General features: G+C 63.8%; 49 protein-coding genes and 3 tRNA genes (1 of these 52 running past the window's edge). 28 read left to right on the top strand and 24 right to left on the bottom strand.

Annotated elements, in window-relative coordinates; genetic code table 11:
- The 14 genes from dnaN to CH42_RS01310 form a co-directional block, all read left to right on the top strand.
- Positions 1–480: the final stretch of a DNA polymerase III subunit beta gene (dnaN, locus tag CH42_RS01375; RefSeq protein WP_053351426.1), read on the top strand. Its footprint begins 663 nt before the window's first position; 480 of the gene's 1,143 nt are visible here — the last part of the coding sequence; the start codon falls outside the window, past its left edge; it ends in the stop codon at positions 478–480.
- A 7-nt stretch (positions 481–487) separates the two neighbouring features.
- The gene (recF, locus tag CH42_RS01370) at positions 488–1,639 is read left to right on the top strand and encodes a DNA replication/repair protein RecF (RefSeq protein WP_053351425.1); all 1,152 of its coding nucleotides are present in this window, start codon (positions 488–490) and stop codon (positions 1,637–1,639) included.
- Entirely contained in the window at positions 1,545–2,123 is a 579-nt protein-coding gene (locus CH42_RS17005; protein WP_306455190.1) for a DUF721 domain-containing protein, read from the top strand. Before recF ends, CH42_RS17005 begins: the two co-directional genes overlap by 95 nt.
- Before the next feature lie 203 nt (positions 2,124–2,326).
- Positions 2,327–4,321 carry a DNA topoisomerase (ATP-hydrolyzing) subunit B gene (gene gyrB, locus CH42_RS01360; RefSeq protein ID WP_053351423.1) on the top strand — a complete coding sequence of 665 codons (1,995 nt, stop codon included), beginning with the start codon at positions 2,327–2,329 and terminating at the stop codon, positions 4,319–4,321.
- 31 nt (positions 4,322–4,352) lie between these two features.
- Complete coding sequence (gyrA, locus tag CH42_RS01355) at positions 4,353–6,881, top strand: DNA gyrase subunit A (RefSeq protein WP_053351549.1); 2,529 nt, start codon at positions 4,353–4,355, stop codon at positions 6,879–6,881.
- Positions 6,874–7,281: a DUF3566 domain-containing protein gene (locus CH42_RS01350; protein ID WP_053351422.1), complete on the top strand. Its 408-nt coding sequence runs from the start codon at positions 6,874–6,876 to the stop codon at positions 7,279–7,281. Before gyrA ends, CH42_RS01350 begins: the two co-directional genes overlap by 8 nt.
- A 97-nt stretch (positions 7,282–7,378) precedes the next feature.
- A tRNA-Ile gene (locus tag CH42_RS01345) sits at positions 7,379–7,455 on the top strand.
- Positions 7,456–7,635: 180 nt separating this feature from the next.
- Positions 7,636–7,711: transfer RNA gene (locus tag CH42_RS01340), tRNA-Ala, on the top strand.
- A 110-nt stretch (positions 7,712–7,821) separates the two neighbouring features.
- A complete protein-coding gene (locus CH42_RS01335) occupies positions 7,822–8,688 on the top strand; it encodes a DMT family transporter (protein ID WP_053351421.1) in 867 nt (288 codons plus the stop codon).
- Between the two features lie 122 nt (positions 8,689–8,810).
- Complete coding sequence (locus CH42_RS01330) at positions 8,811–10,028, top strand: sensor histidine kinase (protein ID WP_053351420.1); 1,218 nt, start codon at positions 8,811–8,813, stop codon at positions 10,026–10,028.
- Positions 10,016–10,726 carry a response regulator transcription factor gene (locus CH42_RS01325; RefSeq protein ID WP_053351419.1) on the top strand — a complete coding sequence of 237 codons (711 nt, stop codon included), beginning with the start codon at positions 10,016–10,018 and terminating at the stop codon, positions 10,724–10,726. The genes CH42_RS01330 and CH42_RS01325 overlap by 13 nt, the downstream gene beginning before the upstream one ends.
- Positions 10,723–11,748: a DUF4097 family beta strand repeat-containing protein gene (locus tag CH42_RS01320; protein WP_053351418.1), complete on the top strand. Its 1,026-nt coding sequence runs from the start codon at positions 10,723–10,725 to the stop codon at positions 11,746–11,748. Before CH42_RS01325 ends, CH42_RS01320 begins: the two co-directional genes overlap by 4 nt.
- 83 nt (positions 11,749–11,831) lie before the next feature.
- Positions 11,832–12,983, top strand: coding sequence for an alpha/beta hydrolase (locus CH42_RS01315; protein ID WP_239683904.1), 1,152 nt, complete (start codon positions 11,832–11,834; stop codon positions 12,981–12,983).
- A gap of 9 nt (positions 12,984–12,992) precedes the next feature.
- Positions 12,993–13,478, top strand: coding sequence for an NUDIX hydrolase (locus CH42_RS01310; RefSeq protein WP_053351417.1), 486 nt, complete (start codon positions 12,993–12,995; stop codon positions 13,476–13,478).
- A 67-nt stretch (positions 13,479–13,545) separates the two neighbouring features.
- Here the strand turns inward: CH42_RS01310 and CH42_RS01305 are convergent, their stop codons facing one another.
- Positions 13,546–14,052 carry a hypothetical protein gene (locus CH42_RS01305; protein ID WP_053351416.1) on the bottom strand — a complete coding sequence of 169 codons (507 nt, stop codon included), beginning with the start codon at positions 14,050–14,052 and terminating at the stop codon, positions 13,546–13,548.
- 183 nt (positions 14,053–14,235) lie between these two features.
- Between CH42_RS01305 and CH42_RS01300 the strand changes: the two genes are divergently transcribed.
- Together CH42_RS01300 and CH42_RS01295 are read left to right on the top strand one after the other, a co-directional pair.
- Entirely contained in the window at positions 14,236–14,745 is a 510-nt protein-coding gene (locus tag CH42_RS01300; protein WP_053351415.1) for a peptidylprolyl isomerase, read from the top strand.
- Between the two features lie 12 nt (positions 14,746–14,757).
- Positions 14,758–15,672: a rhomboid family intramembrane serine protease gene (locus tag CH42_RS01295; protein WP_053351414.1), complete on the top strand. Its 915-nt coding sequence runs from the start codon at positions 14,758–14,760 to the stop codon at positions 15,670–15,672.
- A gap of 169 nt (positions 15,673–15,841) precedes the next feature.
- Here the strand turns inward: CH42_RS01295 and CH42_RS01290 are convergent, their stop codons facing one another.
- Positions 15,842–16,117 carry a cell division protein CrgA gene (locus CH42_RS01290; RefSeq protein ID WP_053351413.1) on the bottom strand — a complete coding sequence of 92 codons (276 nt, stop codon included), beginning with the start codon at positions 16,115–16,117 and terminating at the stop codon, positions 15,842–15,844.
- A 58-nt stretch (positions 16,118–16,175) separates the two neighbouring features.
- Between CH42_RS01290 and CH42_RS01285 the strand changes: the two genes are divergently transcribed.
- From CH42_RS01285 to CH42_RS01280, 3 genes are read left to right on the top strand one after another with little or no spacing between them, the layout of a single operon-like run.
- Positions 16,176–16,955, top strand: coding sequence for a class E sortase (locus tag CH42_RS01285; RefSeq protein ID WP_239683903.1), 780 nt, complete (start codon positions 16,176–16,178; stop codon positions 16,953–16,955).
- Positions 16,955–17,113, top strand: coding sequence for a hypothetical protein (locus CH42_RS16660; protein ID WP_164477389.1), 159 nt, complete (start codon positions 16,955–16,957; stop codon positions 17,111–17,113). The genes CH42_RS01285 and CH42_RS16660 overlap by 1 nt, the downstream gene beginning before the upstream one ends.
- Complete coding sequence (locus CH42_RS01280; RefSeq protein ID WP_053351411.1) at positions 17,110–17,745, top strand: anthranilate synthase component II; 636 nt, start codon at positions 17,110–17,112, stop codon at positions 17,743–17,745. The genes CH42_RS16660 and CH42_RS01280 overlap by 4 nt, the downstream gene beginning before the upstream one ends.
- Before the next feature lie 83 nt (positions 17,746–17,828).
- On the opposite strand, the gene pknB is transcribed toward CH42_RS01280, so the two are convergent.
- Genes pknB through CH42_RS01245 form a run of 7 tightly spaced genes read right to left on the bottom strand, consistent with a single transcriptional unit; the run spans position 17,829 to position 27,016 of the window.
- Entirely contained in the window at positions 17,829–19,544 is a 1,716-nt protein-coding gene (pknB, locus tag CH42_RS01275) for a Stk1 family PASTA domain-containing Ser/Thr kinase (protein ID WP_082309221.1), read from the bottom strand.
- 50 nt (positions 19,545–19,594) lie between these two features.
- Positions 19,595–21,415, bottom strand: coding sequence for a serine/threonine-protein kinase (locus CH42_RS01270; protein WP_075205185.1), 1,821 nt, complete (start codon positions 21,413–21,415; stop codon positions 19,595–19,597).
- Positions 21,412–22,899 (bottom strand): peptidoglycan D,D-transpeptidase FtsI family protein, encoded by a 1,488-nt coding sequence (locus tag CH42_RS01265; protein WP_053351410.1) that lies wholly within the window; start codon positions 22,897–22,899, stop codon positions 21,412–21,414. Before CH42_RS01265 ends, CH42_RS01270 begins: the two co-directional genes overlap by 4 nt.
- Positions 22,896–24,299: an FtsW/RodA/SpoVE family cell cycle protein gene (locus tag CH42_RS01260; RefSeq protein WP_082309220.1), complete on the bottom strand. Its 1,404-nt coding sequence runs from the start codon at positions 24,297–24,299 to the stop codon at positions 22,896–22,898. Before CH42_RS01260 ends, CH42_RS01265 begins: the two co-directional genes overlap by 4 nt.
- Positions 24,292–25,563 carry a PP2C family protein-serine/threonine phosphatase gene (locus tag CH42_RS01255; protein WP_053351409.1) on the bottom strand — a complete coding sequence of 424 codons (1,272 nt, stop codon included), beginning with the start codon at positions 25,561–25,563 and terminating at the stop codon, positions 24,292–24,294. Before CH42_RS01255 ends, CH42_RS01260 begins: the two co-directional genes overlap by 8 nt.
- A gap of 2 nt (positions 25,564–25,565) precedes the next feature.
- Positions 25,566–26,144, bottom strand: coding sequence for an FHA domain-containing protein FhaB/FipA (locus CH42_RS01250; protein ID WP_053351408.1), 579 nt, complete (start codon positions 26,142–26,144; stop codon positions 25,566–25,568).
- Positions 26,141–27,016 carry an FhaA domain-containing protein gene (locus tag CH42_RS01245; RefSeq protein ID WP_053351407.1) on the bottom strand — a complete coding sequence of 292 codons (876 nt, stop codon included), beginning with the start codon at positions 27,014–27,016 and terminating at the stop codon, positions 26,141–26,143. Before CH42_RS01245 ends, CH42_RS01250 begins: the two co-directional genes overlap by 4 nt.
- Positions 27,017–27,150: 134 nt before the next feature.
- Between CH42_RS01245 and CH42_RS01240 the strand changes: the two genes are divergently transcribed.
- Positions 27,151–27,233: transfer RNA gene (locus tag CH42_RS01240), tRNA-Leu, on the top strand.
- 211 nt (positions 27,234–27,444) lie between these two features.
- Here CH42_RS01240 and CH42_RS01235 read toward each other — a convergent pair.
- The gene (locus CH42_RS01235; protein ID WP_053351406.1) at positions 27,445–32,037 is read right to left on the bottom strand and encodes an FtsK/SpoIIIE domain-containing protein; all 4,593 of its coding nucleotides are present in this window, start codon (positions 32,035–32,037) and stop codon (positions 27,445–27,447) included.
- A gap of 130 nt (positions 32,038–32,167) precedes the next feature.
- Between CH42_RS01235 and arr the strand changes: the two genes are divergently transcribed.
- From arr to CH42_RS01220, 3 genes are all read left to right on the top strand, one after another.
- Positions 32,168–32,590 carry an NAD(+)--rifampin ADP-ribosyltransferase gene (arr, locus tag CH42_RS01230; RefSeq protein ID WP_053351405.1) on the top strand — a complete coding sequence of 141 codons (423 nt, stop codon included), beginning with the start codon at positions 32,168–32,170 and terminating at the stop codon, positions 32,588–32,590.
- 143 nt (positions 32,591–32,733) lie between these two features.
- Positions 32,734–33,774, top strand: coding sequence for a glutaminase A (gene glsA / locus CH42_RS01225; protein ID WP_053351404.1), 1,041 nt, complete (start codon positions 32,734–32,736; stop codon positions 33,772–33,774).
- Positions 33,771–35,396 carry an MFS transporter gene (locus CH42_RS01220; RefSeq protein ID WP_239683902.1) on the top strand — a complete coding sequence of 542 codons (1,626 nt, stop codon included), beginning with the start codon at positions 33,771–33,773 and terminating at the stop codon, positions 35,394–35,396. Before glsA ends, CH42_RS01220 begins: the two co-directional genes overlap by 4 nt.
- Before the next feature lie 3 nt (positions 35,397–35,399).
- On the opposite strand, the gene CH42_RS01215 is transcribed toward CH42_RS01220, so the two are convergent.
- The 5 genes from CH42_RS01215 to CH42_RS01195 all read right to left on the bottom strand — a co-directional run bounded on the left by CH42_RS01215 (position 35,400) and on the right by CH42_RS01195 (position 39,529).
- Positions 35,400–36,011 (bottom strand): TetR/AcrR family transcriptional regulator, encoded by a 612-nt coding sequence (locus CH42_RS01215; RefSeq protein WP_053351403.1) that lies wholly within the window; start codon positions 36,009–36,011, stop codon positions 35,400–35,402.
- 32 nt (positions 36,012–36,043) lie between these two features.
- Positions 36,044–36,886 carry an alpha/beta fold hydrolase gene (locus CH42_RS01210; protein ID WP_162231051.1) on the bottom strand — a complete coding sequence of 281 codons (843 nt, stop codon included), beginning with the start codon at positions 36,884–36,886 and terminating at the stop codon, positions 36,044–36,046.
- A gap of 120 nt (positions 36,887–37,006) precedes the next feature.
- The gene (locus tag CH42_RS01205) at positions 37,007–37,318 is read right to left on the bottom strand and encodes a DUF2853 family protein (protein WP_053351401.1); all 312 of its coding nucleotides are present in this window, start codon (positions 37,316–37,318) and stop codon (positions 37,007–37,009) included.
- Positions 37,319–37,453: 135 nt separating this feature from the next.
- A complete protein-coding gene (locus CH42_RS01200; protein WP_053351400.1) occupies positions 37,454–38,920 on the bottom strand; it encodes an MATE family efflux transporter in 1,467 nt (488 codons plus the stop codon).
- A gap of 168 nt (positions 38,921–39,088) precedes the next feature.
- Complete coding sequence (locus tag CH42_RS01195; RefSeq protein WP_053351399.1) at positions 39,089–39,529, bottom strand: MarR family winged helix-turn-helix transcriptional regulator; 441 nt, start codon at positions 39,527–39,529, stop codon at positions 39,089–39,091.
- 59 nt (positions 39,530–39,588) lie between these two features.
- On the opposite strand from CH42_RS01195, the gene CH42_RS01190 reads away from it, so the two are divergent.
- Genes CH42_RS01190 through CH42_RS01180 form a run of 3 tightly spaced genes read left to right on the top strand, consistent with a single transcriptional unit; the run spans position 39,589 to position 42,255 of the window.
- Positions 39,589–40,662: an alanine racemase gene (locus CH42_RS01190; protein WP_053351398.1), complete on the top strand. Its 1,074-nt coding sequence runs from the start codon at positions 39,589–39,591 to the stop codon at positions 40,660–40,662.
- Between the two features lie 58 nt (positions 40,663–40,720).
- Positions 40,721–41,851 carry a PQQ-dependent sugar dehydrogenase gene (locus CH42_RS01185; protein WP_053351397.1) on the top strand — a complete coding sequence of 377 codons (1,131 nt, stop codon included), beginning with the start codon at positions 40,721–40,723 and terminating at the stop codon, positions 41,849–41,851.
- The gene (locus CH42_RS01180) at positions 41,848–42,255 is read left to right on the top strand and encodes a DUF1801 domain-containing protein (protein WP_053351396.1); all 408 of its coding nucleotides are present in this window, start codon (positions 41,848–41,850) and stop codon (positions 42,253–42,255) included. The genes CH42_RS01185 and CH42_RS01180 overlap by 4 nt, the downstream gene beginning before the upstream one ends.
- Here the strand turns inward: CH42_RS01180 and CH42_RS01175 are convergent.
- The 4 genes from CH42_RS01175 to CH42_RS01160 are packed head-to-tail and all read right to left on the bottom strand — an operon-like array spanning position 42,231 to position 46,163.
- Positions 42,231–43,067 carry an ABC transporter ATP-binding protein gene (locus CH42_RS01175; RefSeq protein WP_053351395.1) on the bottom strand — a complete coding sequence of 279 codons (837 nt, stop codon included), beginning with the start codon at positions 43,065–43,067 and terminating at the stop codon, positions 42,231–42,233. The two genes, CH42_RS01180 and CH42_RS01175, sit on opposite strands and share 25 nt — an antisense overlap.
- Positions 43,064–44,131 carry a FecCD family ABC transporter permease gene (locus tag CH42_RS01170; RefSeq protein WP_053351394.1) on the bottom strand — a complete coding sequence of 356 codons (1,068 nt, stop codon included), beginning with the start codon at positions 44,129–44,131 and terminating at the stop codon, positions 43,064–43,066. Before CH42_RS01170 ends, CH42_RS01175 begins: the two co-directional genes overlap by 4 nt.
- On the bottom strand, positions 44,128–45,162 hold the full coding sequence (locus CH42_RS01165) for a FecCD family ABC transporter permease (RefSeq protein WP_053351393.1): 1,035 nt from the start codon (positions 45,160–45,162) through the stop codon (positions 44,128–44,130). Before CH42_RS01165 ends, CH42_RS01170 begins: the two co-directional genes overlap by 4 nt.
- Complete coding sequence (locus tag CH42_RS01160) at positions 45,159–46,163, bottom strand: ABC transporter substrate-binding protein (protein WP_053351392.1); 1,005 nt, start codon at positions 46,161–46,163, stop codon at positions 45,159–45,161. The genes CH42_RS01165 and CH42_RS01160 overlap by 4 nt, the downstream gene beginning before the upstream one ends.
- Before the next feature lie 202 nt (positions 46,164–46,365).
- Between CH42_RS01160 and CH42_RS01155 the strand changes: the two genes are divergently transcribed.
- Positions 46,366–47,718, top strand: a complete 1,353-nt coding sequence (locus CH42_RS01155) for an LCP family protein (RefSeq protein ID WP_075205193.1) — start codon at positions 46,366–46,368, stop codon at positions 47,716–47,718.
- Between the two features lie 159 nt (positions 47,719–47,877).
- Here CH42_RS01155 and CH42_RS16170 read toward each other — a convergent pair whose 3' ends face one another.
- From CH42_RS16170 to CH42_RS01135, 5 genes are all read right to left on the bottom strand, one after another.
- The gene (locus CH42_RS16170) at positions 47,878–50,436 is read right to left on the bottom strand and encodes a LuxR C-terminal-related transcriptional regulator (RefSeq protein ID WP_082309219.1); all 2,559 of its coding nucleotides are present in this window, start codon (positions 50,434–50,436) and stop codon (positions 47,878–47,880) included.
- 353 nt (positions 50,437–50,789) lie between these two features.
- Positions 50,790–51,827: a glycoside hydrolase family 3 N-terminal domain-containing protein gene (locus tag CH42_RS15875; protein ID WP_156322430.1), complete on the bottom strand. Its 1,038-nt coding sequence runs from the start codon at positions 51,825–51,827 to the stop codon at positions 50,790–50,792.
- Positions 51,828–51,976: 149 nt separating this feature from the next.
- Positions 51,977–53,413, bottom strand: a complete 1,437-nt coding sequence (locus CH42_RS01145; RefSeq protein WP_075205182.1) for a phytoene desaturase family protein — start codon at positions 53,411–53,413, stop codon at positions 51,977–51,979.
- Positions 53,410–54,534: an HTTM domain-containing protein gene (locus CH42_RS01140; protein ID WP_162231050.1), complete on the bottom strand. Its 1,125-nt coding sequence runs from the start codon at positions 54,532–54,534 to the stop codon at positions 53,410–53,412. The genes CH42_RS01145 and CH42_RS01140 overlap by 4 nt, the downstream gene beginning before the upstream one ends.
- A 98-nt stretch (positions 54,535–54,632) precedes the next feature.
- A complete protein-coding gene (locus CH42_RS01135) occupies positions 54,633–55,427 on the bottom strand; it encodes a DUF5819 family protein (RefSeq protein WP_053351388.1) in 795 nt (264 codons plus the stop codon).
- A 1,139-nt stretch (positions 55,428–56,566) separates the two neighbouring features.
- Between CH42_RS01135 and CH42_RS16295 the strand changes: the two genes are divergently transcribed.
- On the top strand, positions 56,567–57,671 hold a 1,105-nt coding region (locus tag CH42_RS16295), incomplete at its 3' end, for a YncE family protein (protein WP_156322428.1).

Below are 57,671 nucleotides of genomic sequence, written 5' to 3'. Positions count from 1 at the left end.
CGTGAACTGATTGCATTCACCGGCGGTACCAAAACGGTGACCTCATTGCTGATCAAGGGGAATTACCCCCCGGTTGGTCGTTTGTTCCCCGAGAGCGTCGATAATTATGCGGTGATCAGCACTTCTGAGCTCGTCGAAGCTGTGGGCCGAGTCGGCTTGGTGCTCGAACGTGAGGCGGCATTGCGCTTCTCGTTTGCAGAAGGCACGGTGACACTCGAGGCTGCGGGTACCGAGTCGGCGCAGGCTGTGGAGACGGTGGACGCGCATCTCGTCGGTGACGAGATGGTGGTATCACTGAAGCCGCAATTCTTGCTCGATGGACTTCGCTCGACGCACGCAGAGTTCGCTCGAGTGGCCTTCACCCGCACTGACAATCCCGGGAAGCCGGGGCCGGTGTTGATTACCAGCCAGCGGAGCAAGGAAGATGCTGATGAAGAAAGCTTCCGCTACCTGTTGCAGCCGAACCTGCTCCTTCGATAGGCGATAGATGCGTGTCACGCATCTATCGCTGAAAGACTTCCGCAACTACGCGGAAGCTGAACTCCCGCTGCATGCCGGCCCGAATCTCCTGATCGGTCGTAATGGTCAGGGAAAGACGAACCTCGTCGAGGCGATTGGTTATTTCGCTTCTCTGCGTTCGCACCGAGTGACGGGTGACGCAGCACTCGTTCGAGCTGGTGCAGACGCTGCGGTTGCGCGTATGCGACTGCAAGCGGGCGAACGTGATGTGTTGCTCGAAGTCCAGATCAATCGCGATCGCGCGAATCGTGCCCAGGTCAACCGCAACTCGGTTCGACCGCGCGAGGTGACTCGGTGGTTTTCTTCGGTGGCATTCGCTCCGGAAGACCTGATTATCGTTCGTGGAGAGCCCTCAGGACGTCGCCGGTTTCTCGACGAGGCATTGGTGGCGCGCCATCCGATGGCTGCGAGCGTGCTGGCTGACTACGAAAAGGTAGTTCGGCAACGTACATCGTTGCTCAAATCGAGTCGCGGCTCACTTCGGGTGATCGAAAGCACCCTTCCGATTTGGGATGCACAGCTCATTGAGCTCGGTTCGCAGATCATGCTCGCTCGACGCGAGCTGCTTCGGGATCTCATTCCGCCGTTGCAGCTGGGCTACGAGGCGCTGGCCGGCGCAGATCACGCGCCTGGTTTATCGATGCATGAGTCCATGTCCGATGCCCTCCGGCCCGAGCGTGTTTCACGTGAAACGTTGAGTGAAGAATTCCGTGAGGCGCTGGATCTCGTTCGCGTGAAGGAAATTGACCGCGGTGTCACGCTTATCGGGCCGCATCGCGATGACATGGCATGCACACTCAACCAGCTGCCCGTCAAAGGCTACGCCAGCCATGGCGAGTCTTGGTCCTACGCACTCTCACTCAAGCTTGCGCTCGCGGAACTGCTGCGGACAGAGTCCACCGCCGGCGACCCAGTCATTATCTTGGATGATGTTTTTGCGGAACTTGATGCGTCACGTCGTACCCGCCTCATGGCAGCGGTGGGGGAGTATGAGCAGGTGATTGTGACGGCAGCGGTTGAGTCCGATGTTCCGCAAGACTTGCAGTGGTTCCGAACGCACATCGAGAGTGGAGAGATCCTATCTGTCGAATCTCATGGGGACACCGATCAGCATGCCTGAAGCAACTGATCTCCCCTTCGCGACTGACGCCTACCTGCGAGCGAAGTCGGTGTGGCGAGGTGTACCGCAACGCCAACGTCGGGTAACGGCGCAGTCAGACACTCTGGGAGGGAGCCCCTTCGGCTTCGGCCGTGATCCGCGCACGCTGTCGGATGTACTGGTCACGATGTCTGTCGAAATGGGTTGGAATGTAGAACTGGAGCAGGCCCGAGTGATCGGGGAGTGGTCCGAGTTCGTGGGGGAGGCGACCGCCGAACACACTGAGGTCATCGGCATTAGTCACGGTGTGCTGCAGATTCAATGCAACTCGACCACCTGGGCGACAGAACTGAGACGACTCCGAGCTGAAATGCTGACTCGGTTGCTCCTCGAATACCCCGACTCAGAGATCAGCGACTTGCGCTTTCTCGCTCCTGGAGCACCGTCGTGGCGGCATGGTCCGCGCACGGTTCCGGGGCGCGGACCACGCGATACCTATGGGTAGAAGAGTCGCGAGACGTTCGGTGCGAGGTCAGCCGCTCAGAGATTGAGTCGACAGATTCTGAAGGTGGGGACGATCCCCTCCTTGAATTGCGCCATAACGGGCCGTGGCGCCCCGTCAGAGAGTGCTTTCTTGGTAAGCTGGTGTGCGGAAGTATCCAGGGCTCGATCGCGCCCTGAGACGCCCAGAGAAGGATCTTTCAAAGTATGAGTTCAGAACAGGCCGCCGCTGCAGAAGAATATGGTGCCGGAGCGATTCAGGTGCTCGAAGGTCTTGAGGCGGTTCGCAAGCGGCCTGGCATGTACATCGGTTCAACCGGGCCTCGAGGTCTCCACCATCTGGTGTATGAGATCGTCGACAACTCCGTTGACGAGGCACTTGCAGGGTACTGCGACACTATCGACGTCACCATTCTCGCAGATGGCGGGGTTCGCGTCATCGATAACGGACGCGGCATCCCCGTTGATGAGCATCCCACCGAAGGCAAATCTACGGTTGAGGTCGTGCTCACCGTTCTCCACGCGGGCGGCAAGTTCGGCGGCGGGGGATATGCGGTGTCGGGTGGCCTGCATGGTGTCGGCTCATCTGTAGTGAATGCACTCTCGAGCCGTTTCACTGTGGCCGTCAAGCGTCAAGGTTTCACGTGGAACATGTCGTTCACCGGAAGCGTTCCAGATGCGCCGTTGTCCCCGGGCGAGGCGACGGAAGAGACCGGCACAACCATTACGTTCTGGCCGAGCGCGGAGATCTTTGAGACGGTCGAGTTCGACTACCAGACGCTCCGTACTCGATTCCAGCAGATGGCCTTCCTGAATAAGGGCCTTCGCATTGCGCTCACCGACTTGCGCGAGCAAGAGATGGTCGAGAATGAGGCCGGAGAGCTGGTCGCCGCGCCGGCTCCGCATGATGAGTTCATGTACGAGAACGGCATTCAAGATTACGTGCAGCACCTCAACGCAGCGAAGCGTGCAGAGCTGGTGAACGACGAGATCATTGCCTTCGAAGCGGAAGACACCGACCGTCAGATCGCAGCTGAGATCGCGATGCAGTGGACGACGGCCTACACCGAAAGTGTGCATACGTACGCCAATACGATCAATACGCATGAGGGTGGCACCCACGAAGAGGGATTCCGTGCCGCGCTGACGACGCTGGTCAACCGCTATGCGCGTGAGAAGAACATTCTCCGGGAGAAAGACGACAATCTCTCCGGCGACGATGTACGTGAGGGGCTCACCGCGGTCATCTCCGTCAAGCTGGGGGAGCCGCAGTTCGAGGGCCAGACGAAGACCAAGCTGGGCAATACGGAAGCCAAGGCCTTCGTGCAGAAGGTGGTCGGCGATCAGCTCGGAGATTGGTTCGAGCGCAACCCCGGACCCGCCAAAGACATCATCAGGAAGTCCATCCAAGCGGCCACCGCACGTCTTGCGGCACGTAAAGCGCGCGAGACAGCCCGACGCAAGGGACTCCTCGAGTCCGGCGGCATGCCGGGCAAGCTCGCAGACTGCACGAGCAAGGACCCCTCGGTGTCAGAGATCTTCATCGTCGAGGGCGATTCGGCAGGCGGATCCGCCAAGACCGGTCGCAACCCGCACACGCAGGCGATCCTGCCTCTGCGTGGAAAGATTCTCAACGTTGAAAAGGCACGGCTCGACCGGGCTCTCAACAACGCCGAGGTCCAAGCGATGATCACCGCATTCGGAGCGGGAATCGGTGAAGAATTCACGCCTGACAAAGCGCGATATCACAAGATCGTACTCATGGCCGACGCTGATGTGGACGGCCAGCACATCACGACGCTGCTCCTCACGTTGCTGTTCCGGTACATGCGTCCGTTGATCGATCTCGGCTATGTCTACCTTGCTCAACCGCCGCTCTATCGCATCAAGTGGGCGAACGCCGAGCACGAATACGTTTACAGCGACAGAGAGCGCGACGCGAGCCTGGCTGCAGGCGCTGAAAGCGGACGCCGACTGCTCAAGGAGAGCGGAGTCCAGCGCTACAAGGGCCTCGGCGAGATGAACCATGAAGAACTGTGGGAGACCACGATGAACCCCGTGACCCGCACGCTGCTGCAGGTCACGATGGAAGACGCTGCGGCCGCAGACGAAATCTTCGCCACCCTCATGGGCGAAGATGTCGAGGCGCGACGCAGCTTCATTCAGCAGAACGCGAAGGACGTGCGCTTCCTTGACATCTGAGAATCAGACCCCCGAAACCGAGGCCGACGAAATCGAGGAGCGGGAAACCGCCGTCCACGGCAAGATCGACCAGGTCGACCTGCAACTCGAGATGCAGCGGTCGTACCTCGATTACGCGATGAGTGTCATCGTGGGTCGAGCGCTCCCTGACGTCAGGGACGGCCTCAAGCCTGTGCACCGCCGTGTGATCTACACGATGTACGACGGAGGGTACCGGCCCGATAAGGCATTCTCGAAGTGCACCCGTGTCATCGGTGATGTCATGGGACAGTTCCACCCTCACGGCGACGGGGCAGTGTACGACTCGCTGGTGCGTCTCGTGCAGCCGTGGACGCTGCGCTATCCCCTCGCACTGGGACAGGGCAACTTCGGCTCACCCGGTAACGACGGCGCAGCTGCGCATCGATACACCGAGACCAAGATGTCCCCGCTCGCCATGGAGATGGTGCGCGACATCGACGAGGAAACGGTCAATTTCCAAGACAACTACGATGGCCGCACCCAGGAGCCGACGGTTCTTACCGCTCGGTTCCCGAATCTACTCGTCAATGGATCCGTCGGCATCGCCGTCGGTATGGCCACCAACATTCCGCCGCACAACCTCCGAGAGGTCTCTGAAGGCGCGATCTGGCACCTGGAGCACCCCGACGCGACCCGTGAGGAGCTGCTCGAGGCTCTGATCGAGCGCGTTCACGGGCCCGACTTTCCAACTGGGGCTCAGATTCTCGGCACCAAGGGAATTCGCGAGGCATATCGCACGGGCCGAGGCTCCATCACGATGCGTGCGGTGGTCAACATCGAGGAGATCCAGGGCCGTACATGCCTGGTCGTCACCGAGTTGCCGTACCAGGTGAACCCCGACAATCTTGCCGTCAAGATCGCAGATCTGGTCAAAGACAACAAGGTTCAGGGCATCGCGGATATCCGCGATGAGTCGAGCGGCCGAACCGGTCAGCGTCTGGTTGTCGTGCTCAAGCGCGACGCCATCGCCAAGGTGGTGCTGAACAACCTGTACAAGCACACGCAGCTCCAGGAGAACTTCGGAGCGAACATGCTGGCCATCGTCGACGGTGTGCCGCGCACGCTTGCCATCGACGGATTCATCTCGGCATGGGCGAAGCACCAGATCGAGGTGATCGTTCGGCGTACCGAATACCGCCTCAAGAAGGCTGAAGCCGAAGCGCACATCCAGCGCGGCTACCTCAAAGCTCTTGATGCACTCGATGAGGTCATCGCACTCATTCGTCGCTCCCCGACAGTCGATGAGGCCCGTGAGGGGCTCATGTCGCTGCTCGACGTGGATCAGATCCAGGCAGACGCGATCCTCGGTCTGCAGCTGCGACGCCTCGCCGCACTGGAACGCCAGAAGATTCTGGAGCTGGCAGCCAAGCTCGAGGCGCAGATCGCCGAGTTCCAGGGCATTCTCGCGTCACCCGCGCAACAGCGTGCGATCGTGATCGAAGAGCTCGGTGAGATCGTCGCGAAGTTCGGAGACGAACGACGCACGGCGATCATGCACGGCTACGACGGTGACATGTCGATGGAAGACCTGATCCCTGAAGAGGAAATGGTCGTCACGGTTACACGAGGGGGCTACGTCAAGCGCACTCGTATCGACAACTACCGCTCGCAGCATCGCGGGGGTAAGGGCGTCAAGGGTGCGCAGTTGCGCGCTGATGACATCGTCGAGCATTTCTTCGTCACGACGACGCACCACTGGCTACTCTTCTTCACGAACACCGGCCGGGTGTACCGCGCGAAGACCTACGAGATTCCCGAGGGCGGCCGCGACGCGAAGGGCCAGCATCTGGCGAACCTGCTCGCACTTGCACCTGACGAGTCGGTCACGCAGATTCTGGATGTCCGCGACTTCGCCGCAGCGGGGTATCTGGTACTCGCAACGCGCGATGGCCTCGTGAAGAAGACTGCGCTCACCGAGTACGACACGAATCGAACGGGCGGCATCATCGCGATCAAGCTGCGCGACGGCGATGAGCTCGTCTCTGCACTGATTGCCGAGTCGAGCGATGACGTGCTGCTCGTGTCGAAGCAGGGAATGTCGGTACGGTTTACCGCTTCTGATCAGGCCCTTCGCCCGATGGGACGTTCGACCAGTGGCGTGCGTGGCATGAACTTCCGCGAGGGCGACGCACTGCTCGCAGCTTCGCGCATCGATGAGACCGGAGGCTTCGTCTTCGTGGTCACCGAAGGCGGCTACGCGAAGCGCACCGCCGTCGATGAGTATCGTGTGCAGCAGCGCGGCGGATACGGAATCAAGGTCGCCAAACTCGATGAGAATCGCGGTGATCTGGTCGGTTCGCTGATCGTCGAAGCCACCGACGAGGTGCTCGCGGTGCTTGCGAGCGGTAAGGTAGTGCGCTCAAGCGTTGCCGAAGTCCCCGCGAAGGGCCGAAATACGATGGGCGTCGTCTTCGCGCGATTCCCAGAGCAGGACCGTATCATTGGCATCGCGCGCAATTCGGAGCGTGGGCTCGACGACGACGAGTCCGGGGCCCCCGGGTCCGAGAACGCGGAAAATGAGGAAGACCTGAATGAGTAACACTGTCGCCGACAAACTGGCGAAAAAGACCCGTAAGAAGGCGCCGGCGAAGCAGGTACGGCTGAAGCTCGTCTACGTCGACTTCTGGTCGGCTGTGAAGTTCTCCTTCCTGGTCGCGATCTGTTTTGCGATCGTGAGCGTTGTCGCGACTGTGCTGATCTACACGGTGCTGCTGCAGACTGGCGTGTTCGCGCAGGTCGACGAGCTCTTCATGGACATCGTGGGTGAAGAGAACAGCCTGATGAAGATCATCGGTCTGCCGCAGGTACTGGGTTTCTCCGTCGTGGTCGGCATTCTCAACATCATTGTGGGAACGGCCCTCGGCGCGGTCGGCTCGCTCGTCTACAACCTGCTGGTGCGCGTGCTCGGCGGGTTCCAGCTCGGATTCACGAGCAACTGAGTCGTGACGCCCGACCCAAATCGGGTCGGGCCACGCCCGGTATTCCAGGTCGATTTCGGATTTGCCTGGAGTTCAGGTAGAGTCATTGCTTGGTCGAGGGGCTATAGCTCAGGTGGTTAGAGCGCTTCACTGATAATGAAGAGGTCCCAGGTTCAAGTCCTGGTAGCCCCACCAACACCACACGAAATCCCCGCTCAGTGAGCGGGGATTTCGTGCTTTCCGGGCCGCGCACGAGCGAGGCCGTGCGTCACGCGCCACGCCGAACCGGCCGCTTTTGCATTGGCTGGATAGATCGAGTAAAGTAGTGCGAGTTGTCATGGTCACTGGCCAGAGACAACGAGTGTTCACTCACTCGGGTCCTTAACTCAGTTGGTAGAGTGCCTGCTTTGCAAGCAGGATGTCGGGAGTTCGATTCTCCCAGGATCCACCACTTCGAAAGCCGGTCCCTCGCGAGCCGGCTTTTCTCATGTATCGGTGGAGTACTCGATACAGGCCGTTCCCGGTTTCGTATGGGGCGGGCTCGAGCGACAAGCTAGAAGCATGCGTGCGAATGCCTCCCTGCTCTTCGGAACCACCGCAGTACTGATCGCGCTGAACTATCCGCTGGGTGCTCTGGCATTACGGGGAATGAGCCCGTTTCTACTGATACTGCTTCGTTTCGGCGCGACGGCAGTCATCGCCTGGCTCGCCGTCGCAGTACTTCGCAGTGCGCTCCCGCAGGGGAGTACCTGGTGGCACGCGGCCGGCGCCGGAGTCTTGGTGCAGGGCGCCCAGTTTCTCGGGGCGTACTGGGCAATGAGTCATGGCGTGGGGGCAGGGGTGACCGCGTTGATTATCGCGATGAACCCGGTACTCGTGACGATCCTGAGCGGTGTGATCAGCCGCCGCCGGGAACCCGCGCTCGTCTACCTGGCGGTTGCGATCGCGATGGTAGCGGTAGTGCTGGCCTGCTTGCCGCGGATTCTGCGAGATCCATCGCTCGGCAGCGGAGTCTTCGCTGCGCTGATCGCGCTCGTCGGTCTTGCGGTCGGCTCGGTCTGGCAGGGGAGGACGCTGCAGGGGGTATCACCGGTGTCGTTCACCGCGATCGGAGTGACCGCATCACTGCCCTTCGCCGGTGCCCTGCTCCTCATGAATGACGAGTACGTGGCACCCGGTGCGACCACGTGGGTGTTGCTCGCCGCAGTGACGGTTGTGGGTCTCCTGGGCACCACGGCATACGCGGCGTATATCGGACGAGCCGGTGCACGTCGGGCATCGATCGTGTTCGCCATCATTCCGGCACTCGCGGCGATCGGGTCGTGGGCGATGCTGGGCGAACCCCTCGACCTCGCCATCGGAGTCGCGCTCGTGCTGGGATGCGCCGCGTGCGTGATTGATGTCATCGCATCACGGCGCGTGGTCTAATCTTGAGCGGCGAACGCAGCCCACTCAAGTGAAATCGTCGCAGGTGGATTCGGGAAAACCCGAATCCGAGTCTCGGGCTGCCCGGCTGCCTCAGTGTCTGGGGCACGCTCTACCGTAGGAGCATGACCAGTTCTCCCGTCTCGCGCTCAGTGAGGCCTCCCTACCGGCTCGCGCTCACCGCGTTGCATCTTGCCGCGCTCGGTATGGTCGGCTTCACCGTCACGCTGCTCCTTCTCACCATGATCGGTACCGGCATTGGCATGCTGATCATCGGTATCGGCCTGATTCTGCTGGTCGCGCTGGTGTATGCCCTCTTCGGTATCGCCTGGTTCGAAACCGCACGTGTGGGTGGGCTCTACCGAATTCCTGTGGTTGCACCGACGTGGCAGCCGCTTCGAGGACACGGGTTCGGTGCCTGGTTCGGATCGGTGCTGCGGCAATCCGTCGATGGGCGCATGTGGCGATCGTTCGCAAACTTCGCGATCTCGAGCGCTATGGGTGTCGCAGTCTTGGCGCTCGTGCAGGGGTTCGTGCACGCACTACTGTCGGTCTTTCGCACCTTCTCGATTTGGTGGCAGCCCGGGGTCGTCGGGATGCTGCTCAGTGCCGCAGCAATTCTCGGCATCGTGTTGCTACACCGCATCGTGTCGATCGCGATCATCGGTGCCGGTGTCACAGATGAGGTGCTCGTTGAACAAGCTCGCGTCTCACAGCAACAGCGCGAGGGCGCGGTTCGTGCCGCAGACGTCGAGCGCACACGCATCGAGCGCGATCTGCATGACGGCGTGCAACCGCGGCTGGTATCCGTGGGAATGACACTGGGTCTTGCGCAGGAGAAGATCGAGAGCGACCCGGCCGCGGCGAAGCTGCTCGTTGCCGAGGCGCACACCTCGACCAAAGCGGCGATCACCGAGCTGCGCCAGCTGGCGCGGGGGATCTATGCGTCGGTACTCGACGATCGAGGGCTCGACGCTGCGCTTTCAGCGCTCGCCGCGCGGTCGCACATTCCGGTGCACCTCGACGTGCGCCTCGTCGAACGGTTCAGCCGTGACGCCGAGGCTGCGGTGTACTTCGCGATCGCAGAGTCCCTGACCAACGCTGCGAAGCACTCACGAGCCAGTGAGGCGCGCGTGCTCGTACGTGTGCGCGCAGACGACCCCGCGAGCCCGCAGCTGTGGGCACGCGTCGAAGACAACGGCATCGGCGGCGCACAGGTGACGCCCGGCGGTGGCCTCGACGGCATCATGAACCGCGTACTGGCCGCCGGCGGCACCGCTCGACTCGAAAGCCCGCAGGGCGGGCCGACCGCTCTGGAGGTGAGTGTCCCATGCGCATCCTGATCTGCGAAGATTCCGTACTGCTGCGCGAAGGGCTCGTGCGACTGCTCGAACACGGAGGGCACGAGGTTGTTTCGGCGCTTCCTGACGCGACGACCCTCATGGCCGCAGTGGCACAGGCCGATCCTGAACTCTGCATTCTCGACGTACGGCTGCCGCCGACATTTACCGACGAGGGGATTCTGGCGGCGCTCGAGCTGCGCCGTGCGCGACCGGGGCTTCCGGTGCTCGTACTCTCGCAGTATGTGGAGGAGCGCTACGCAAGCGAATTGATCGCGGCGCAGGGCGGGGCCTTTGGCTATCTGCTGAAGGATCGCGTCGCCGACGTGGGGGAGTTCATCGACTCGGTGCAGCGCATCGCCGATGGCGCCACGGTGCTCGACCCTGAAGTGGTGGCGCAACTCCTCACCCGTCGTTCGCGAGATGATCGCATGCGGGCGTTGACGGAACGAGAGCGCACCGTGCTCGCCGCGCTGGCCGAGGGGCGTTCGAACCAGGCGATCGCATCGCTGCTGTTCCTCTCGGAAGCCAGTGTCGAAAAACACATCACTGCGATCTTCCAGAAGCTCGGGCTCGAACCCGATGAGGGCGGCAATCGACGTGTGCTCGCCGCCATCGCTCATTTCGAAAGCTACGGCGCCGGCACCGGTCAGCCCAACGACACGTCATCACAGAACCCGCAGACGGGAGCCCCCGCATGACCGATCAGTACTCACCCCAGAACCAGCAGCAGCACACGCCTCAACCATCAGCGCAGCCGGCGCCCCAGCTGCACACGCCCACAGCGGCAGCAGCGGGTGCGCAGCCCGGCGCGCGCCCCGGCGCGGCGAAAACCGTCACCGCGACGGCGACCATCGTCGCCGTGACTGCTGCAGTCGGTGGGCTCGTGCTCCTCGGCGTGGGGGCTTCGGCCGCCTATGCAGTGCTCGCGCCAGATCGCTTCAGCATGGTCGAATCGCTCGTCGATGGCGGCGATTTCGATGAGACCCTGGGCACCGATGGATCCGGCACCACGACGATGAGCGACGCCGACGGACAGGTGACGCAGACCGTTGACGTGACCGAGGTGACCTCGCTCGATCTCAACATCGAGGCGGCGGCATTCACACTCCAATTCGCAGACGTCGCCGAGGCGCAGCTCGAGGTGTCGGGCCCGCGAGCCGATGCGTGGGTGCTCGGGGTCGAAGGCACAGAACTCACCGTGGAGACGCCGGATCGCGGGCTCGTCTCCGGCTGCTTCGTGAATTGCGGGTCCGGCGCTTTCGGTGGCGCGACGGCAACACTGACCCTGCCGCAGTGGATGGATGATGAGCAGAGCCTCAACGTCGAGGCATCGCTGCAGGGTGGCACACTGACCGCCGACGGTACCTACCGCGGGTTCGATGTCGATGTCGAAGCGGGAGAACTGCGACTTGACGGTAGCGCTCACTCGCTCTCGCTCGATCTCGAAGCGGGCAAGGCTGACGTTGCTCTCGCAGACGTTGCGACGCTCGACCTCGGCGTTGAAGCCGGCTCTGCAAAGCTCGAACTCACCGGCACGCTGCCGGATCGCGTCGAGATCGAAGCCAGCACCGGAAGCGCAGTACTGCGCCTGCCAGCCGGCGACTACCGCGTCGACGAGCAGTCTGAGCTCGGCAAGATCGACAATCGCTTGACCGTTGACCAAGAATCGAAGCACGTGATTTCGGTGCGGGCGGAAGCGGCCCAGGTCACACTGCGCTGAGCCCTCCTGCTGAGCTGCGCCCCTGAGCGCCGGCGCCCAGTTCAGCGATCGGCAGCGTACGCTTCGCCCCCACCCACGCCTCCATGCCGCACCGTACACTGGGCGGCATGGAGGCGTTGGCGGTGTCACCCGAGTGGCGGCCCGACGTGCTCGGGCCGGGGTTCGAATATCGTGAAATCGACCTGGGAAGTGACGAAGAAGGCCCGCTGGTCGCAACGCTCGTGCGATCCCTCCCTGCCGAGCGTCGATTCTTTGAGCGTCTCACGAGCCGTCCACGGCCCCTGGAGGGCGTTGACGTGCTCTATGTGCATGGATGGTCCGACTACTTCTTCCAGCGCAGTCTGGCGCGATTCTGGACGGACCGAGGAGCACGCTTCTTCGCCCTTGACCTCCGCAAGTACGGACGCAGTCTGCGCGAGGGCCAAACGGCTGGGTACATCGAGGATCTGACGGACTACGACCTCGAGATCGATCAGGCGCTTGCGGTCATCGGAGCGGAGCCCGCCGGCTCCGATCGACCGAAGCGTGGGCGTCGTCGACTCCTGCTCCTGGGTCACTCGACCGGCGGCCTCGTGCTCAGCCTGTGGGCTGCGGCGCATCCGGGTCGCGCGGACGGCCTCATTCTGAACAGCCCATGGCTCGAGTTTCAGCTCAGCGGTGCCGGGCGGCAGATGATTGCACCACTCGTGAATCTGCGCGCGCGCTTCAACCTGCGCGATGCGGCACCTCAGTTCGACTCGGGATTCTATTCGCGGGCGCAGCGCGAGGTGGGGCCGCGCGAGGAGCTCGACCAGGTCAACACGACGTGGCGCCCGGATCGCAGTCATACGGTGATGAATGGATGGCTGCGGGCGATCCTCGCAGGGCATGCGCAGGTCAGTCGAGGGCTGCATCTGCACGCGCCGATTCTAATGCTGCTCTCGGCACGGTCGGCATTGCCGCTGCGATGGGACCCTGCGCTGACGGCTGCGGATACGGTGCTCGACGTCGACGAGGTCGCGAAAGCCGCGCTGCATCTGGGAAGCTCTCTCACCGTGGAACGGTTGGATGGTGCCCTGCACGACGTCTTCCTGTCACGAGCAGAAGTGCGGACCGAAGCTTTCGCGCGGATGGATCGATGGCTCACGGGGTGGGCGCGGAGCGAAACTGGACCCGGCGCCGTGGCAGCAAGCTCAAGCGTTGATCGACCGCCGCCATCGGCGCGGTCGAAGGCTGCGGAGGGCACGACCGACTAGGCTCGGATCATGGATCTTCGAGTGGCTGCCTACGCTGTGGTTGAGCGGCGCGGCAAGATCCTGCTGACGCATTGGCGACGGGGGCACCTGCACGGTTGGACGCTCCCCGGGGGCGGCATCGAGAGCGGTGAGGATCCCCGCGACGCCGTCATCCGCGAGGTGGCCGAGGAGACCGGGCTCGAAGCCCGAGTCGGCAAGCTGCTCGGTGTCGATTCCCGCGTAATGGTGCGTGAAGAAGTGCCTGCCGGTGATGATCCCGAGCTCCACACGATCCGCATCGTCTATCGTGCAACGGTCTCGGATGGTCCGCTGCGGAACGAAGTTGGCGGCTCTTCCGATGAGGCGCGCTGGGTACCGCTGCGTGACATCAAGTCGCTGCGTACCCTCTCGCTCGTGCAGACGGGGTTGCGGATGGCGGGTCTGCACCGTCGGCCCCCGGCGAAGGCTGTGAAGGGCGGAAGCCGGCAGCAGCGCCAGGGCAAGCCGCGCAAATAACGGTGTCTATGCACAGAAGGGGCGCCCGAACCAATTGGTCCGGGCGCCCCTTCTCTATCAATATGCGTCAGTTGGCGCTGGAGCTTTCGGGAGCGACCCACAGCTCATCATCGGTGCGGAAGGCCTGCCAGAGGGCATAGCCCACGCCCACAGCCGCAGCGATGCCAATGCCGAGAGCGATCACGCCGCCCTTGCTCTTCTTCTCAGCCTTGAGGAAGCCGGAGCGCTCACCGAACCCGCGCACCTGCTTCGCGGCGTCGTGGTTGTCGAGCTCGTCGAGGGTGCGGATCGTGCGCGCAAGGGCGCTGGCGACGAACGGCGTCGTCGCGCGGCGCACGGTGTCGGCTGCACGACGGGCATTGGCGACCCCGCGGTCGATCTTCGGGCGCACGGCCTCGAGCGCGTCGTCCACGCGGGGCGCGAGGTGCTCATCGCTCAGCCGACGAGCCTGGCTGCCGGCCTGACCCAGAACTTCGCCTGCGTGCCCGAGTACGAGGCGCTGCTGGTCGAGCAGCTCCTGGGCGTTCTTCCGCAGCTTGCGAAGTTCGCGGCGGCGCTTGCGTGAGAGATTCATTCGTATCCTCCTTGCTCGACGAGGCAAACCTGTCGGTGGTGTCACCCGTTGCGTCCACGCTACACCGAACCTGTGGTCGCAGGGCGTCCGTCGCAAGCGATCGCCCGCGATTCCAGGCGTTCTCCGGGGTCGAAGGGGGTTGACAGCGGTTTCTTTGTCAGTGCTGCCGCATAGACTGAAACCATGACCATTCATACTTCGGTAGCCACCATTCACACCAATCACGGCGACATCGTCATCAACCTCTTCGGCGATCACGCGCCGAAGACGGTGAAGAACTTCGTCGACCTTGCCGAGAAGGGCTTCTACGACGGCGTCATCTTCCACCGCATCATTCCGAACTTCATGATTCAGGGCGGCGATCCGACCGGCACCGGTACCGGCGGCCCCGGCTACACCTTCGATGACGAGATTCACCCCGAGCTCGTCTTCGACCAGCCGTACCAGCTGGCTATGGCGAATGCGGGAAAGCGCCCCGACATGACCGGCCGTCTCGCGGGCACCAACGGTTCGCAGTTCTTCATCACCACGACCGCTCCTGACTGGCTGAACGGCAAGCACAGCATCTTCGGCGTCGTCGCCGATGATGCGTCAAAGGCAGTCGTCGACGCGATCTCGGGCGTGCAGACCGGTGGTCAGGATCGCCCGGTCGAAGACGTCGTGATCTCCGGCGTCGACGTCGTCGCAGCCTAAGGAATTCCGAAGGTGACGAACGGGTCGGGGCCGGCATTCGGCGAACGCGTCGAGTACGGCCCCGACGACGTCTGTTACCGGCACCCGAATGTGCACAGCTTCACGCTGTGCCAGCGGTGCGGCCGCACGATCTGTGGTGACTGCCAGGTCGTCTCTGCGGTTGGGGTGCTGTGCCCCGAATGCACGAAGCAGATGCAGGCACCGGTGACGCAGCGCGCTGCGCGGTCCACTCGGGTTGCCGGCCGTCGCATTGCGGCACTGGAGACTCCGGTGACCTACGCGATCATGGCGCTCTGCACCGTGGTCTTCAGTGCGCAGTGGTTGGGGTCGGCCTTTGCCGATGACGGCGTGACGCGCGCCCTCTGGTACGCGCCGCTGTATTCCGTGCCCGGCGTGTTCGAACCGTGGCGACTGGTCACGGCGATGTTCACGCACTCCACAGGGTTCATCTTCCACATCCTCTTCAACCTGTACACGTTGTGGCTCTTCGGAAGAAACCTGGAGCAGATGATCGGGCGGGTGGCGTACGCGCTCCTCTACGTCTTCGCCGGAATCGGCGGATCACTCGGCGTGATGCTCTGGGCGTATGCCGACCCGCAGACGATGCTCGTGCCCACGGTCGGTGCATCCGGCGCGATCTTCGGCGTACTCGCGGCCACGCTGGTCGCGCTGAAGGCCGCTCAGGTGAATATCACCTCGCTCGCCGTGCTGATTGGTCTGAACTTCGCGATCGGCTTCATTCCGGGAACGGCGATCTCCTGGCAAGCCCACCTCGGCGGCATGGTCGTCGGTGCGTTGACGATGTGGATGATGCTGGCGACGCGCGGGCCGCGACGTCGCACCCTGCGCGTGACCGGGCTCGTCGGTATCGGTGCACTCCTGGTACTGCTCGCCGGTGCCTACTTCGTCATGGTGCCGGGAGGCTAACGCCTGGGTGATCCGGTGCGCGTCGCATCGAGCAGCAACGACTGAAGGCCCTCGGGAAACCGAGGGCCTTCGAGTTATCCACAGGTTCATCCCCAGCTGGGGAAGAATTACACCGGTGTGGTTTTCTGTCTGCTCGCCGGGAAAGCGGAGCTGAACAGCAAGTTTTCAGTTACTTCCACCAAGGCGTCATCAGGAACCCGACGAGCACCAGGCCGAAGCCGATAAAGATGTTTGCCTGGCCGAGCGCCGGTACCGGCAGCTGCAGCCCCGCGCTGGTGATGTAGTAGAGCACGATCCAGACGAGCCCGAGCAGCATGAAGCCGAACATGACCGGCTTGAACCAGACCGGGTTCGGAGCATCTTTGCGCGCAGCAGCGAGCTCCGCACGGTTCTGTTCGACCTCGGCCGACTTGCGCTTGCTTACATTCTTCCCAGCTGCTGCCATGCCGACAGTCTACCTGGAACCCGGTCTGCGCCCAGAGTGCGCGTCCTAGAATATGGGGGTGAGCGAGACGACTGAACCCCGGCGCCGTCGGCGGCGTGCACGGCTGAGCCCGCTCACCGTGATCGGCGAAGTACTGCTGGTCGGCGGCATTGCCGTGCTGGGGTACATCGTGTGGCAGCCCTGGCACACCGGCGTGGGTGTGACAGCCAAGCAGACAGATCTGTCAGCGGAAGATTCGGCTCAGTGGGATGCGGAGGCTGCGACCGAGCCTTGGGACGGTGTTGTTCCCGTGCCGGCGAAGCCCGCAGCGGCGGATGTATTCGCCGTGCTCCATGTGCCTGCATTCGGCACGACCTACGCGAACCGCGTGGCGGAGACCACGGACTGGGATACGGTGCTGAACCTCGATGACAAGGGCATCGGCCACTACGAGACGACGCAGATGCCCGGGGAGCCCGGAAACTTCGCGCTCGCCGGGCACCGATCCGGGCCGCTCATCAACTCCTTCCGCGAAGTCATGAATCTGCGCGTCGGTGATCCGTTGTTTGTCGAGACCCCCGAGGGCTGGTACACGTATCGATTCCGCTCGATCGAGTACGTGCTTCCCGATGAGGTCGACGTACTGAATCCGTTCCCGCGGCTCGAGGGCACACCCGGCACGGACCAGATCTTGACGCTGACGACCTGCCACCCGAAGCTGGCGGGCAGCGACGAACGCGCCATCGCATACTCGGTGTACGAAGGCTTCCAGCCGCGCAGCGCGGGCCCACCGCAGGAACTGGTCGACCTCAACCCGACCATGGGCGCAACGCAGGCGCTGAGAGGAGATCAGGAATAGTGTTCTCGATACTCTGGCGATTCTTCCCCGGCCCCGCTTGGCTGCGCGTGATCGTGCTGCTGCTCGTCGCGGCGGCCGTGGTCTACGCACTCATCGCATACGTGTATCCCTGGGTCGCTCTGCAAATGCCGGGCGAGGAAGTGACGGTCGGCTCATGAGCAAGATTCTGGTCATCGACAATTACGACAGCTTCGTTTACACCCTGAACGGGTACCTGCAGCAACTCGGCGCAGAGACGCACGTCATTCGCAACGATGAGGTGAGCGCCGGAGAACTCGAGGCGCTCGTCGCCGACTACGACGGCGTGCTCATCTCACCCGGCCCCGGTACCCCGACTGACGCCGGCGTCTCGATCGCGATGGTCAATCTCGCGCTCCGCACAGGTGTGCCGTTGCTCGGCGTCTGCCTGGGGCATCAAGCGATTGCCGAAGCGCTGGGAGCCACGGTGACGCACGCCGAAGAGCTCATGCACGGCAAGGTGTCGCGTGTTCAGCACACGAATGACGCCTTCTTTGCGGGTGTCGCGCAAGAGTTTGATGCGACGCGCTATCACTCGCTCGCTGTGGTGCGCGACACGGTGCCCGAGAGTCTCGTGATCACCGCCGAGACCGCGAGCGGTATCGTGATGGCGCTGCGTCACCGCGAGCTGCCGATCTACGGCGTGCAGTATCACCCAGAGTCAGTACTCACCGAGGGCGGGTATCAGCAGCTGGGCAACTGGCTGACCGTCGTCGGCGTTCCCAATGCTGCTGAGGTGGCGCGCACGCTGTCGCCTTTGCTCGCGAAATAGGTCTGCATGCACGAGGGCCGCTGACTTCCTGATGTGTCGGAAGTCAGCGGCCCTCGTGCATTGGTGCGGCTCTGCTGCAGAGACTACCCTGCGCAGTAGCGCAGTTCGAGGCTTGAACGCTGCGGCTGAGACCCGACCGCCGATTGCGAAACGATCGGGTACCCATCGACCGTCGGGCAGGAGTTGTCAGCGGTGTAAGCCACCGTGAGGCCGAGGTTCTCGACCTGTGACTTGGCCACCTGCATGGGTGCACCGGTGACATCGGGGATCGGCACATTGCCGCTGGATACGGTCATCTCGACGCCGGTTCCGGAGGCGACCGAGGTGCCGGGCTCGGGGGTCACGCTGAGCACGCGACCTGCGGCTTCCGTCGGGTTGTCTTCTTTCGTGATGATGCCGACCGTCAACCCGAGGTCGTTCAACGCCTGCTTGTACTCGTCTTCAGACATGCGCCCGATGCTCGGTACTTCGGCCTGCTCGGGCCCGGTCGACACGTAAATCGTGATGCTGTCGCCCGCGGTGAGCACGGTGCCGGGCTCAGGGTCGCTCGAGATGACGTGATCGTTCGCGACATCGGCACTGTTCTGCTCGACGCTGGTCACGATGAGGTCGAGGTTTCGCAACGAATCGATGGCATCGCCACGCTGCATATCGACGAGCTCTGGCACGGCACGCGAGGTGTCGGGCAAGAACTCCTTTGGAGCGAGTGTGACGAGCCAGAACACCACGGCGACGATTACGGCGCCGATGGTGAGAATCGCGGCCCAGGTCCACATGACTGGCGGGCGGCTCTGCGTACGCGAGGCTCCGCCGGCTTCGGAGAGCTGGCGCAGTGCGAGATCGGATTCCGAGACCTCTTCGCCGCCGGAGAAGAGCACCGTGTCTTGCTGCTGCACGGCGAGCTTCGGCATTTTGCCGCTGGCGGCTTCTCGCAGCGCTTCACGGAACTCTGAAGCCGACTGGAAACGCTTGGCGCGATCTTTCGCGAGACCATAGAGCACGACGCGATCGAGCTCGGGGGTTACATCGGGATCGCGATCGCTCGGGGGCTTCGGGCGTTCACTGACGTGCTGATAGGCGACGGCCACGGCGGTGTCACCGCGGAACGGCACATCTCCAGTGAGCAGTTCGTACAGCATGACCGCAGTCGAGTACAGGTCGGTGCGCGCGTCGATCGACTCGCCCTTCGCCTGTTCCGGGGAGAAATACGCAGCTGTGCCGAGAATCGCTGTGGTCTGCTGCAGCGTCGACGAGGTGTCTGACACGGCGCGGGCGATACCGAAATCCATCACCTTCACCTGACCACTCTTCGTGATCATGATGTTGGCGGGCTTGATATCGCGGTGCACGATGCCGGCTCGGTGCGAGTACTCAAGCGCGGTCAGCACGGAGTCGACCACCCGGCAGGCCTCGGCCTGCGAGAGGCGCCCCTCGGTCTCGAGCTGACGCAGGTTCGTACCCTCGACGTACTCCATCACGATGAACGGAAGGCGCTTGGGGCCCTCGGCAGTTTGGATGAGGTCGTCGCCGGCGTCGAAGACGCGCACGACGGTTGGGTGTGCCATGCGCGATGCCGACTGCGCCTCCTGGCGGAAGCGCGATCGGAACTGCTCGTCACCCGCGAGGTCGGCTTTCATTACCTTGATCGCGACCTGACGGCCGAGCTTGGTGTCGGTGCCGCGGTACACGGTGGCCATGCCGCCTTGACCGACGAACTCCCCGATCGCGTACCGGCCGGCGAGAATTCGCTGCTCACCGACGTCGGTCGATTCGGGCATGTTCACCTCTTCCGTGCTCATGGGATGCCTTCCAAGTTTACCTGGGCGCTAGCCCCAAAAATACCGTGTGTTTAGCTCGCTGCAGCGCTGCCAGCTGCGCCCGCCGTCGCGTTTCCGGTGGAGCTCGACGAAGAAGATCCGCTGGCGTTCGCATTCGCTTCGGGATCGCTTCCGCTGTCGGCATCGGCCTCGGAATCGTCCGCGGCCTCTACCGTGACGCTCAGCTCCGGTGATGCGGGTGCGGCGGCCGAGTAGGTCCCGTTCGAGCAGGTGAAGGTGTACGAAATGGTGATCGTGCCTTCCTTCGTCGCGCGAACCTGAGCCGAGCCATTCGAAGCGGGGCTCGACAGCGTGCCCGCATCGCTCACGGTCACGACGTAGTCGCTTGGAGTGAGGCCAGCCGGGCAGGTGCCCGAGATCCCCTGAATGGCGAACGTATCGCCCACAGTGACGCTCGACGGGCCGGTGGGTGCACCGGGCTGCGAGATCTCTCCGAAAGCGACGCTGTACGTCAGGGTGATCGATTCGTCGAGCGGCACGTTCGTGCCAGTCGGATTGACATCGGTCACCAGATTGGCGTTTGCGGGATCCGTCGGATTCCCGGCAACTGTGCGCACATTGGTGAAGCCGAGGTCTGCCAGCTGCTGCGCCGCAGCATCGACGTTGGTACCGATGAGCGAGTCGCCGTCCACCTCGCCCGTCGTGGGCTTCGGCGGCGTGGTCGTCTTTGGCGGCGTGGTCGTCTTCTTGGTTGTCGTCGTCGGCGTCTTGTCCGTATTGCCGCTGTTGTTATTAAGCAGCGCGATCGCCGTGCCGCCTCCGATCAACAGGAGCAGTGCGAGCAGCGTGATGAGCGGCCACGTCCAGCGGCTCTTCTTTTTCTTCGGCGCGTCGCCGGCAGCGGACTCGTCACCCTCCACGCCCGAGTCAGGCAGTACGGAGGTGCCGGGCAGCGCGGTCGTTTGCGGCAGCGCTGTGGTGGCCGCGTCGGAGACCGTGGTCTGCGGCAGCGCGGTGGTAGCGGGCTGGCTGTCGCCGAGCACCTGCGGAACGTAGCTCGCCGCGAGCTGCACGTCACCGCGGTGCAGCGCTGTGGCCGCCTGTGCAAGCTTGGCCGCGGTCAGCGGTCGGCCTGCGGCGTCTTTCGCGAGGCAGGCGTACACCAGGTTGCGCACGGGCTCGGGAATGTCGGTCGGCAGATCCGGCGGGGTGTCATTGATCTGCGCCATGGCGATGGCGACCTGCGACTCACCGGTGAAGGGACGCTTGCCCGCGAGGCATTCGTACGCGACGACGCCGAGCGAGTAGATGTCGGTCGCCGGGGTGGCGGTGTGGCCGCTGGCCTGCTCGGGAGCGAGGTACTGCACCGTTCCCATGACCTGGCCGGTCGCGGTGAGCGGCACCTGATCGGCGATGCGTGCGATACCGAAGTCGGTGATCTTCACGCGGCCCTCGGGTGTGATCAGCAGGTTGCCCGGCTTGATGTCGCGGTGCACGAGGCCGGCGTCGTGCGCGGCTTGCAGCGATGTTGCGGTCTGCGCCACGATGCCGAGCACGCGATTCGCCGGCAGACGGCCTTCACGCTCGATGATCGCGGAGAGCGGCTCACCGGGAACGAGCTCCATGACGATGTAGGCGGAGCCCTGCTCCTCGCCGTAATCGAAGACGTTGGCGATGCCCTCGTGGTTCACGAGTGCGGCGTGACGGGCCTCGGCGCGGAAGCGCTCGAGGAACCCGGGGTCGCCCATGTACTCGTCTTTGAGGATCTTGATGGCGACGGTGCGCCCGATGATGCTATCGGTCGCCTTCCACACTTCACCCATGCCACCGACGGCGATCCTCGAGCTGAGCTCGTAGCGTCCGCCGAATGTGATCCCTGCCGCTGGTCTCATTCGCTCAACACCGCTTCCATAACTTGTTTTGCCACAGCTGTCGGGAGGTCGTAAGAACCGCCCACGTTTTGATATGCCTCGCCGCCACCATCGGCGATCACGACCGCGACCGCGACCTGAGGATCATCTACCGGTGCGAAACCAGTGAACCACAAGGTATATGGCAACGGATTCCCATCCGCGTCATTCCCATTCTCTGCGGTTCCGGTCTTCCCGGCGACGCGCACGCCGTCGATGGCCGCTTTCTGCGCGAGTCCATCCGCAGTGTCCACGCCGCGCTCCATCATCTGGGTGATGAGGTCGGCCGTCTTCTTCGAGATCGGCTGGCTGAACTGTTCGGGAGTGTATTCCTTCTCGACCGTGAGGTCGGGCGTGATGACCTTCTCGACCACGTTCGGCTTCATGACCACGCCACCGTTGGCGATGCCCGCGGAAACCATCGCGATCTGCAGCGGCGTCGCACGCACATCCTGCTGACCGATCGACGAGAGCGCTACCTGCGCCTTGCCGTCGGGAGTCGGCGACTGGCTCGGCGTGACCGTCATCGGGATCGAGAGATCTTTTTCGAATCCGAACTGTTCGGCCATGTCGGGCACCGCGTTGTCGTCGAGCTGCGTGGTCATCTCGGCGATGGGAATGTTGCATGACATCACGATCGCCTGCTCGAGCGTCGCCTTGGCTCCCGTGCCACAGGTGCTGCGCGAGGCGTTCTGTAGCACCGAGGTCGACTGCGGCAGGGTCCACTGCGCCGGGTTGTCGAACTCGGTCGACGGCGTCGCCTTGCCGGCCTCGATCGCGGCCGCGGCCGAGACGAGCTTGTAGACCGACCCGGGGTGGTACAGGTCGCCGGCGATCGCGCGGTTCTGCAGGGGCTGGGTCGGGTCTTCGTTGAGCTGCCGGTAGTTCGTGATGATGTCGGCGTTGTTGTTGCTCGAGAGCTGGTTCGGGTCGTACCCGGGCGTCGACACCATGGCCAGCACTTTGCCGGTTTTGGGCTCAAGCGCGACGACAGCGCCCGAGAAGCCGTTCTGCGTCATCGCGTCGTACGCCGCCTGCTGCGCCGCGGGGTTGATGGTGGTCTCGACCGAGCTGCCCTGCGGCTCGACGCCGTTCAGGGTGTTCATGATGCGCGAGAAGAACTGCGCGTTGCCGCTGCCCGAGAGGTCTTGGTTCATCGCCGATTCGAGCCCGGTCATTCCCTGCTGACGGGAAAAGTAGCCGGTGAGCGGCGCGTAGAGGGGGCCGTTCGAGTACTGGCGCACGTACCGGTAATCGTCATCGGTCGGCGTCGAGAACGCGATGGGATCGCCGTCGACCAGAATCGACCCGCGCTCCACCTTGTAGCTGTTCATCAGCGTGCGTGAGTTGAGGTCGTTCGCGCGTAGATCGTCGGCCTGTACGAACTGGATCATCGTCACCGAGAAGAACAGCACGATGAACATGCCGAACACGGCGCGGGTAATGAACTTGAGCGGCTTGTTCACGAGCGAATCACCAGCTTCGGTCGGTTGCGCACGGAATTCGAGAGCAGGATCAGCAGCGCGATGATGATCCAGTTCGACACCAGCGAGGATCCGCCGGACGCCAGGAACGGCGCGGTGAGGCCGGTGAGCGGGATCACGCGGGTGACGCCGCCGACGACGATGAAGACCTGGAAGGCCAGCGTGAACGCGAGGCCTGAAGCGAGCAGCTTGCCGAACTCGTCGTGGCCCGCGAAGCCGATCCGGAGCCCGCGACCGACGAGCAGCAGGTAGGCGGCGAGAATCACAAACAGTCCGATGAGCCCGAGCTCTTCGCCGAGGCTCGGAATGATGTAGTCGCTGAACGACAGCGGGGTGACCTCGGGGTAGCCCTGGCCGAGCCCGGTACCGGTCATGCCGCCGTTGGCCATGCCGAAGAGCCCCTGCACCATCTGGTAGCTCGCGCCGCTCGGGTCGGCGAACGGATCGAGCCAGTTGGCGAAGCGGTTGCCGACATAGCTCAGCGTCTGGCTGGCGATCAGGCCGCCGCCGATGAAAAGGCCGAGGCCGAGCACGATCCAGCCGATCCTGCCCGTCGCAATGTAGAGCATCGAGAGAAACAGGCCGAAGTAGAGCAGTGAGGTGCCGAGGTCGCGCTGGAAGACGAGCACCGACATGGCGGCGAGCCAGAAGACGATGAGCGGGCCGAGATCCCGAGCACGCGGGAACCGGATGCCGAGAATCTTTTTGCCGGCCATCGCGAGCGAGTCGCGGCTGCGCACCAGATACCCGGCGAAGAAAATCGCGAGCAGGATCTTGGCAATCTCACCCGGCTGGAATGAGAATCCGCCGATGTGAATCCAGACGCGAGCGCCGTTGATGGTCTGCCCGATGCCGGGAAGCATCGGGAGCAGCAGCAGAATGACCGCGGCCAAGCCGGTCAGGTAGGTGTACCGGAACAGCACCATGTGGTTGCGGATCACCCAGAGAATGACAATTGCCGCGACCACCGCGATGGTCGACCAGAGCAACTGGCGCGACCCGTCGGCATCGGGGGCGTCGGGGGAGAGCGAGATGCGGTAGATCATCGCGACGCCCACCATGTTGAGCATGGCCGCGATCGGCATGATCAGCGGGTCGGCGTCGGGTGCGATGCGGCGAATGGTGAAGTGCAGGCCGAAAAGCGCGACGACGTAGGCGATGCCCATCGGCAGCAGAGTCGCCGTGACGGCGCCGTTCACGGTGAGATCGATGATGATGACGGCGGCGACACCGATGGCGATCGCCAGAATCAGCAGCGAGAGCTCGAGACCAAGCAGTTTGCGGGGGGCGCGCAGCGCGGTGATGCGCTGTAGCACGGTCTCGCTCGTGCGGGTCTTCTCGAAGGTGCGGGGCTCGTTCGCTCCGGCGGGTGCGTCAGTCATTCGCATCCCCCAATCGCAGCACGATGTCGCGCGCCTCCTCGATCGAGCCGGCGGAGAGCGTGCGACTCACCTGACGCTGCTCGAGCCCATCGAGGTCGCTCAGCGGAATCTCGGTGTCTTCCGCAATCGAATGCAGCGAGAACGAACCGATGTTCTGCTGCACGCCCTGGTAAATGATGACCGTGTCGCCGTCGGTGCCGACGAAGTAGCGGGTCTGCGTCCACTGGTAGCCGATGACGAGCGCGCCGCCGATCGCGACCAGCACAGCGATGGCGCCGAACGCCCACAGTAGGCGGCGGCGGCGATTGCGTCGCCTGGTCTCGGCCATGAGCTCGGCCAGGTACTCGTCGACGCGCGACTCGAAGTGGCTCTCTTCGACGACCGGAGGCTTGCGCACCGGGCGCTTGCGGCTAAGCAGGCGATTGCGGGCGGTGGAGGTGCTGCCGTCGATGTCGGATTCGGCGGTCGCCGCCGACCCCGCGAAGCGCGGGCCCTGATGCTTGAGCTCGAGCGTTTCGTCGGGATTGATCTCCGGTGCGGCTTCGGTCTCGACGAGCACGACCGTCACATTGTCGGGGGCACCGTGCGACAGGCTCTTGTCGATGAGTGCGTCGACGGCGCCCTGCAGCGATGAGCGCCGGCGCAGAATCTTCTCGATGTCTTCGTCGTCGACGTACCCGCACAGCCCGTCGGAGCAGAGCAGCCAGACATCGTTCGGCAGAGTATCGACGACCTGCGTATCGACCTGCGGAGAAGAATCGACGTCGCCCAGCACGCGCATCAGCACGGAGCGGCGCGGATGGATCTTCGCTTCTTCCTCGGTGATCTTGCCGCTGTCGACGAGACGCTGCACAAAGGTGTGGTCTTTGGTGACCTGGCTCAGCGTGTTGTCGCGCAGCAGGTACAAGCGACTATCGCCGATGTGCCCGATGGCCAGCTGATCCCCCACCGGAATGATGCCGGTGAGCGTCGTACCCATGCCCGCGAGCTCGGGGCGATCGCGCACGGTCGAGCGCAGCGCGGCATTGGTGTCGAGGATCGCCGTGCGCAGCACATTGGTCATCGCCTCGGGGCTGCCCGTGGGCGGCACATCGAGCTTCGCCATCGCTTTCGCGGCGATTGCGGAGGCGACGTCGCCACCCGCGTGTCCGCCCATGCCATCGGCGACCAGGTAGATGAAGTCGCCCGCGAACGCGGAATCCTGGTTGTTCGAGCGCACCATGCCCACATGCGAGCCGATGGCGCTTTCGTAGACGACCGTCACGCTCAGGGCCTCAACTCGAAGGTGGTCGTGCCGATGGTGACGGGCGTGAACGAGGCGACGGGAACGGACTTCGTGACGCGAGCTCCGTCGAGTTTCGTGCCGTTGGTGGAGTCGAGGTCGGTGAGAATCCACTGCTCGCCGGTGCGCACGAGTCGTGCGTGATAGGTCGAGGTGTACTCGTCGACGATCACGAGGGTCGAATCGCTGCTGCGGCCGATCGTGACGAGGTCTTCGTCAAGCTCGATCGAGGTGCCAGTGGCGACGCCGGAGGTGATGACGAGATGGCGCGGGGCGCCAGACCCGCCCGCGGAGGGCAGAGCGCCGCCGCTGGGGGTGATCGCGGGGCCCGAGCTGTGGGGCACGGCTTGCTTCGCGGCCGACTGCGGAGCCGATGCTGCGGCGACCGGGGCCGCGGGCTGCGGGGTGACCGCCTGCACGGATGGGCCCGAATCGCCCTTCATGCGGCGCACGGGAGCGCCGAACAAGTCGCTGCGCAGGGCGTACACAATGGCGAAGATGAAGATCCACAGCAGCAGTAGGAAACCGATGCGGAGGATCAGGAGCGTGAGTTCGCTCGTCACAGGCCTCTCCAGAAGTCTTCGTCGATTCCGGGGGCGGCGCTTGGCGTCGCGTTCGGATTCGGAGTGGGCGCAGCAGTGCGTCGCGGTGCAGGAGTGCTGGGGGAGACCGGGGCTGCGGGAGTCGTGGGTCGTGCGGGTGCAGAAGTCTGGGGCGCCGGGGTGGCTCGCGTCGGTGCGGCGGGTGCCGGGGTGCGCGACGCGGTGGCCGAGCGGCCCGGCACCAGTTGGAACTGGAGGCCGGTCTGCCCGATCGTGATGACGGTGCCGGGGGAGAGCGCGGCCTCGCGGAAGCGCTGGCCGTTGATCTTCGACCCGTTGGTCGAGCCGAGATCGCGGGCGATGCCGGCCGCACCATCCCAGATGAGTTCGAGGTGCTTGCGCGATGCCGCGTTGTCGCCGATGCGAATGCCGCAGTCGCTGCCGCGGCCGACCGTTGTGGTGCCGCGACGCAGTTCGTGGCGCGTGCCGTCGACATCGATGACCGCGACCCAGTCGACGGCTCCTTCGACGCGTGAGGCGTCGACCTGCAGCACGCCGGCGGTAATGGAGTGATCTTCGCGAATCTCGACGTCGGGTTCACCGAGCAGCTGGTAGCTCTGACGTTTGGCGTGCTTCAGCACGACCCCGCGCAGCTCTTGCTCAAGGGTGCCGCCGAGCTGCAGCAGTCGGGCCGCGTCTTTCTCGGAGACGCGCACGACAAACCGGTTGGGGGCGAGCACGCGGTCGCGGTCGACGATCACGGCGCCGATATCGAGTTCGCGCTTCAGCGCCGACGCGATCTCGACGGGCTGCACGCCGGAGCGGAAGGTTCGGGCGAAGGCGCCGTTGACGGCACGCTCGAGCCCGCGCTCCACGCTGTCCAGAATGCCCACGAGTCGGTACGTCCCTCCATGAACCACGGGCGGCGCCCGCGGCGGTTTGCTTTAGTTTAGCCCGCTTTGGTGTGCGGGCCCCAGGGTGCTAAGCTAGGGGAGTTGTCTGAGTGGAGGCGCTCAGGAAACGACTCGCGCGAGTGGCGGAATGGCAGACGCGCTGGCTTCAGGTGCCAGTGCCCGCAAGGGCGTGGGGGTTCAAGTCCCCCCTCGCGCACGAGTAATGAGATAGGCCCCGATTCTTTGTGAATCGGGGCCTATTGCGTTGTGTGGAGGCTTCCAGGTTCATTTGGCCTCGGGCCCGTCGAACACTTGCCTGCCAAGTCATTCTTCCGGCACCGATTCAACGAAACGCATACAGTTTTCGACCTCCAGTGTGTGCGTTTCGTCGAATCGGTGTGCGAGGTGTAGTACGCCGCGCGGCCCACTCACAGCCCCACGTGCACCCCGGTGATGCGGCCGCTCTGCACCAGGAACCCTCGCCCGGGCGGAAAGTCGGCGCGTTTCGCGTGCGTGAACGGGGTGGTGAATACCGAAGGCGCGTCATTCGCGTCGGGTTGCAGCGCCAGCGCCCAGCGCGCACCGCGCAGCGGTGAAGCGAGTTCCCACACGGTTCCCAGCGTGGCGTTCTCACCCTCGACGATGGTCGTCGCGTCACTGCGGCGCAGCAGTTTGAGCAGTGCGCCGAGCGCCGCCTCGTTGCCGCTGCCGTCGAACCCGCCGATGTCTTCGATGACGACGATCGCGCGAGCGCCGGGCCGCGGGAATGGTGGAGGGATGGTGGCGGCGGAAGCCGCGGGCTCGGAAGGCTCAGCTCCAGGAGGAACGGTGCCGACGAGCGGCAGCAACGTGAGGCCCGCCGGCGCAGTGGGGGTGCCGCCGAGTGCGCGTGTAAGGCGTTCGATGAGCTCGGTCCGAGATTCCGCGGTGTCGGCTACCGTCGACCACGCGGCTGCAGTACGCAACTCGCTGCGCCGCGGGGCAATCAGCACGGCATCAAGCGGGCGCTCAGCGACTCCGGCATCGTCGTTCATCGCCGCGAGCAGTGACCGAACCGCATGCGTGCGCCCGGAACCCGCCGGCCCGGTGACGAGTGCCAACCCCTCACTCGGTGTGCCGACGCCCTCGAGGCGGTCGGTGTCGAGAGCGAATGGCGCGCTCGCGCCGGTGCTGCGCACGATGTCTGAGCGGTCGATCGCCACGGGAACCGCGGGCACCGGTGCTGGTCCGTCGGTGAGCTGACCACCGAACCGCAGCGCGAGCTGCTCCAGCGCAGTGCGCGTGTCCGAAAGATCGCCGGACGCCCCGGGCAGCGCGATCTGGAGTTCGTGGCCAGAACCGATGCGAATGGCACGCCCGGGCCCGGCGTTCTCAAGTGCCTCAAGGGGCACCCCGAGCATCTGGTAATCCGCCTCAGCGGTCAGCTGCAACGCGAGGCGCTCTGAGAAGCTCGATGCGAGGGAGGCGGGAAGTCCGTTCGACCGTTCTGAGGTGAGCACGACGTGCACATTCACGCTGCGTCCGCTCGCTGCGATGTCGATGAGATCGGCGAACGGGTCGCCGCCACCGCCGCGATGCTCGTGCGCGTCGCGGAACGCCGCGAGTCCGTCGAGCAACACGATCACCGGTGCGGGGTTCTCGGCAGCCGCGGCAGTCCGCTCAGCGATGGTGTGCTTTGCGAGCGCGAGCAAGCGGATGACGCGATCGCGCTCGTCACCCGGAACGATGTCGCCCGTGTGCGGCATCGCCCTGAGTATTCCGAGGCGCCCGCCGGCGCAGTCGATGCCGTAGAGATGCGTGCGTGGATCGGCGGTCACCGCCGAGACGGCGAGCGAGAGGAGTGCGGTGGTCTTGCCAGAGCCCGCGCCACCAAAGATCGCGAGGTTGCCGATCTCTGCGAGCTGCAGCATATACGGAGACTGCCGTTGCGACTGCGGTTCATCGATCAGGCCGAGCAGCACACCGGCCGCTGCGCCGCGTCGGGCGCTGCGAGGGGCGGCCGACGGCGGCTGCAGAGAATCGACCGGCAACTCGTCAGGCAGTTGATCGACCCAGGGGCGGCGCGGGGTTGCCGTGCCGAGGTGCTGCGCCGCGTTGCGAATGTTGTTGGCGAGCGTCTCGATGTCGCGAGTGCCGCGGTGGGCTCGCGCGCCTCCCGACCGCGCTTCGGGGATCAGATTCCACGGGTCGCGCTCACCGAATTCGAGGTCGCGCACCTCGACGGCGTCTCGGTGCTCGGTCTCGGCACGACCACCGAGATACCCCGCCTGCAGGTGCGCCAGACGCCCGGCACCGACCTTGATCGCTGCTCGACCAGGAACTTCGGGCGAGAACAGTGCCGCGTCTGCGACGCCGATCACGTCTGAGCTGTCGGCCGGATCCGCCATGCGCAGTGCAACACGCAAATTCGTGTTGGCGCGGAGGTTGTCGGTGATGACCCCGGCCGGCCGCTGCGTAGCCATCACCAGGTGCAGGCCGAGCGACCGTCCGCGCTGGGCGACGTCGATCACGCCGTCGACGAATTCGGGAATCTCTTTCGCCAGCGCTGCGAATTCGTCGATGACGATGACAAGGGCCGGCGGAGCTTCCGAGTCGCCGCGCCGTTCCAGAGCGATGAGATCTTTGGCACCTTTTTCGGCCAACAACTCCTCGCGATACCGCAGCTCGGCGCGAAGCGAGGTCAGGGCTCGGCGCACCAGGTGGGTATTGAGGTCGGTCACGAGGCCGACCGTGTGCGGCAGATCGACGCAGTCGGCGAACGCGGCACCGCCTTTGTAATCGACGAGCAGAAAGGTGAGGCGATCCGGAGCGTAGTTCGCCGCGAGCGAGAGTATCCAGGTTTGCAGAAACTCTGACTTGCCCGACCCCGTGGTGCCGCCGACGAGCGCGTGGGGTCCGTGCAGTCTGAGATCGATTTCGACCGCACCGGCACTGCCTTGGCCGACGACTGCGGCGAGCGTGCCCGGTGCACGTTCGCCGCCGGGTCGCCAGTTCGCGACCAGGCTGTCGGTCGCGCGCCACTGCTGTTCGATCGCCTCCGCAGACCCGAGAATGTCGCCGGGCACGATTCGCGCGAGTGCAACGCTTCGCGGTAAATCGCTCTCATCGAGCACGCGCGCGCCCGCATCGACGAACGGCGCGAGTTCACGAGCGTACGTTTGGATCGCCGGGAGCTCGACACCTTCGAGCGAGCTCAGCTCAACCACCTCACTTTGCCGCACGAAATGCGCGCGCCAGATGTCGGTATGAGCTTCGATGACGGTGCGGCATGCGGCGGGAACGTCGCCGACCGAACGCGCGATCCACAAGATGTGCACGCTGACGTCGGCGCCGTCTTCGGCGAGGCCGACCACCCGGGTGCGGTCGACGAGTGTGTCAGCGAGCACCAGCACGATCACGGCGGGGTGCATCGGCTCGCGATCCGTGGCGGCGAGGCGTTCGCCTGCGTCTGCCGCGTTACCCGACATGCGCGAGCGCACTTGCCCGGCATGCGCGTCCGCAGCGCGGTCGGCGATGAGGCCTTCAAGCTCGGTGAGCAGCAGATTTCCGCTGCGCTCGTCTGCCGCAAGGTGGGCTCCCGAAATGGGGCTGTATGCCGAGTCGGCGTGGGGCAGCCATTTGACCCAGGCCCACTCCGCGTCGGCCTGTGCGTTGTTCGCGAACGCGGTGACGACGAGGTCTGCCGGGGAGTGCAGTGCGGTGAGTTGCAGCAGGATTGCCCGGGCAGCCGATGCCGCCCACGCTGGGTGGCCGGCGATGCCGATCGAACCGCAGCGGTCGAGGCGCTCGAGCACGGGCACGGCGTCGATTGTCGCGTAGCGATCGTGAACTTCGGTCAGCCGCGCCCATTGTGCGGCCGCGATTTTGCCGCGAGGCGGCAGATCCACCGTTTTGCGGCTCGCCAGGGTGCCGGTGCCGAGCCGCAACTCGAGAAACGCGCGATGCTCGGGGCGGCGAGACCAGACTCGCGGGTCTTGTTGTGCGACGAAGCTCGCGAGCGTCGTAGCGGACGGCGATTCGGCGTCGCGACTGGTGCGTTCGCGCGTGATGTTCACCTCAAGCTCTTGCTGGCACTGCGTAATGCCCGTCTCGAACTCATCGAGCTTGCGACGGGTCGTCTTGCGCCGAGTGAGTCGATTGTCGAACCATGAGCCGATCATGATGAGCGGCGACAGTGCGACGAAGATCAAGCTCATCGTTGAATGCGTGGTGAGGTAGAGCACCCCGCCCATGATGAGGGGAGCCACCATCGCGATGAGCGGAAATCGTGCTGATTCAGCCTCATCGGGAGGCGCTGGCAGCTCGATTCGGGGTGGGTTGAAGACCGGATCGACATGCGGCGACTGCACGTGCTGCATCGTGCTGTCGAATGGAGTGGGCGCAGTCGCCGGAGGCCCGAGGGTGACCTGCACCCGGACTGTGCCGAACTCCACGGTCGCCGAACGGTTGAATCGAATGATCGTGGTCTCCGATGCAATCCGTTCACCGTTCGCGTCAATGAGTGACGTGCCGTTCGCGGACCCGAGGTCCTCGATTTCGAGCGCGTCACCGACGCGGCGCAGGATCGCGTGACGCCGCGACACGCTCAGGTCGTGCAGCTCCACTCGATTCGCACGGTCACGTCCAATCGTCGTGGCACGATCTGCAGGGAGAAAGACCACCTGCTCTTGCGAGCCGTTCATGACGGTCAGCGCGGCAATCGCGAGCTTGGTGCGACGCCCGTCACCGGGATGAGATTCGAGCACGGGTTCGATGCGCGCACCCGAGATCAGACCTGAGCTTGCAGTGAGATCGCCCGCGTCGAGTATCAGCACGGTGCCGTCTGGCTGAGTCATACGGAGCGTCATCGGAGCCTGACGATGCACGGCGAAAGGAACGAGCTGCGGGTGACCGGCGCCACCGCGCACGAGGTTACGCGCGAGCTCGCCGACTGTGGATGTGGCGTCGCACGTGAGGGTCACGTCTCGAAAGCGTTGGTGCACATCGTCGAGGTACTCGACAACGGAAAGTCGGAACTTCATAGGGTGGAGTGAAGCACACGCGCACGGAACGTTGCAGAAGTTATCCACAGACCCGTCACGATCCGCTAAGGGTCATTTACCGCGATAAGCGCGAGTACTCTGCTGTGTGCGAACAGTAGGGGAGACTTCAATGACACTCGTAGACGAAACCGGGCCCTTCTTCCACGGCACGATCGCCGACGTTCAGCCGGGTGATCTGCTCGAGGCCGGTCGGCCGTCGAACTACCGGCCCGAAGTGATCATGCGGCACATCTACTTCACGGCGGTCGCCGATGGCGCAGGCCTCGCCGCAGAACTCGCCGCCGAGCTCGCGGACGGCACGGCAACGCCCCGTGTCTACGAGGTCGAGCCCACAGACGCATTCGACGACGACCCCAACGTCACCGACAAGAAGTTCCCTGGCAACCCCACACGCTCCTACCGCAGCACCGCGCCGCTGCGGGTCGTGCGCGAGGTCACCGACTGGAAACGACTAACCCCAGAAGCCCTGCAGTTCTGGCGAGATCGCATCGTGAACGTGGCGCCCGAGCAGCGCGGGGAGATCCTGAACTAACTCTGCTCGCCCGCGCGCCACCCCGCGCGAGCCTCGACTCACCGCAGGAACCGTCGCGAACCGAAACCCACCATTGCGTTTCTTATGCGTGGAGAGGTTTACTGAAGACATCGTGATCTCGGTACCCGATGGGGGAGGGCCGGATGTTCGAAGTCGACCTACAAGGCGTGCCGCAGCGCGCGTTCACCGGAGCGCTGCCGGCCCCAACCGACATCGACGACCTCGTGCGGCAAGCCCACGCGAGATACGCATCGCACCGCGAGGGCTCGGTCGCCGACTACATTCCGATTCTCGCCGAGGCGCCACCCGACCTCTTCGGCATTTCGGTCGTCGACGTTGCCGGCGGCGCGCACGAGCACGGTGACGCCGACCATGCATTCTCGATCCAATCGATCTCGAAAGCCTTCGTCTTCGCGCTGGTCTGCGAGGCCATCGGGCATCAGGCGGTGCACGACCGGGTCGGCGTGAACAACACGGGCCTGCCGTTCAACTCGGTCATGGCGCTCGAACTCAACGGCGGCTGCCCGATGAACCCGATGGTCAACGCCGGCGCCATCGCGACCACCGCCCTGATGCCGGCGGCATCGCATGACGAACGCTGGGCGCGGGTGCGCGACGGGCTCAGCAGATTTGCGGGCCGCGAACTCGAGATCGACGCCGAGGTGTACCGCTCAGAGATGCGCACCAACACCCGCAACCGCGCCATCGCCCGGCTGCTCGAGGGCTACGGCCGCCTCGAGACCGACCCTGACGCCGTCGTCGACACGTATACGCGGCAGTGCGCGCTCACGGTGACGGCCCACGACCTCGCCGTCATGGGCGCGACCCTCGCCGACGGCGGCGTGAACCCCATCACGGGGGCGCGGGTCGTTTCGGCCGAGGTCGCACGCGACACCCTCGCGGTGCTGGCATCGTGCGGCATGTACGAGCGCTCGGGCGAGTGGCTGTACGAAATCGGGGTTCCGGCGAAGTCGGGGGTCGCCGGCGGCATCGTCGCAGTGTCGCCCGGCAAAGGGGCGATTGGCGTGTTCTCGCCCCCGCTCGACTCCGCCGGCAACAGCGTGCGCGGGCAGCGGGTGTGCGCGTTCCTCTCGCGGGCGCTCGGCCTGAACCTGTTCGCGTCGCAGCCAGCGCCAGTGCCATCCCCAGCACCACACCCCAGCGACAACACGGAGGCACCATGAGCACTGCGACCGCCGACCCCACGAGCGCCTCCGAGCGCCGGTCGTGGGGGCCGATGATCGGCCTCTTCCTCGCTCAGGTGCTGATGTCGTTCAACGTCGCCGCTCTGCCGATCTCGCTGGGCGGCATGGTCGCCGACTTCGGGGTGCCGCCGACGACGGCGAGCACGACGATCGTGGTCTATGGCCTTGCGGTGGCGGCGCTCGTGATGACCGGCGCGAAGCTCGGGCAGCGGGTCGGGTGGGTGCTGATCTTCCGTGTCGTGGTGGTGCTGTTCGCGGGGTCGTCGTTGCTGATGATCTTCTCGCAGAGCATCGGCTGGGCGATCAGCGGTCAAGTGCTGGCGGGCGCATCGGCCGCGATCATCGTGCCGGCGCTCGTCGCGCTCATCGCGGAGAACTATCGCGGGGACCAGCAGGCGACCGCGGTGGGGTCGTTGGGTTCAGCGCGCGCGTTCTCGGGCGTGAGCGCGTTCTTGATCGGCGGCACGCTCGGCACGCTGGTGGGCTGGCGCCCGATCTTCTTCATCACGCTGGGTCTCGCGGTCGCCGTCTTCCTGCTGAGTTTCGGGTTGCGCTCCGATCGGGGCAACAAGTCGGTGCGCATCGACCTGGTGGCGTCGGTGCTGATCGGTGCGGCAATCGTGATGCTCACGCTCGGCTTCAACAATTTGAACGGCTGGGGGATCCTGTCCGCCCGTGAGAGCGCCCCGTTCACCGTGCTCGGCATGTCGCCGGCACCCCTGCTTATCGTGCTGGGCGTGGTGTTCGGGCAGCTCTTCTTCCGTTGGACCCGGCGCCGCATGCGGGCGGGCAAGACGCCGCTGGTCGATCTCAGCGTGCTCGATCGGCCCGAGGAGCGCGCGGCGATCTACGCGATGTTCATCATTGTGCTGATGGAGGCCGCGGTGAACTTCACACTGCCGACCTACATTCAGGTGGTGCAGGGCCGTACCCCGTTCGACACGTCGCTCGCGATGATGCCGTTCAACCTCACGGTGTTCATCACGGCCACGCTCATCGTCAGGTTCTACGGTCGGTTCGCTCCCCGAACGATCGCGCTGTTCTCGTTCGCGCTCACCACCGCGGCGCTGCTCTGGCTCGCGTTCGTCGTGACGAACAACTGGGAGACGGTGCCGACGATCGTCGGGCTCATCATGTTCGGCATCGGGCAGGGCGCGCTCGTGACCCTGGTCTTCAACGTGCTCGTGACGGCGGCCCCGAAGGAGCTCGCGGGCGACGTCGGGTCGATTCGCGGCACGACGCAGAATCTCGCGTCAGCGGTGGGCACCGCGGTGATGGGTGCGGTGCTCGTGACGCTGCTCACGGCCGGCGTCGCGCAATCGGTGCAGGATCACCCGGAGCTGCCAGCCGAACTCGTGTCACAGGTGGATCTCGACACCGTCAACTTCGTCGGCAACGATGAGCTGCGCGCGGCGCTCGACTCGACCACGGCGACCCCCGACCAGATCGAGGCGGCCGTTGCGTTGAACGAGGAGCAGCGGCTGCGCACGCTGAAGTTTGGCTTCCTGATTCTCGCCGGCATCAGCGCGATCGCGGCGCTGCCCGCGTCGCGGCTGCCGCGCTACCGACCCGAGGAGATCCCGGACCCGGAGCAGGCCTGAACGCTAGGCGGCCGTCGCGGAAGGCGCGGTGGCGGTGCGCGGGATGTCGCCGAGCAACTCGCCGAGAAAGCGCAGGCTGGCGGCGAGGTCCGAGCGATCCTGCGTCACGTGGGCGAACCAGGCTCCGACGCAGTACCCCTTCACCAGCACGACCAGTCGTTCGAAGCTGCCGGGGCGTTGCGCTTCGAGCGCCTGCCGCCAAGGTTCGAGCGCGAGCTCGCAGTTCTCGCGGATGTGCTGCTGCATGCGCTGCGTGAGCTGCACGTTGCCGCGACGGATCGCGTACCCCGTGATGTCGTAGAACGCGAGGTGCGCGTCAACCGGTGGGGAGAGCGAACTCTCGAGCAGCCAGTCGAGCTGTGCGGCGAGCGTCTCGCGGGGCGCATCGGCCGCGAGTGTGTGCGAGACGCCGTCGAGCAGGTGCGCGGCGACTGCGTCGAGCAGCTCCTCTTTCGACGCGAACCAGTAGTGCAGACTGCCAAGCGGCAAGCCCGCGGCCTCGGCGATGCGACGTGTGGTGGTCTTTGCGATTCCGACCTCAGAGACGACCGCGAGTGCCGCTTCGATGAGCGTCTGCCGCACGTCACCCCGCGGCTCATTCGCTTCCGGGCTCATATTCGGAGTATAAACCGGGTGGTGCCGGTGATTCAGTCGGTGGCGTTTGCGGCGATGAAGTCGTGCACCAGCGTGATGGCGGCGTCGCTCTCGAGGTGCAGGCCGTGCAGCTGATCTTCGAAGACGCGGAAGTCGGCCTCGGAGATGGCGGCGGCAAGTCGCTCTGCGGATCCTAGCGGAATGAGGCGGTCGCCGTCGCCGTGCAGCACGAGGGTCGGCGCGGTAATGCGAGTGGCCTGCTCGGTGGTGTCGTGGCTGCTGCTCGCGCGGCTCAGGGCGCGCAGGGTGGCGCGTGCGCCATCGATGTCGAAGAACCGCTGCACCGCAACCGTGTGCTGCTGCGCCCAGGCGTCGTGGAAGAACAGCGCGCTGCGGTCGGCGCGTGTGCCTCCGTAGAGCAGTCGGTAGGCGTCGGTGTCGCGCGGCTGCTCATCGCGTTCGCCGAGGCTCGTGGCGATCAGGCTGAGCGACTTCACCCGCTCAGGGGCATCGATCGCGACCCACTGTGCGACCTTGCCCCCCATCGAGTGCCCGACGACGTGTGCGGTTTCGACGCCGGCTGCATCGAGCACGGCGCGGGCGTCGCTCGCGAGCAGTCGTGTGGTGAGCAGGTCGGGGTCGCCGGTTTCGGATCCGGCAATGCCCCGCTGCTCGAGCCGGATCACGTGGAAGTCGGCGGCGAGGCGGCGGGCGACGGGCTCCCACCCGAGTGCGGAGGTCGCCTGCCCCTGCAGCAGCAGCACGGTTTCGCCGGAGCCGTGCGAGAACCAGCGCAGCTCGGTGCCGTCATCGGCGCGCGTCGAACGGGCATCGGCAAGAAACTCGGCAGCGGTGGGAATGTCGGCGAGGGTGTCGGGTGCCGCGGCAATGGTCATCATTCCAGGCTACTCCGCGCAGGCGCACGAGTGCGCCACCGGCGTCATCTGGGGTCGTCGATGAGCCGTTGGCGAACGAGGTAGGCCGGGCCCGAGTCCGAGCCGGCCGTCGGAGCGGCCCTAGCCGCCGAAGACGGAGAGCTTGCCGTAGTGCTCGGCGAGCAGGTAGTAGACGGTGAGGCGCTGACGGCGACCGGGAACTCGTTCGCCGATGGCTGCGATGGCCGCATCGATCTCTGCGTCTGAAGCGGTGACGCCGAGCTTGCCGCGCACGAAGTTTTCGCGCACCGTGGCGAGCTCTGCCGGGTCGCTGAACGCGACGAGGCGCGCGTCGGCGTTTTGCAGCGCGAGGGCGTAGGTGGTCTCGAACTTTGCGACCACGGACTCGTCGGCGTCGGGGGCGTAGAGGCGGATGTCTGCGAGTGCGCTCATCGGTGTTCCCTTCTGGGCGCGGCGCCGGTCGATGCCGCGCGGTTGGAGTGGGTGCTCGCGATCAGTATGAAGGCGTTCGGTGCACGGCGGCGAGACTGACGGTGAATATTCAGGGGCAACGCACCCGGGGCGGGGTTACGCCGCGGGCTCGAGTGCTGCGTCTGCCCGCTCGGGGCTGCCCTCGGTGAGGCCCGAGGCGATCCGGCGCCGATTCGCGAGCCACAGCACGGCCCCCGCGACGAAGACGAGTACCTCGGTTACGGTGAGCGCCCAGATGATGCCGCCGAGCCCGAACCAGGCGTTGCCCAGCAGCACGATCGGAATGAACAGCACGCCCTGGGCGAGCGAGATGCCCATCGCCGGCGCGACGAGTCCGGTCGCCTGAAACAGGGAGGTGATGAGGCCGGTGAATCCGTTGACGATGGTGGCAACGAGCTGCGCGGTCAGGATCACCAGGCCGATCGCGAGCACGGAGTGGTCGGTGGAGAAGACGGTGAACACCTGCTCACGGAAGATGAAGACGGTGCCCGAGAAGACGAGCACGATCGTGCCGACCGTGAGCGCGGCGCCGCGGAGCGCTGCGTTCAGGCGTGCGCCGTCGCCCTTGCCGAACGTGTAGGCGAGCAGTGGCAGCACCCCGATCGTGACGCCCATGACGAGGAACTCGGGCACCTGGGCAATGCGCACCGCGACGCCCATCGCCGCCAGCGCATCGTCGCCGTAGGCGGCCGCGAGGTGGTTGAGCACGAGGGTGGTGAAGATGAGGAATGACGCCTGCACCAGTTCGCTCGCGCCGATGCCGAACACGGGCTTCAAGATGTCGCTGCGCAGCGTGAACCAGCGAGGCGCAAAGCTCACGTTGGCGCTGTTGCGGTGCAGCCAGACGAGCCAGTAGACGATGCTCGCGACGTTGCCGAGACCGATGGCGAGCGCAGCACCCGCCACGCCCCAGTGCAGTACCAGGATGAACAGCACGTCGAAGACGAGGTTGCCGACGGTCGAGATGACCATGCCGGCCATCGCCTGGCGCGCGGCGCCCTCGGAGCGCACGATCTGTTCGAGCGCGAAGGCAGCGACGAGCACGGGCATGAACGCGAGCATCACGGCGACGTAGGAGGCGGTTGCGGTGGCTGCCGCCGCGTCGGCGCCGAGGGCGGCGACCAGGGGATCGAGGAGCAGGAGGCCGATCGCTCCGAGCGCGGCGCCCGTGATGACCGCGCCCCACAGCGAGAACGCGGCGACGCGCTTGATGTCGGCGGCACGTTCAGGGTCGTGCTCGGAAGCGCCGAGCAGGCGCGACATCAGCGAACTGCCGCCGACACCGAAGACGCCGCCGACCGCCATGATGAGGCCGAGCAGCGGGGTGCCGAACGTGATGGCGGCGAGCAAGCTCGTGTCGTGCTGAGCGCCGATGAAGCCGGCGTTGATGACGTTGTAGACGGCGCCGACGACCATCGCGGCGGCCATCGGTACGCAGAGGTGCACGAGCGCGCTGAAGATCGGGGCGGAGGAGAGGATGCGGCGGTTCTGGGCCGCGGCAGAGCCGGGGGTGGGGTCGGCGGTCTGCGGGGCGGGCGCGATGGTGGGGTCGATGGTGGACATGGGGATTTCGATCTCTGAGATCCGGGTGTGTTTCAGGCAGCGCTGCGCCGCCCGGTTTCGGGCACGGCGCAGCGCCGGCGGTGCGGGCGCTCGTGCGGGCGCACCGATGCGACCCCTGACGCTCGAAGCGCCGCGGTCGGGTTCAGGAGGTGTAGGGAGTGCGGACCGCTAACGGGTCGGTTCGGGCAGCTCCGCGGTGATCTTGGTCAGGAGGAGTTGCAGGTGCTCGCGCTCGTTCGGGTCGAGTGGTGCGAGCAAGCTGTCGTCGAGGGCGAGCATGGCGTCGGCGAAGCCGGCGATGAGGGCGATGCCTGCGGGGGTCGCGAACACGCGCTTGGTGCGCGCGTTCTCGGCATCGCTGCGTCGCTCGATGAGCCCGCGTCGTTCAAGACCCTGGAGCAGGCTCGAGACGCTCGCAGCACTGGTGCGCGTGATCTCAGCGATGTCGCGCTGGATCGCGCCCGGCTGCTGCTGCAGGTACCCGAGAACGAAGCTCTGCTCCTGGGTCAGCTCGCGCTCGCGCACCCATTCTTCGGCGCCCCTGCGCTGCGCCCATCCGATCCAGCGCATCAGCTGGAGCGGGGTGTCGAAGCTCGGTCGTTCGTTCATGGTTAGAACACTAACCGTTAGATCTCAAACTGTCAATCGATCGTTGCTACGCTGGCGCCATGAACACCGCACTCGACGCGCTCCCGACCCCGGCCCTGCTGCTCGATGAGACCGTGCTCCAGGCGAACATTGACCGCATGGCGACGTGGGCGCGCGCCCGGGGCATCGCACTGCGGCCGCACGCGAAAACGCACAAGTCGCTCGAGATCGCCCGCCGCCAGATCGCCGCGGGCGCCGTCGGTCTCACGGTCGCCACGATTTCTGAAGCGCTGGTGTTCGCGCGCGCCGGGTTCGACGACCTCTGTATCGCCTACACCGTGTGGATCGATGCGGCGAAGCGCCCGCTGCTGCTCGACCTGCTGCGCCTCGCGCGGGTGCGCATCGGCGTCGACTCGGCAGTGTCGGCCGCTCGGCTCTCAGGGGCGGTGCCCGCGGAGCTGCGTGATCGCCTCGAACTGCTCATCGAAGTCGACTCCGGCCATCACCGCAGCGGGGTGCGCCCCGAGTGCGCGGGCGAGATCGCCGACGCCGCCCAGGCACTCGGGCTCCGTGTCGTGGGCGCCTTCACGTTTCCGGGGCACAGCTACCACCCCGAGGCTCGGCAGGCCGCCGCCCGTGACGAAGCGCGCGCGCTCGCCGCAGCCGCCGAATCGTTGACCGGCTCGGGCGTCGACGTCGCGGTGCTGAGCGGAGGATCCTCGCCCTCCGCCGCATTCGCCGATGCGGGCGTGCTCACCGAGCTGCGCCCCGGGGTCTACGCACTCGGCGACGCCCAGCAGTGGGAGCTCGGCGCGATGGAGCCTGCGCAGATCGCCGTGCAGGTGCTCGCGACGGTGGTTTCGCGCACCGACGCGCACGTCATCGCGGATGCCGGCAGCAAGATGCTGGCGACGGATCGCGGAGCCTACGCGACCGGATTCGGGCGGTTGCTCGATCACCCCGATGCCCGCATCACCGCCCTGTCCGAGCACCACGCGACCATCACCGGGCTCGATGCGCCTATCGGTACCCGGGTGCGACTGGTGCCGAATCACGTGTGCGTCGCCGTGAACCTCAGCGACGCCTACGCGTGCATCGGTCGTGACGGGGCCGTGACGGTCTGGCCGGTCGACGCTCGCGGGTGCAATGCCTAAGGGCCGGGCGTATCGCCGGGTCTGGTGCAGCGGGGCATCGCGCACGTAGGCTGCGAGCATGACGGGTCGCGCAGTCCCCACACTCGGTCGACACGGCCGTGCCGGTCGAGTGAGTGTGGGCGCGGTCACCGCAGCACTGGTCGGTATCGCCCTGGTCGGGTGCACCGACCCTGTAACGGGCAGCGCCCCGAGCTCGGGTGATCCGGCACCCACGGCGGCCGCGGCCGAATCTTTCGAGAGCTCGGTCGTCGCGGAAGGCTTGGCGGCGCCGTGGTCGATCGCCTTTCACGGCGATACCCCGGTGATCAGCGAGCGAGACTCCGGTCGGGTGCTCACGCTGTCGAGCGACGGGTCAACGCGAGAGATCACCACCGTCGCGGGGGTCACTCATGGCGGAGAGGGCGGGCTGCTCGGCCTTGCGGTGCGCGATGACGCGCTCTACGTGTATGCCACTCGCGGAAGTGAGAATCAGATTCTGCGATACCCGTTGTCGGGGGCCGCAACCGGACTCGGCGTGGGTGAGCCCGAGGTGCTCGTCGACGGAATTCCGGCAGGATCGACGCACAACGGCGGGCGCCTCGCCTTTGGCCCCGATGGCATGCTCTATGCGACGACGGGCGATGCCGGAGACCGTGAGTCGGCGCAAGATCCGTCGTCGCTCGGCGGCAAAATACTCCGGGTCACGGCCGATGGCGGCGTGCCCGATGACAACCCAGTGCCGGGTTCTCCGGTGTGGACCCTCGGCCACCGCAACCCGCAGGGGCTTGCCTGGGCGCCCGACGGCACGATGTACGCATCCGAGTTCGGTCAGAACACCTGGGACGAGCTCAATGTGATCGAGGCCGGGAACAACTACGGATGGCCCGAGGTGGAGGGGCGTGCGGGAGTCGCCGGGTTCGTCGACCCCGTGCAGCAGTGGACCCCTGAGGAGGCCAGCCCGAGCGGAATCGCCGTGCACGACGGGCATCTGTGGATCTCGCACCTGCGCGGGTCGGCCCTTCGCGCGGTGCCGCTCGATGACCTCAGCGCATCGACGGTGCATTTCGCCGGCGAGTTCGGCCGCATTCGCGATGCCGTCGAAACTCCCGACGGCCGGTTGTGGGTGCTCACGAACAACACGGACGGGCGAGGCACGCCGCGCGCGGGAGACGACCGGGTGCTCGACGTGACGGTGGAGGCCGGGTCATGAGGGAAGCGCCGCCGGGGTCGGCGGAGGTCGAGGCCTGGTTTGCCGCGAACCCGCACGCGCTCGCTGATGGCGCCCGCTCGGTGCGCCGTGCGATCCTCAGTGCAGATGCGCGGGTGACCGAATCGGTGAAGTGGCAGGCGCCCAGTTTCACGTGGAACACCATCGACTTCGCGACGTTCAGTATGCGGCGCCCCGATCAGCTGCAGGTCATTCTGCACACTGGCGCGAAAGAACGCCTCGACATCGCCGAGATCTCGGTTGAGTCGGTCGGCAGACGTTCACGCCGAGCGGGCCGCAACCGCGAGATCATCACATTCGCTTCGAACGCGGAGGTCGAAGCCGCGCTGGAGTCGTTCGACCGCGCGGTGCGCGCTTGGATTCAGGCGCTGCCGGTGCTCGGCTGAGCCGGGATCGTCTCTGCCACAGAAGCGCGCACCCGGGGCACGACGAGCGGGGACCCGGTCTGCGGATCCGCGATGATCTCGCTCGGCAGGTCGAACACCTCGCGAATCGTCTCTTCGGTCACGACCTCGGCTGGGCTGCCCTCCGCGACGATGCGTCCGTGCCGCATAGCGATCAAATGGTCGGCGTAGCGAGCCGCGAGATTGAGCTCGTGGAGCACGATGACGATCGTGGTGCCTCGGGCGGCGTTGAGCTCGGTGAGGAGGTCGAGCAGCTCGATCTGGTGGTTGATGTCGAGGAACGTGGTGGGCTCGTCGAGCAGCAGGATGTCGGTCTCTTGCGCGAGCGCCATCGCGATCCACACGCGCTGGCGCTGGCCGCCCGAGAGCTCGGAGAGTTGGCGCGTGGCGAGATCGGCAGTGCGCGTGGCGGTGAGCGCATCGGCCACCGCTGCTTCGTCGGCTGACGACCACTTGCGGAACCAGCCCTGGTGCGGGTGCCGCCCGCGCCCGACGAGGTCGGAGACGGTGATGCCGTCGGGGGCGACGGGCGACTGAGGCAGCATGCCGATGATGCGGGCGAGCTCGTGGGAGGGCACGCGCGTGATGGGGGTGCCGTCGAGCAGCACCTCGCCCGTGCTCGGTGCGAGCAGCCGCGCCAGCCCGCGCAGCAGCGTGGATTTGCCCGAGGCATTGGCGCCGATGATCACGGAGACGGCGCCGCCCGGCACAATGAGGTCGAGGCCGTCGACGATGGTGCGCTGGTCGTAGCCGAGCGTGAGCCCCCGGGCTTCGAGCGTATGGTCGACGGTCATCGGATCTGAGCCTTTCGGGCGGTGCGGATGAGCATGGCGGCGATATAGGGGGCGCCGAAGACGCCGGTGACGACGCCGGTGGAGATCGGCCAGGGGAGGGCGTGCTGCGCGATGAGATCGGCGCTCTGCATGAGCACGGCACCGGTGAGGGCTGCAGCGAGGATGCTGCGCCCCGCGGTGCCGAGCAGCACCTGCGCGATCGGACCGGCGAGCATCGCGATGAACGCGATCGGCCCCACGGCCGCCGTCGCGATGGAGACCAGCACCACCGCGGCCCCCAGAATCACGAAGCGGTCGCGTTCGACCCGCGCACCGAGCATGCGCGCGGTCTCCTCTCCGAGCTCGAGACGGCGCAGCAGCCGAGCGATCGCCCAGCCGACGGGAACGAACAGCACGAGCGTGCCGGCGAGGAGTGCGATGAGTTCGGGCGTCGCCATCCCCACCGACCCGGTGAGCCAGGTGAGCGCGGCGCGCGCGTCGCTGAACTCGGCGCGAGCAATGAGGTACGAGGTAATCGACCCGGCGAACGTCGCGACACCGATTCCCACCAGGATGAAGCGGTACTCTGACACCCCGCGCCGCCACGCGACCGCGTAGATGAGGGCGGCGGTACCGAAACCGCCGAGCAGCGCGAACCCGGGGAGCGCGAGCCCGGAGGCGCCCCCGAGAACGAGCGCGCCGGCGGTGAGGGTGCCGGCGCCGGCGCTGACCCCGAGGAAGTCGGGTGAGGCGAGCGGGTTGCCGAGCACACGCTGAAACAGGGTGCCGGCGGCGCCGAGCGCCAGCCCGACGAGTGCGGCTGTGAGCGCGCGGGGCAGCCGCAGCTCGCGCACCACGAAGACAGTCGAGGGTGTGCCGGTTCCGGTGATCCCGCCCACCGCCTCGCCAGGAGAGAGCACCTGACTGCCCGCCATCAGTGCGGCGATGAACAGTGCGGCGGTCACGACCGAGAGCGAGACGCAGACGACGACGATGCGGCGTCGCGCACGCGCGTGGGCCGCCCGCAGCTCGTCGCGCACGGTGCGTTCGGGCGACGCCGTCGCTCGGGTCATCACGCCGGTCACAGCTGCACCGACTTGCGGAAACGCACCAGCAGTACGAATACGGGCGCGCCGATAACCCCGATCACCACACCGACGGGCACCTCGCCGACCGGCAGCAGCAGACGCCCGACGACGTCGGCCCCGAGCACGAGCACCGGCCCGAGCAGCGCCGAATACGGCAGAATCCAGCGGTAGTCGGGCCCGGTGAAGAGCCGCACGAGATGCGGGATCATTAGGCCCACGAACACGATCGGGCCGCAGGCCGCGGTCGCGCCGCCGCACAAGAGCGCCACGAGTGCGAAGAGCAGGGCGCGCGTCAGCCCGGTGCGCACCCCGAGCGCGCTCGCCAGGTCATCGCCGAGGGCGAGCAGGTTGAGCGGGCGGCCGACGAACAGGGCGATTGCGATGCCGATCGCGAGATACGGCAGCAGCTGCAGCAGAATCGGCGCGTACCGGCCGGCCAGCGATCCGACCTGCCACATGCGCAGTGCATTCAGTGCGTCGGGGTCGGCAAGCAGAATCGCCGAGGTGATCGATCCGCAGACCGCGGTGAGCGCGGCACCGGCAAGTGCCAGCTTCACCGGAGTTGCGCCCTCTGAACCGAACGCGGCGACGGAGTAGACGAGGACGGTGGCGATACCGGCTCCGATGAACGCGAACCAGACCGAGCGACCCGCGGGCATCGCACCCCACACCAGCGCGGCGAGCACCACCGCTGCGGCGGCACCCGCGTTGATGCCCAGCACGCCCGAGTCGGCCAGCGGGTTTCGGGCCACGCCCTGCAGAATGGTGCCGCCGAGCGCGAGCGCGGCACCGACGAGGATCGCCAGTAGCGTGCGCGGCAGGCGCATCTCGCGGATCACCGTCGCATCGGCTCCCGTCGCGGCTCCCGTCATCGCCTGCCACACGTCGATCGGTGCAACGTCACGCGAACCAAGTGCGATGCTCGCCCCCGCGAGCAGCACCAGCAAAGCGGCTGCGGGAAGCAGGCCGGCCGCGAGCCCCGCGCGGCGGGAGAGGGACGCGCTGCGTCGCGGCAGCGCGAGCGTCACAGGGCGCCGACCTCGGCATCCGTCTCTCGCACCACGTCGGCGAGGCGGTTGAGCTGCGCCGTGTAGTCGCTGTAGGTGTGCATCCAGTAGGCGGGCCACAGGGTGGTCTGGCCGGCTGCGTAGGCCGAAATGCTCTTCGAGATCGGTGCGTCGGCGAGGATCTGCTCGCCCGACTTCGCGTTGCGGTCGTCGATGAGCAGGAGGTCGGGCTGGTACGTGTCGGCCGACTCCATGCTCAGCGTCTCCCAGTAGGGGAAGTCGGCATCGGGCGTTTCAGGGTCGATGACGTTGAGGCCCCAGCTGGTGAAATCTTGCAGTTCGGGCGCGTACTCGGTGACGGCGACCGCGTAGTTGTCGTCCCACGGGCTGATCGCGAGTGCGGAGACTCCCGGGTTCTCTTCGTTGGCGGCCTCGAAGTTCTTGCGGGCGTCATCGAACTCGGCCCGGGCGTCGTCGATCGCCTGCGAGTCGGCGCCGAGCGTGACGGCGAGCCCGGCGTATCCCTCGATGAGGTCGACGACGGAGTCGCCCTGGCTCGGGCCGACGACCGGCGCGAGGTCGGCGAGCTTCTTGCTCTCCTCTTCGACGCCGCCCTCGAAGCCCGAGTAGGCGTTTTCGGCGGGCCACCAGTCGCCCACGATGAGGTCGGGCTCAAGCTCGGCCGCCTTCGCGACGTCGATCTTGCCCCACTCCTCGCCGATAACGGGAATGCCGTCGAAGTCGGCGCCCTGTAGGCCCACATCCTCGGTGATGGGGCCGTCGGCGTAGACCGCGATCGGCGTGATGCCGAACTCCATCAGTGCCTTCGCCGCGTAGGCGTGCGCAATGATGCGCGACGGCACGTGGTCGGCGGTGTACGTCTGGCCGTCCCCCGAATCGTAGCTCCAGGCAGCGTCGGCGTCGGAGCTCTGCGCGGTGGCAGTGCCGGAGCAGCCGGCGAGGGCGACCGCGGCGATCGCGGCGGCGGCGAGAGCGGTGAGCAGGCGGGGGCGTCGGTGCACGATGGGCCTTTCCAGAGAAGATCGCGGGGCAAAGCGAGCATCAGCATACCTTCATCTGATCTTTGATGCTTGCGTGTGAAGATCGGTTGTGCCGACCGTTCCTGGCTTCCCGGCGCGTGCGCTCCCGTGCCTGCCGCCCCATGAAGTAGACATGGAGCACGCGATCGACCGACCAGTGCTCGCCGGCACGCGAAGGGACAGCATGCGCCCCACCTCAGACCTCCCGATGACCGACCAGGTTCGGCACGGGCAGTTGCGCGCGTCCAATCCGTGGGCGAACGGTGCGCGCTTCGCCGTCGCGACGATCCTCACCGTTGCACTCAGCACAGTCGCGGTCGGCGCATTCGCCGTGTGGAGTCTCGTCGGGGGCATCAATACCGTCGAACTGCCCGGAGGCGACCCGGTCGAGATCGCGTCGGGCACCATCGACGGGCCGCTCACCGTGCTCGTCGTCGGTACCGACTCGCGCGCGGGTCAGAGCATCGACGACGGCGAGGAGGGCAACCTCAATGACGTCAACCTGCTGCTGCACATCGCCGCCGACCACCAGAGTGCGACGGTCGTGAGTTTTCCGCGAGACCTGATGCTGCCGATTCCGAGCTGCCCCGGCCCCAATGGCGAACCCGACTACTACTCCGCGATGAGCGAGCAGCAACTCAATTCGACCTTGAACAGCGGCGGGCTTCCCTGCGTCGCAGCGACCCTGTCGGAGCTCACTGGTCTCGATATTCCGTACGCCGGTGAGATCTCGTTCGACGGGGTGATCGCAATGTCGAACGCCGTCGGCGGCGTCGAGGTCTGTCTCGCCCAACCCATCGTCGACCCGAAGACCGATCTCGACCTGCCCGCAGGCCAGGTCACGCTGGAGGGCACCGAAGCGCTGCAGTTCTTGCGCACCCGCTACGGCGTGGGCGACGGCGGCGACACGAGCCGCATCAGCAATCAGCAGGTCTTCATGTCAGCGCTGATGCGCAAACTCAAGAGCGCCGAAACGCTGTCAGACCCGGTGAAGGTCTACGGGCTCGCGAAAGCCGCGATCAGCAACATGGTGCTCTCGTCGAATATGCAGTCGATGCCCTTCTTGCAGGCGGCGGCCGGCACGATGCAAGACATCGCGCTCGAGAACATCACCTTCGTGCAGTACCCCACAGCCCGGCACCCCTACGCCGAAGGGCGTCTGGTCGCCCTCGAACCGCAGGCGTCTGCGTTAAACGAAGCGCTTATCAGCGGTACGCCGATCACGGTGGGCGGCACCGGTGAGGGCGTCGTCACGGAGGACCAGGTGGGATCAGCCGACGCCGGGGGAGTCGCCGACGCGAGCGGCGTCGATACCAGTGATGCCGGGGCTGGTGCCGCCTCGGACTCCGCCGCGAATGCGAGCGGCGGTGCGACTGCCGCCGACGCGACGTCGGCGGCTGATTCCTCAACCGGCGCCGATGCCGCGGCGGCTGGCGCATCAGTGACGGCCGAAGCATCAGCGACCGCGAGCGGCGACGGCATCACCGGCCAGAACGCCGCGACCGTCACCTGCTCGCAGGGGCGCACGGTGCTCTAACCGATCGGGTTGATTATTGCGTGTTCTGTCATAGGTTAAAGCGAACGTGTATTGGGCTAATGATTGGCATGGGCGATGAAAATGCTGGCTTTTGTGTGAGAGTTCAAGTGGGTGCCGCGAACTCACCTGACACTGGTAATCACCTTACGATCGCGTCGGCTAAGTTTCTATTTTCCGAGCGTCAGAGTGTTCAGTGCTCGAAGGTTCTGGGAACAATCCCATGTGCAGAGAAGTTTGAAGTGCGTCCGCCCGCGAGCTAACGCCCAGCTTTTTGTACAAGCTGCGAATCTGGGTTTTGACGGTGTTCGGCGATACCATCAGCTCGCGGCTGATCTCCTCGAGTCGAGAGCTGACGCGCAGCTGCTCTAAAACGATCTGTTCCCGCTGTGTAAGGGTGGGCACGCGTCGAAACGACGAGAAAACTGCTGGCACATCCAATAACCAGGGTGCACGTTGTGCGGATATCTCCTGAATTAGTTGCTCGATTTCCACAAGGGGGAACAGCAGGTAGGGCATCTTGACACCATGGGTCTCACTCAATCCGACTGCCAGGTTCAAGACCGCAAGAGCAGACTCCTTTTCTCCCATTCGAAAGATTACGAGAGTCTTAGTGAGAAGGAGTTCAAGACGCGTTCGTTCAGAGGTCTCAGTCCGCCAAAGCCATCGTTCGCACACCTCAAGTGCTTTTCGCTCTTCCCCTGAGAACAGCAGAATACGAGACATCGGACCAGCGTCGCGAGCGTTTCTCGGCGTTAACGATTCCGACAGGCGGGCGGCGCCGTGAGGTCGACCAAGGGAAATTAGCACATCTGCAATGAGTCCATTCAGCCATGCATGAGCTTCTGGGGGAGCTGGGAGAACAGGAGTCTCCATCTTCAAGAAATCCGAGACGCTATGCACCATGCTGTAACCACGGAGCTGAAATTTCTCGATCCATCCATCGAGTAGTACCCGTAACCAAACGACCTCAAGTGAACGGTACTCATGGAGTGTTCGCTCCGCGGCAACTATTGCGCCAGACACATCGAATCGTTCGAGTGCGGCGATGCCTGAAGCAATATCGAGCTCAGCGATCAGATGGTAGGCAGGTTTCGGAAGCATGCCCTCAACACGACGACGCGTGTCGGCTACCGCATTTTTGCTGAGCTCAACTTGACCTGAGGCGAGCTGAATAAGGGCGAGGATGGATTGGCTCGCGACGCCTGCATATCCTGAAGTTCCAGCGCTGTGATCTATGGAAATGAGCGCCGCGCGGCGCGCGTCTTCGGTGCGACCTACATCTCGAAGTGCGAGCGCGTGCTGCATCCATGCCCATGCTGAGTAGCCCTGGATGAAGATGGTTTCGGGGGCGTCTACGTCGTGGTCGCGCAGGGCGTCACGGGCGATCGTCGCTGCCGCATCGAAGAGCCCTAGTTCGCGTAATAGCCCGACCCGTACAGCGGAGTAGAGCTTGTATTCTGGTTTGCCACGATGACGGCGGCGTTCAAGTTCGAGCTCGTGCAGTAACTCTTGAAGATAACCCGCACGACCCCCAGAACCCTTCCGAAAAATGATCAAGTAGCTGATGAGTGGAGACGATCGACCTTCAAGAAGTCGATCAACCTTGGAGTCCTCGGCGCCGGCAAGATAGTCCCATTCTTCGATAATGAACGCCGTGATTGCCGCTCCGTTCCCGACTTCGAACAATGCTCGCAGTGTCCCCACGATGTCTCCACGCTCGCGAAGAATCGGGATGAGCCGGGAGTTCATTCTCCGCCACAATTCGGGCTTCTGACTTGGCAGGAGCCGTAAGATGGCGTCTCGAATCAGGTCGAGGACCTCAAACGTGTTTCGACCCTCTTCTCTCCACACAATTGTTCCGCTCCGCTCGATTCGCCGGAGGTTTGAGTTGGCGGTAGGGCGGGGCACGTTCATTACCTGCCGAAGAGAGCTAACATCGGAGGGCGAAACGACGCTTGCGTGTTCAAGGGCCAGAGCGAGTTCTTCATCACAACGAATCTCATCGAGGGTGGTCTCGATAAAGGCTTTCAAGACCTTATCTTTTGTTAGAGAATCGTCCGAAGTTCGGCTGCCAGCCAGTATTCGAACAGCGGCAGGCCACCCGTTGGTATAACCAATAATGGATGCAGCTTTTTCGCGGCTTCCTGGCCATCCACGCAATTTGCATAGATCCTGACATTCGTCGATCGTAAATTTTAGATCTTCAAACCTAATCACTGACATTCCAACCTGAATGATTCGTGAGCGGTGTTCAAGTTCAGTTGCCGAGCGCGTTAATAGCAAAATCCTTAGTCGTGGGCTGTGGCTCAGCAGCCATTCGATTTGATCGTTGGCACTCTGGTCGAGCATCAACTCGAAATTATCAATGACGAGCATGAAGTCTGAGGCAAGGTCGAGTGCGTCGTTGAGTTGGGTGAGAATATCAACGTCATGTTGAATCTGAACCTGCAAGGAAGCAAGTGCGCGCGACCAAATTAACTCCATGTGCAACGAAAGATTTTCGAGGGAAATCCATACCCCAGTCGCGTCGGCTTCGCGGTACTCCCGCCAAACCTCAGTGAGCCAAGTTGATACCAGGGTGGTCTTGCCTGACCCGCGAGGACCGATCACGGTTACGAGGGCTGCATCTTCACCCCTAGAGAGTAGGCTCTCAAGTCTCTCGCGGCGCAACGAGCGAGAGACTCGGGGTACGCCAGTGAATCCAATTCTGCTCAGCATGACACTCCCAATTAGCGCGCAACCGACTTACGACAGATTCTCCTTCGACCGGCCTGTCTATGCGAGGGAAATGTGTGGAGAATATTGTATCTTCACCTCGGATTTCACCCTCGCGCTCGAATCTAAGTTGCCTCGTTTACGAATACAGTTGTCATCTACGGGTGCCTTGCTCGGTTGAGACTATGGCTTTCGGTTCGATTTCACCGCCTCAGCCGCCGATCTGTATCAGGCGCTGCGGCACGCAGGAGAGTCCGCGTGACTCTTCAGGGTGCCGTTTCGGGCTCCGGAGGACTAACCAAAGTGTTGGTGATCACTGCATCAGCAAGTACTGGCAGCCGATAATTCACCCGGGTTCAATGACGCGATGAGTCTGCGAGGCCTTTAACCTTTCGAGCGCTGTGAAATAGGAGACTTCTGAAGGCTGAATCTGCGCGAGCAGTTTTCGAAATGGCATCTACTATTTCGGCAAGTTGATCGCCGCCAGGAACGAGTAGTAGGTTGACTCCCGCCCCAATCGCATCTATCGCTGTGGCTGGAATACTTCTGCCACGGCTGGTAGCGGGGGAGTCCAGAATGTCGCTCATAATGACACCGCGAAAGTGAAGTTTGTTTCGTAAAACTGCGACGGTACGCGCAGATGTTGAAGCCGGTTGGAAACCGTCAACATCGGCGACAACCGCTGGCCCAAGCATTATTATCCGAGCTCCGCTTTCGATTGCGGCTTTGAACGGGATAAGAAGTTCTAAGTCCCAATCGCCCGAACGCACTGAGGTGTCTTCGAGTGCTGGATCAGTTGTGAGCTCCGGAAATCCAGGGAAGTGTTTCGCTGCCGTAAGGACCCCATTTTTCTGGGTGAGGCGAATGTAGGCCGCTCCTAAAGTGGTGATGTCCTCGATTTCTCGATTGAGACTCCGCGATTCTAGCCATGGGTTTTCTCCCCGAAGCTTGTCAAGTACTGGTGAAAGAAACAAGTCGATCCCGAGTGAAGAGGCAGTGGAAGCCACGTGACAGACACTCTCCTCAAAAGCTTCTAGGTTGCTTGGATCCTCGTAGTTCGGCACGAGGTCGTGTAGCCGTCGAATACCCCAAGGCTCTTGATCCACAGCGAGCACCAGTGAATCTCGGCTCAATTTTCGGAGTTCACTCGTAAACGCGCTGAAGGTAGACACGCTCTCGCGTGTTCTACGGGCGTGTGTCATTTCTCGGTTGAGATACTCAAGCCGCGATTCTGCGAGCAGCAAAAACCGAGTGCCTTGCTCAATTGCAGTGCCGAGCCATCGAGGCGCCTTGAGGTCTTCAAATGCGGGAAAAAGTACGGCGTACGCGTCCTCTTCCGGAATCCCTATACTCTGCATTTCAGTGCACTTCCTTTCGCGGATGCGCGTGCCCACGGGCTAGATTCGATTTGGAGACCTACTGTTCTCGAGATCGCTGTGCGCTAAACGTAGGCGCTGGCACGGTCGGGCCGATGCTCGATGGAAATGTGGCGCGATGTTCACCGTGTGCTATTGGCCGCAGCCTCAATTGACGCGTTTCTAATTCAGTCGTCACCACTCGCTATGAGATCACTCAACGCGGTCTCCGCTGCGTACCAACCGGCCATTCCATGAACTCCGGGACCTGGGGTCGTAGAAGCTGAGCAGAGATAAACCCCAGGCAGTGGAGTGCGCCACGGAGACTTCGTGAATGCAGGCCTCGCCAGTATTTGTCGAAGATTTATGGTCCCAGCACTGAGGTCGCCACCGATCAGATTTGCATTCATTCTTGTTAGGGAGGATGCAAGAGAAACTTGATTTGAACGAATGACATCTCGGAAACCGGGGGCGTGGCGTTCGATCGATTGATAGATAGCCAAAGTCGGGTCGAACCTGCTCCATTGTGGAACATGCATGTAGGCCCATAAGACGTGTTTCCCCCTTGGCGCCCGAGTCGCATCGAACGTGGATGGCTGACTTAGTAGAACATATGGCTCAAATGGGATTTTTCCTCTTGCGACTGCATGTTCTGAGCGCATGAGCGACCGTTGGTCTCCGGCAAGATGAACGGTTGATGCTTCGCCTAGTCGAGAATCAAGCCATGGGACAGACTCATGAAGCGTCATGTCGAGCTTGGCGATTCCCGGGCCATAAGTGAAGCGCTTTAGCCGATTTCGATCTGACCTCGGCAAACGGCTTCCGGCGATCTTGAGGAAACCGTGAGGCGTCACGTCGAGAAGCGTGATGTGACTCTTGGGGAGTTCATCCAGGCTGGTGACCCGCCGGTTGAGTTCGAATGTGGCGCCGAGATCGGCGAGACGATGTACCAAGAAATCAGTGATCGACTGTGAACCGCCCACGGGAATCGGCCATCCACCTGAATGCGCGTGAGCTGCGAGGCCGATACCTACCAGAGAAGCTGGAAATGAGGATGCGCCAATCGCGTGCGCTTCGACGCCGGCGAGAAGCGCACCAGCTCCGGCCTGCGAGAGGCCCGCCCCTAGCTCTCGGCCGAGAGCACGTCGAGCGGCTCCCGCTCCGAAATGTAGGTGGATCGGGCTCAACGACTGTGTCTGGAGGGGCGACAGCATCATGTCGGTGAGTGTGCCAATATTCGCCACGAGTGGAGAAAACAATCGCGCCCATGCCCTTCGATCGGTCGGAGGCAGTTCCGCGAGCGTTCTAGCGAGGCTCCGATAGGCATACTCAACTCGACCATTTGGCATGGCGTGCGCATACGAGATCTCTGGGTAAATGAATTCCACATTTTGCTCGATATTTAGTTTTCTGAAGAATGGTGACGCCACGGCCATCGGGTGCACCGCTGCCCCAACATCGTGTATGAAGCCTCCCTCAACCATCTCTTCAGTGCGCGCGTTTCCACCTAGCTTCTGATTTGCCTCGATGATGTGGACTGAAAGCCCGTTCATTGCTGCGGTGAGAGCTGCAGCAAGCCCGTTTGGCCCGCTGCCCACAACTACGACATCTGTTGATACACTCACGTGTTTTCCAAATGATCCTTGGCGGCGGGCTGCAGCTGCAACGGGCTGGCCCCTGGTTCAGGCAAGGGTGTTTCCTTGACAGTGGAAAGGGAGTCCTTGGAACGAGCTGCTGTCGAATGCTCATGCCCAGCTGTGGACTTTCGTCTTCGTGCATCGCGCCAGCGAGTTCTGAGTCCGTCCCGTATTGCGAGCCAAGTGACATCGCGAATAAAGATCGCGTCGAGTGCGACCATCGCCAGTGAGAACCAAGGAAGGCCCATGAGTACGGCGATTCCGAGGTGAAATCCGAGCATGGTGACCAGCGCAAATATTCGCGTGCCGCGTCTGAGTAGGAGCAGGGGGAACGAGACCTGCACCAATAGGGTGAGCGCCGTGGCGAAGGCTACGCCGGGGCCCCAAGCAGTAACGAAGTCACTCAGACCCGGCCAAGGGCCGAACTGGCGTACATGAATCGGGTCATAAATGGCGTGGCCAGAAGACCACGGGTTTCCTCCGGCCTTATAAAGGCCACCGGCGACGTAGATGAAAGAAACCTGGCATGCAATGAGCACAATAGCGAAGTTATGCACCGCGTTTGTGAGCCAAGCGGGCCAAATCGGTTGAGCCAACATGAAACGTCGCTGGGGGGAACCCCCCATCTGGCGCTCACGAGCGAGGAGCGCATCGAGCGACCAGCGCTTCGCTGGGTCTGCGAAGAACATGATTGTCAGCGCAATTCGCACGAGGTTATCGCTTTGGTCTCCGACTAGATCGTTACTTTCCACGATCGCGACGAATAAAAGCGTAAGTGGAATCATCACAAGACGCGTGCGAAAACCGAGGATAAAGCACAGGGTGAGCAGAATGAGTGCGATGTACGTAATCGTAAATGCAGCGCCACCGCTTTGAATCAAAGCGACGATAATGCTTACCGGAAACGTTCTCGCTAGGTCATTCACAGGATAGATCTGTTCGCCGCTCCAAGCCGCGCCGGGGCCGAAAGTGTACAGTCGAGTACTAAAGTTAGTAAGGAGAGTGCCAAGTATGGCGCACCCGAGCAACATTCTGGCGACCGAGAGTCCATAGGTCGCATGCTTTTCCGCAATTAGCCAGCGTTCAGCGTTACCCAGCAGCGAACTCACTAGGAGGACACCTCCGCGTACTCCATCGCGGATCAAATTGCTGAGGAAACACATGACTTCTCTTGCAAGCCCAACTGCGGAGTTCTCGGAAAGTTTCGTCACTTGTCTGCAGCTTTCGAAATCAGGTTGTGATAGGCGGGGAGAAAAGTATCTGCGAAGTCTTTATCTGATTGCCCAGGAAGCTCGATGATGCCGCGCCAACCACTAGAAAGCACGGTTGGTGCCGGCCTGACTGCTTTGGGATCATTTCGTTCAGTGAAGGGAATGATGTTCTGTCGGGACACCTGAAATTGCACTCGCTCGACATCGTCGCCCCACACCGCTCTTGCGACTTGAAACGCGTAGGCATCGGTGTAACGCTCGGCGACAATAAACTCTGTGACAGGGGCCACCTCTTCCCCAACTTCATTCATTGCGATTTGCATGCGCCCGAGCCAAGAGTCACCCTCGTAAAAGTTGAGCTGTGCGATTCGTCGTTGCTCGTCGTTCAGGCCATCCCAGGCGCTCTTGTATTTCGACGCTTGGGACAATGCGAGGTGGGAGCCCCTTGGGGGGAAAAAGTGGTGATCTGACATTGTGAGTTCTGCATCGGTGGCTGAGACCCAATCGGTGGCAATTTCGGAGCCAGATTCGTCCTTGACGACTGCGCGGACCTTGAGGTCGTAATCGCCATTGATTGGTGCGGGCGCAAATACGCTCCAGCTTTGCCCGTACCAAGGCATCATGTAGGAATTGAGAGCATTCCCCGGGACGAGGTCACGTAGGGGCGTCGGTGGGGCAATCCACAAAAAACTGGCGATGATGTGCCAGAGGGCAATACCCGCAATCGCGACAATTGACGCCCGTGCGAAACTTTTGCCACGTTTGGGTAATTCAGCGATATCGGTAGCCATTGTCACTCTCCGGTGCTTGTGGGGTGCGGAAACCTTGCGCGTTTCGGCACTTGTTAAGTCGGACTGCAAGTTACGTCATGGCTTCTGCGCTGAGCTTCTTTGCCAGCGTCGAATGCCATACATTTCACCATGCAGTTCATCCGCGAAGCGCTGGGCAGGGGGTTTAGAAAACCCCTGACAAGGGCCTTCGCGAAAAATGTAAATTGAAGTTTCAGATGCGCAATGCAGGAATGGCAATCCCGTTGTCGCCGCGAGGGCGAGTTGGAATCTCTCACCAGACTGTGTCGTTGCCAGAAGCTGAACATCAGGGACAGCGCGCAGTAGATATCGCCGGGAGTTTCGTTCTCTGACGATCGAGATCGCAAGTCAACTTCGTAGTGGAGTCTCAAAGTCGAGTATCGACAGTGTGGTTCTCGTAAACGGAATGGGACAGTACACGACATCCATTTCGCGATTAGCGAGGCGGCTGTCGAGTCGGTCGATCACTCACTTGGCGCACCGCACGCTGAATGCGCTTGTGGCAGCGGAACCGCTGTGAGAAATAGCTAGAGGCTCAACAGCGTCAAGGACGTTGTCGGCCCGGCTATCGATCGGAATTGCGTGAAGCGGGGACTGTACGGCGAATCAAAGAATTGGGGTGCATCCAGAGGGGTCATCGGTGCCTTACAGCTTTAGCCAGAACCCAATTGGGACCGATATAGCGATTGTCGGCGCTATCGATCATCGACAGGAGGCGGGGCGGGTGAGAGGCAAGGTGAATGTCCCGGGGAAGTCTTCGGGTCCAGTGCCCTCGATCTTTGAAGTTGCACATTGTGGAGCTTGGTGCAAAGAACAAATCTGATGCCAATCGGGTTTTTGCGCCGATCCCAAACTCTCAAATTACTCAAAGGAACAAGATGTCCTGGTATCAAAAACGCTATCCCGGCCGAATTGCATGTGTCGCCGTGGCGACAATTGGACTGGCTTTTTCCCTCGCTGGTACTTCAGTCGCAGCCAATGCGGCCCCTGGCCAAGTGTTCTATTCGGCGCCCGAGTCGCCGAGTAGCACCCAAACCGACCCGTATCTTCCGTCCCGCATTGAAGCCCAGGTGGAGTCACCCGGAGCATTTGGCGCGGTGTTTAGTCCCGACGGCGACTTCATGTATGTCGCAGACTCTTTTGTGAACACCGTTTCAGTGTTCAGAACCTCAGATCTCGCAAAGGTCGCATCTCTACAACCGTCGCCAGGCAGCAGTCCATTGGCCCAGACCTACACCGTAGCTGCGAGTGCAGATGGGAACTTTGTGTACTCGACTGGACCCATGGGAGTGATTTCTCGCTACTCAACGGACGCCTGGACTGAACTTGACGCTACGTCCAACACCGTGCTTGAAATCGGCCCTGACAAGTGGCACAAAGTCGACTCGGCGGACTTCTTTCAAATCCAACTGAGCCTTGATGGAAAGACCCTCTACGCAACCAACTTTGCCGACAATTCATTGGTGACTATCGATGTTGACCCGGAGGTTGAGGAGGAGTGGCATGACACTCGAGTCCCAAACACATCACCGGGCTTTTCGCACCTTCTCGCACTCAGCCCAGACGGCAAAAAGGCATATGCGGCTTGGAAGGGTGGTTCTGGAGTTGAAATTCACGATCTAGATACAGGATCAGTGACTGCCGCATATGGAGCTACGGAAGCTTCGAACAATGTAACGCTTGCCGGGGACATGGTCGTTTCACCGAATGGAGACGTCTTCTTGATCTCCAACTTTGGGCTCTTGACGAAAGTGCACAATGGTTCAGTGTCAGCGAAAGTTACGACGAAGGGAGCGCCTGCCTACCTACACAGATCGGTTTCAGTGACGCCCAACGGAAAGTACGTTGTCGTTGCGGGTGGTGCCTTCGTGGAAGTTTACGATACGGATAGCATGTTCGATGGTGCGGTGCCAGTCGCTACCTTCGAGAATGATGCTTCGGCGTTCTTCCTTGGTCTGGCCATTGATGGGGACGGCGAGAGGGCCTACGCTTCAGCACTTGACGGCTCTACAACTGTTCTGGACCTGCGTGACATCCCGGAGAGCGCGGAGGCGCCCTACCAATTGCCCGCTCAATGGATTGAGGGCAACGGTCCTGGGTACACAAGAGGCTATGCCCACGGTAGTTCGGTTTTCTTTACGAGCCAGGGAGGACTCCTAGGTGCCGGGGGAACGGTTAGGAAAGTCGCGCCATTCGTTCCGGAGCCTGATGCGAATGTGAATGCTT

This window comes from Leucobacter musarum subsp. musarum, from assembly GCF_001273845.1.
Lineage (GTDB): Bacteria > Actinomycetota > Actinomycetes > Actinomycetales > Microbacteriaceae > Leucobacter > Leucobacter musarum.
The sequence above is the reverse complement of the archived record's forward strand: the minus strand, read 5'-3'. Positions and strand labels throughout refer to the sequence as shown.

What these genes read in the sequence shown, in the direction of transcription:
- recF (WP_053351425.1), top strand. Translation starts at nt 488, where the DNA reads ATGCGTGTCACGCATCTATCGCTGAAAGACTTCCGCAACTACGCGGAA.
- CH42_RS17005 (WP_306455190.1), top strand. Translation starts at nt 1,545, where the DNA reads ATGTTCCGCAAGACTTGCAGTGGTTCCGAACGCACATCGAGAGTGGAG.
- gyrB (WP_053351423.1), top strand. Translation starts at nt 2,327, where the DNA reads ATGAGTTCAGAACAGGCCGCCGCTGCAGAAGAATATGGTGCCGGAGCG.
- CH42_RS01350 (WP_053351422.1), top strand. Translation starts at nt 6,874, where the DNA reads ATGAGTAACACTGTCGCCGACAAACTGGCGAAAAAGACCCGTAAGAAG.
- CH42_RS01335 (WP_053351421.1), top strand. Translation starts at nt 7,822, where the DNA reads ATGCGTGCGAATGCCTCCCTGCTCTTCGGAACCACCGCAGTACTGATC.
- CH42_RS01330 (WP_053351420.1), top strand. Translation starts at nt 8,811, where the DNA reads ATGACCAGTTCTCCCGTCTCGCGCTCAGTGAGGCCTCCCTACCGGCTC.
- CH42_RS01325 (WP_053351419.1), top strand. Translation starts at nt 10,016, where the DNA reads ATGCGCATCCTGATCTGCGAAGATTCCGTACTGCTGCGCGAAGGGCTC.
- CH42_RS01320 (WP_053351418.1), top strand. Translation starts at nt 10,723, where the DNA reads ATGACCGATCAGTACTCACCCCAGAACCAGCAGCAGCACACGCCTCAA.
- CH42_RS01315 (WP_239683904.1), top strand. Translation starts at nt 11,832, where the DNA reads ATGCCGCACCGTACACTGGGCGGCATGGAGGCGTTGGCGGTGTCACCC.
- CH42_RS01310 (WP_053351417.1), top strand. Translation starts at nt 12,993, where the DNA reads ATGGATCTTCGAGTGGCTGCCTACGCTGTGGTTGAGCGGCGCGGCAAG.
- CH42_RS01305 (WP_053351416.1), bottom strand. Translation starts at nt 14,052, where the DNA reads ATGAATCTCTCACGCAAGCGCCGCCGCGAACTTCGCAAGCTGCGGAAG.
- CH42_RS01300 (WP_053351415.1), top strand. Translation starts at nt 14,236, where the DNA reads ATGACCATTCATACTTCGGTAGCCACCATTCACACCAATCACGGCGAC.
- CH42_RS01290 (WP_053351413.1), bottom strand. Translation starts at nt 16,117, where the DNA reads ATGGCAGCAGCTGGGAAGAATGTAAGCAAGCGCAAGTCGGCCGAGGTC.
- CH42_RS01280 (WP_053351411.1), top strand. Translation starts at nt 17,110, where the DNA reads ATGAGCAAGATTCTGGTCATCGACAATTACGACAGCTTCGTTTACACC.
- pknB (WP_082309221.1), bottom strand. Translation starts at nt 19,544, where the DNA reads ATGAGCACGGAAGAGGTGAACATGCCCGAATCGACCGACGTCGGTGAG.
- CH42_RS01270 (WP_075205185.1), bottom strand. Translation starts at nt 21,415, where the DNA reads ATGAGACCAGCGGCAGGGATCACATTCGGCGGACGCTACGAGCTCAGC.
- CH42_RS01260 (WP_082309220.1), bottom strand. Translation starts at nt 24,299, where the DNA reads ATGACTGACGCACCCGCCGGAGCGAACGAGCCCCGCACCTTCGAGAAG.
- CH42_RS01235 (WP_053351406.1), bottom strand. Translation starts at nt 32,037, where the DNA reads ATGAAGTTCCGACTTTCCGTTGTCGAGTACCTCGACGATGTGCACCAA.
- arr (WP_053351405.1), top strand. Translation starts at nt 32,168, where the DNA reads ATGACACTCGTAGACGAAACCGGGCCCTTCTTCCACGGCACGATCGCC.
- glsA (WP_053351404.1), top strand. Translation starts at nt 32,734, where the DNA reads ATGTTCGAAGTCGACCTACAAGGCGTGCCGCAGCGCGCGTTCACCGGA.
- CH42_RS01220 (WP_239683902.1), top strand. Translation starts at nt 33,771, where the DNA reads ATGAGCACTGCGACCGCCGACCCCACGAGCGCCTCCGAGCGCCGGTCG.
- CH42_RS01215 (WP_053351403.1), bottom strand. Translation starts at nt 36,011, where the DNA reads ATGAGCCCGGAAGCGAATGAGCCGCGGGGTGACGTGCGGCAGACGCTC.
- CH42_RS01210 (WP_162231051.1), bottom strand. Translation starts at nt 36,886, where the DNA reads ATGACCATTGCCGCGGCACCCGACACCCTCGCCGACATTCCCACCGCT.
- CH42_RS01205 (WP_053351401.1), bottom strand. Translation starts at nt 37,318, where the DNA reads ATGAGCGCACTCGCAGACATCCGCCTCTACGCCCCCGACGCCGACGAG.
- CH42_RS01200 (WP_053351400.1), bottom strand. Translation starts at nt 38,920, where the DNA reads ATGTCCACCATCGACCCCACCATCGCGCCCGCCCCGCAGACCGCCGAC.
- CH42_RS01195 (WP_053351399.1), bottom strand. Translation starts at nt 39,529, where the DNA reads ATGAACGAACGACCGAGCTTCGACACCCCGCTCCAGCTGATGCGCTGG.
- CH42_RS01190 (WP_053351398.1), top strand. Translation starts at nt 39,589, where the DNA reads ATGAACACCGCACTCGACGCGCTCCCGACCCCGGCCCTGCTGCTCGAT.
- CH42_RS01185 (WP_053351397.1), top strand. Translation starts at nt 40,721, where the DNA reads ATGACGGGTCGCGCAGTCCCCACACTCGGTCGACACGGCCGTGCCGGT.
- CH42_RS01180 (WP_053351396.1), top strand. Translation starts at nt 41,848, where the DNA reads ATGAGGGAAGCGCCGCCGGGGTCGGCGGAGGTCGAGGCCTGGTTTGCC.
- CH42_RS01175 (WP_053351395.1), bottom strand. Translation starts at nt 43,067, where the DNA reads ATGACCGTCGACCATACGCTCGAAGCCCGGGGGCTCACGCTCGGCTAC.
- CH42_RS01155 (WP_075205193.1), top strand. Translation starts at nt 46,366, where the DNA reads ATGCGCCCCACCTCAGACCTCCCGATGACCGACCAGGTTCGGCACGGG.
- CH42_RS16170 (WP_082309219.1), bottom strand. Translation starts at nt 50,436, where the DNA reads ATGCTGAGCAGAATTGGATTCACTGGCGTACCCCGAGTCTCTCGCTCG.
- CH42_RS01135 (WP_053351388.1), bottom strand. Translation starts at nt 55,427, where the DNA reads ATGGCTACCGATATCGCTGAATTACCCAAACGTGGCAAAAGTTTCGCA.